This window comes from Neisseria mucosa (assembly GCF_013267835.1).
In the GTDB taxonomy this organism is placed as follows: Bacteria; Pseudomonadota; Gammaproteobacteria; order Burkholderiales; family Neisseriaceae; genus Neisseria.
In genome coordinates, this window is record NZ_CP053939.1 from 287738 (window position 1) to 343485 (window position 55748).

Here is a 55748-nt window from a genome sequence, read left to right on the forward strand (position 1 = left end):
TCCCGATTTGATTTTGAAATTCGGCGGACACGCAATGGCGGCGGGTTTGAGCATACTCGAACACAATATTCCCGCGTTTCAGACGGCCTTTGAAGAAGCCGTGCGCGAGATGGTGTGCGAAGACGATTTGTCGCAAACCTATATTACCGACGGCAGCCTGCCTGCCCGCGATATTACGCTGGAACAGGCGCAGAACCTTGCCCGCCACGTTTGGGGGCAGGGCTTCGCGCCGCCGAGTTTTACCGACGAATTCCATGTTGTCCGCCAGCAGCCTTTGGGCGCGGAGGGCAAACACAAAAAAGTCTGGCTGCAAAAAGACGGCTACGAATTTGAAGCCATGTTCTGGCGTTGCAGCGAAGACATTCCCGAATACATCCGCACGGTGTACCGCCCCGTTGCCAACGAATGGCGGAATAATCTCGAATTGCAGCTTTATATCGACTACTGGGAAGCCGCGTAAACAAAGGCCGTCTGAAAAATGAAGAAACAAAAACCTTGGCTCGGCTTTTCTTTGGCGCTGCTTGCCACCATGACTTGGGGCTCGCTGCCGGTAGCGGCGCAACAGGCCTTAAAAGCCGTCGATGCGCCCACGCTGGTGTGGATACGCTTTTTAGTGGCTTCGCTGGTGTTGTTTGCGTTGTTGGGACTGACCGGCAAGCTGCCGCGGCCGTCTGAATTTTCCAAGCAAACCTTATTTTTATTGGTACTGGGTATTATCGGTATTTCCGCCAACTTTGTGCTCGTTGCTATGGGTTTGCACTATATTTCGCCGACAACCACGCAGGTGTTGTGGCAGCTCTCGCCCTTTACCATGATTTTGGTCGGCGTTGGCGTGTTTAAAGAAGCCTTTACGCGCTGGCAAAAAATCGGCTTGATGCTTTTGCTGACGGGTTTGGTCATGTTTTTCAACGACAAATTCGGCGAACTTTTCAGTTTGGGCAGCTACGCGGTCGGGGTAATCATGGCGGCTTCGGGCAGCATGATTTGGGTGTGCTACGGCGTGGCGCAAAAACTTTTGTCCAAACATTTCAATTCGCAACAAATCCTGCTCATGATTTATTTTTGCAGCAGCTTTGTTTTCCTGCCGTTTGCCGAACCATCACAAATCGCCCATATCGGCAATCCGTTTTTATGGGGCTGCTTTATCTATTGCTGCTTAAACACGCTGATCGGTTATGGTTCATTCGGCGAAGCGCTCAATCATTGGGACGCTTCAAAAGTCAGTATCGTCACCACGCTGATTCCCGTGTTCACCATGATATTTTCCACCATCGGCCATCATCTCGCCCCCGATTATTTTGCCGCTTCGGATATGAATATCGTCAGCTATGTGGGTGCCATGGTGGTTGTGGCCGGAGCATTGCTGGCTGTGGCCGGAGAGAAAGTAATGGGGCTTTTTTTGAGAAAGATATAAAGCATTTATTGCGAAACAGAATAAACAAGGCCGTCTGAAACAGGTTTCAGACGGCCTCATGTGGAACGATCAGCCGAAAGACCGCCCACCAAATTCCCTTTCCGCAGGATTCTGCTGCACAGAAATTTCCCTCGCTGCCGTTTGTTGCCGTTCCTGTTCCATTCTTTCCTGCACTTTGGCATTGAAAGCATCAACAACTTCGCGGTTTTCCGCCAAAACCTGTTCGGCGAAAGAGCCGTCCTTATCGTTGAGCAAGCCTTGAACCAAGGCATGGAATTTATCTGTTTGGGTTCGCGGTTTTTCGCGGGTCGGAGCGGTAACATCCTCGATGTGTTTGTCTCTGCGACGGGCATCGGCGGGATGTTTGACACCGTAAGCCGTATTCATACGGAAGTTTTTTAAATCTTCCATATCCAGTTTGCCTTCGACTTTGACCTGTCGTCCTCCCGGCAGCCTTACTCCGTTATCTTCTTTACTCTGGCTGAGGAACTCCACCAAAGCTTCGTTTACTTTTTTGCCATATTGGTTGCCTATATCGGCAATAAAGACTTGTGCCTGCATATTGGATTGCAGGAATTGCTTGTTTTCAAGATTTGTGATTTTAGAAATAACTTTATGGACTTCACCAACTTTTTTATTAAGAACTTTAACATAATCCCGATTGATTAATGAGATACCGGTTTCGGAAGCCAAAGCCTGATTCAATTTCGGTTTCAGATTTTGATACACCTGTTTGTCTTCGGCAGACATTTTATTGAATGGCTTGTATAGATGGATTTGCATCTGCTTTATTTCATTATCGGAAATAAAACGGTTGCCTTTTGAGTCTGTTGCCTCTCGCGCAATCCGTTCCAACAAATTCCTCCCTTCATTATTGCCGCCTATGTCGTACTGGATAGGACCGAAACTCGGACCGCTGGCAGCCTTCTCCGCATTCGATATTTTGTACGCGCCGCGCCCGCCCGACAATTCGTTTACCATCATGGCTTGATGGATATAGTATTTCAAACCGTCTTCCGGTTTCAGATGGTCTCCGCCTGTAAAACGACTCATATCAGTCTCCTAAAAAAATTAAAAACGTTCCAATGCTTTTAAGTGATATTGTGTTTGTTGAACGTCACACAGATAGAGGATTTTATCTGAAGGAGTTTTCAAATCGGTTGTGATTGTCGGGTCGGAACAAAGTTCCTCCTTATAAGCCTTCCATTTTGAGCGGATGCTTGCAAAATACTGTTTTGTCAAGCCATGAAGTTTTTGGTCTTTGGCAGTGGCACGTCGAAATAAATCTTCGTACTTCTTATCTAATGCAATTTCAAAATCTAATAGGGTAAGCCTCAAACAATCTTCATCCATTTGGTCAACAGGTTCGGGACAAAGATTCTTTTCCTTCTGCGGCTTAAGCGCATTTGCAGCTTTTTCAGACGGCTCTGCCGCACCGACACAGGCAGCGGATGCCATCACGGCCAGCAGTGGCAGAATGTAACGGATTTTGTGTTTCGACATATCAGTCTCCTAACTATCTATCAGTTTTATAAAGAATTTTCAAAGCGTTCCAACGCTTTCAAATGGTTTAAATTCTGTTCGAACCTGCAAATACGTATGTAGCGTCCTGCAAGAGGACGAACTTTCGTCGCAACGGATGGGTCTGAACACAGCATTTCCGTATAACTTTCCCAATTCTTACGGATAGTCAAAAAATATTCTTTGGATACTCCATTCAATTTGGGGTCTTTTGAATCGATACGGTGCAGCAGATTTTCGTATTTCTTATTCAATTGCTTTTCCAACCTCATACTGAAAATATCCACACATTCATAGCCTTGTCCGTCTATGTCTTTCATCATGCTCTGAGGGCATATGTCCTTATTGTCCTGTTTTTGCCTTGTTACCTTTGGAACAGCCTTTTCAGACGGCCCTGCCGCACCGACACAGGCGGCGGATGTCATCACGGCTAGCAGTGGCAGAATGTAACGGATTTTGTGTTTCGACATATCAGTTTCCTAAAAAATTAAAAACGTTCCAATGCTTTTAAATGGTGTTGTGTTTGTTGAACGTCACACAGATAGAGGATTTTGTCTGAAGGAGTTTTCAAGTCGGTTGTGATTGTCGGGTCGGAACAAAGTTCCTCCTTATAAGCCTTCCATTTTGAACGGACGTTTATAAAATATTGTTTGGACAGCCCATGTAGCTTTGAATCTTTGGTAGCGGCACGTCGAAATAAATCTTTGTACTTCATGTCCAGTTTGTTTTCAAGTTTCAGCAGAGTAATTTCTAAACAATCTTCATCCATTTGGTCAACAGGTTCGGGACAAAGATTCTTTTCCTGTTTCGGTTTAACGGCATTTGCAGCTTTTTCAGACGGCCCTGCCGCACCGACACAGGCGGCGGATGCTATCACGGCCAGCAACGGCAGAATGTAACGGATTTTGTGTTTCGACATAATTTATCTCCTAAAAAGTTATTGTGTAATTGATAAGGCCGTCTGAAACAGGTTTCAGACGGCCTTTATATTTTCTAAATCAGATTAATGTGAAACGCCGAATCAATAGAAGCCTTCGCGTTCTTCACGGGTGCTGATGTAGATGTTTTTCACTTGGGTGTAGGCGGCGAGCATCATTTTGTGGGTTTCACGGCCGATACCTGAAGTTTTGTAGCCGCCAAACGGCGCGCCGGCAGGCAGGCGGTTGTAGCAGTTTACCCAAACGCGGCCGGTTTCCAATGCATTGGAAACGCGCAGGCAGCGGTTGATGTCGGTACTCCACACTGCGCCGCCCAAGCCGTATTCGCTGTCGTTGGCCATTTTGATGACTTCTTCTTCGGTTTTGAATTTAATCACGGTGGCAACCGGGCCGAAGATTTCTTCTTGGGAAACACGGGCTTCGTTGCTGGCCTCAATCAAAGTCGGTTCGACAAATTCGCCTTTGCCCAATTCGCCTTCGATTTTTTTACCGCCGGTAATGATGCGACAGCCTTCTTGTTCTCCGATTTTGACGTATTTCAAAATGGTCTCGAGTTGACCGGCATTGACTTGCGAACCCATTTGGGTGTCGTCTTCCCAAGGCAGGCCGACTTTGATTTTTTTGAATTCTTCAGCCAAAGCATTGACGAATTTGTCGTAAATACCTTCTTGTACAAAAATGCGCGAACCGGCGCAGCACACTTGGCCTTGGTTGAACAAGATACCTTTTTGCGCGCCTTCGAGGGCTTTGTCGAAAGGCATATCGTCGAAGAAGATGTTGGCGGATTTGCCGCCCAATTCCAAAGTGGAAGGAATCAGCAATTCGGCGGCGGCGATGCCGACGCGGCGGCCGACTTCGGTTGAGCCGGTAAAGGCCAGTTTGTTGAAGCCTTTGTGGTGGAGCATGTATTCGCCGGATTTGGAACCGCGGCCGGTAATCACGTTCAACACGCCTTTAGGCAGCAAGTGGTTGATTTTTTGAGCGAAGGACAACAGGCTCAATGAAGTGCTGGAAGAAGGGTGGATGACGATGGTGCAACCTGCGGCCAATGCCGGAGCGATTTTCCATGCGGCCATCAAGAATGGGAAGTTCCAAGGAATGATTTGGCCGACAACGCCGATCGGTTCGCGCAAAACGATGGACAGGTCTTCGGCATCAAGCTGGGTTGCCGTGCCTTCTTCGCCGCGGATGACGCTGGCGAAATAGCGGAAATGGTCGGAAGCCAAAGGCACGTCGGCAGCGCGGGTTTCGCGGATGGGTTTACCGTTGTCCAAGGTTTCTTGCAGGGCGAACAATTCGGCGTTTTCGTCAATCACATCGGCGATTTTATTCAAAATGGCCGCGCGTTCGGCAGTCGTGGTTTTACGCCATGTTTTGAACGCTTCTTGCGCAGCGGCCACGGCAGCATCGACATCGGCGTCGGTTGCGTCTGTGAACTTGGCCAATTCATCGCCATTGGCAGGGTTGTAAGAGGATAAAAGTTTGCCTTCGCTACCTTTCGTCCATTCGCCGTTGATTAAAAGACCATATTCTTTATCAAACACATTTAAATCTTTTGCCATAATGCTGTCTCCTTAATGAATGGGAATAGGTGTTTCACACCATGAAAAACAGCTTATGCTTTTTTCTTTTTAAGTTCAAGTACTAAAAATGAGAATGTTCTCAAAATTTACATTTGCAATGTTGTTTCATGTAGCAGGCCGTCTGAAAAATAAAGGATTTGATTGAAATGAAAGTATATTTGTTAATATATTTAAAGATTTATACGGCTTAAATAGATTTTGTTATGGTATAACATCATAACTAGTTGTTTTAAAAAAGATTATGGGTTGACGGCTTCGGATATGGGGAGTATTCTCATTCATAGCTAAACAGTTTTTCAACACCCTAGGAGACTCTCTCATGAAAATGCATGCTGTGGTAGTAAATAAAGATGTAGCAGGTGATGTAGAAGTTGTTGAACGCGAACTGCGTCCGCTGGAATACGGCGAGGCGTTGGTGGAAGTCGAGTATTGCGGCGTGTGCCACACCGACTTGCACGTTGCGGCAGGCGATTACGGCGACAAACCGGGTCGCGTGTTGGGACACGAAGGCATCGGTTTGGTTAAAGAAGTTGCCGAAGGTGTGAAAAATCTGAAAGTCGGCGACCGTGTCAGCATCGCATGGCTGTTCCAAAGCTGCGGTTCTTGCGAATACTGTAATACCGGCCGCGAAACCTTGTGCCGCTCTGTATTGAACGCAGGCTATACTGCCGACGGCGGCATGGCGACACACTGTATCGTGAGTGCCGATTACGCAGTCAAAGTCCCTGAAGGCTTGGATCCTGCACAAGCTTCCAGCATTACTTGTGCCGGTGTAACCACTTATAAAGCCATTAAAGTTTCCGGCGTCCGTCCGGGCCAATGGATTGCGATTTACGGCGCAGGTGGTTTGGGTAACTTGGCAGTTCAATACGCGAAAAAAGTATTTGGCGCGCACGTTGTTGCCGTTGACGTCAACGATGAAAAACTGGCTTTTGCCAAAGAAACCGGTGCGGATTTGGTAATCAATGCCGCCAAAGAAGATGCGGCTCAAGTCATCCAAGAGAAAACCGGCGGCGCACACGCAGCCGTTGTGACAGCCGTATCCGCTGCTGCCTTCAATTCAGGCGTTAACTGTGTTCGCGCAGGCGGCCGTGTCGTTGCAGTTGGCTTGCCGCCTGAGTCTATGGACTTGTCTATCCCACGTTTGGTATTGGACGGCATCGAAGTGGTCGGCTCTTTGGTCGGTACCCGCAAAGATTTGGAAGAAGCATTCCAATTCGGCGCAGAAGGTTTGGTTGTGCCTAAAGTCGAATTGCGTGCTTTGGATGAAGCGCCTGCCATCTTCCAAGAAATGCGCGAAGGTAAAATTACCGGCCGTATGGTGATTGATATGAACAAAGAGTGCAGCTGCATTCATCACTAATCAAATGATTCCGTGACAAAAAGGCCGTCTGAACAATTTCAGACGGCCTTTTTTATTGGATTGGATAACTTAAAGCGTAAAGCGGCTTTCAAATACGCGGATTTCTCCGCTGACAGGATCGGTGAACTCTATTCTTTTAGCCAAAAGTTTTAAAGGTTTGTCGTAGTCTTCATCACCGGCCGCCAATGGGGTAGGGTAAAGCGCATCGTTCATCAGCGGCATGTTCAAACTCATCATATGCACGCGCAGCTGGTGTTTCTTCCCGGTATGCGGCGTGAGGCGGTAGAGGCTGAATGCGCCGCGGTTTTCGATAAGTTCGATGGTCGTGTGGGCGTTGGGTTTGCCTTCCGTTTCCCTCGTGAGAAAGAATTTTTCGCCGCGTTCCATTCGTGACGAAATATGCAGCGGATAGTCCAAATCCGTCCGCGTCGGCGCCACCGCTTCATAAGTTTTTTGGACGGTTTTTTCTTGGAACATGGTCTGATAATCGCGACGCGTGGCAGGATTGAGTGAAAGCAGCATAACGCCTGCCGTATCTTTGTCCAAGCGATGAATCGGCGTAATGTCTTCAACATTCAAATGCTGCAATTCCGGCCGCAAACGCAGGCGCGTGAGCAGGGTTTCCCGCAAAAATCTGCCGCTGGGGATGACAGGCAGAAAATGCGGTTTGTCCACCACAAGCAAATGCTCATCAATATGCAAAATTTTTTCATCAAACGGAATACGCGGCTCGCTCTCACGGCTGGTTTCACGGTAATAAAACATCGTCTTGCCGGGCTCGAACAAAGTATTCTCATCAAACGGCACGCCATCCGCGCCCACCACAAAACCGCTGTTCAGCCGCCGCCGCCAGTTTTCTTCGCCGACAAAGGGAAAATGAGCGCATAAAAAATGCAGCAACGGCAAGCCGTAAAACTGCTTTTCATGCGGCAAAACCAAGTAGCTGGGTTTGACACCGTCTAAAAGGGGTAGGGGATTGGTACGTTTTTTCATGCGGCGGATTGTACTCGGTTTTTAGGGTTTTTTCAGACGGCCTTGTTTTTATGGAAAATAAGTTTCTAATAATAGATATGTATTGATGCAGGTTTTGTGTTTAAATAGATTCTTCAAACGAGCTGAGAAACTGGTTTTGTTTGAACTTGTTTTTATGGCATGAATTAAAGAAATGATAAAGAAACAATATTTTGAGAAAAGGAGAATATTATGCAGAGAAAAATCGGCATAATCATCATGTTATCCGTATTTTCCGTGTTCGCTATGGCGGGAGGGGAAGTTCGGCTTGGTAAGAATAATGCATACGATAATGAGTATGAACTTGTGGTAGAGCATGAAGTCAATGAAGAAATTTCACAATTAAATCAAGACGAGTATGCCGCACATCCAATACGTAACGATAGCGGCGTCATGCAGTCAGGGAAAGCTGCTTCAGGCAGACAAGCCGTTTCCCAATACGGAAAACCTAATTTGCCGCCTGTACGCTTAAATCCGCATCCTTCACGACCTTGATTTCAAAATCAAAGGGCTGCTCCATTTGTTTGGACAGCCCTTTTGTTTTGTCGGCTCACTCACATTTTCGTTTGCGCAAAACAAGTTTGTAATCGGTTTTGATGCTGGTTTGATCGCCAATCATCTTAAAATCATCTATTAAACAACGGTTTTCCGTACATTTCAACGTGAAATCTGCACCGACCCTATGGCCGTCAAATTGTTTAAATGTTGCCCGGACGGTATGAGGAGAAGTGACCTTGACTTGCAAGGTTTTATGGAAGTTGTCAGGATGATCCTGACCAAAGCCCAAGTAGTAATGTATCGGCATGTCACATCCCATCTCCATATCGGGTTGCTTACGGATATTAGTGTCAAAATTATTAAATTGTCGGATGATTTTTTGTAATTCAGGCGTGGTAACATGATTGTGTTCAGAGCCTAAATCCACTTTAGACAGATAAACCTTTTTGACTAAATCTATTTTGGCTTGATTATTTGTGGCATTATTTGCAGCCATCGCTTGGTAGGATAAGCTGGTGGTTAACAAGCCGATAACAAAAAGAGAGCGTAGTGTTTTCATGATGTGCATAGGGATGAGATGAAAAGAATCCAAGTATAACGACATTGAATCTATATTGAATATATTTTTAAGAAATTAAAGTTGAAAGGCAGGGGAAGGATGGGAATCATTGAATATGATTCTGTAATCTGCTTTACAGGCCGTCTGAATACGAAAACTGATTTTCAGACGGCCTTTTGATTTGTTCCCAAACTCACAAACCCTTAAAAATCAGCTATAATGCCCAACTATTTGATTTTCGCTTATCCCATATTGAAATGGCACAAAAAATTCAATCTGTAAAAGGTATGAACGACCTTTTACCTGTCGAACAAAAAGATTTCAAACTGACGGCTGCGTTTTGGCAGGCGTTTGAAGATACGGTTAGCCGTTGGACACGCACTTACGGCTATCAGCAAATCCGTACGCCGATTGTCGAGCAAACCGGTTTGTTTGTCCGCTCCATCGGCGAGGAAACCGATGTGGTCGGCAAGGAAATGTACACCTTCTCCGATTCAAACGATTCTTTGAGTTTGAGCCTGCGTCCTGAAGGTACGGCTTCTTGTTTACGTGCGGTAGTCGAACACAACCTTCTGTACAACAGCCCGCAAAAGCTGTGGTATATGGGGCCGATGTTCCGCCGCGAGCGTCCGCAAAAAGGCCGTTATCGTCAGTTCCATCAGGTCGGTATCGAGGCTTTGGGTTTTGAAGGGCCGGATATCGATGCGGAAATCATCGCGATGTCTGCCGACTTGTGGGAAAAGTTGGGTATTCGCGAATACCTGACTTTGGAAATCAACAGCTTGGGCAACCGTGAAGAACGTGCGGCACACCGTGCGGCATTGGTTGAATATTTGACCCGCTATGAGGCGCAACTGGATGAAGACAGCAAACGCCGTCTGAAAACCAATCCTTTGCGCGTTTTGGATACGAAAAACCCTGATTTGCAGGAAATCTGCAACGCGGCGCCGCGTTTGGTGGATTACTTGGGCGAGGCTTCGCAAAACCACTATGCTCGCTTCAAGGCGATGTTGGACGGTTTGGGTATTCAATATATTGAAAATCCGCGCTTGGTCCGTGGTTTGGATTACTACAATCAGACGGTTTTTGAGTGGACGACCGACAAACTCGGCGCGCAGGCGACTGTGTGCGGTGGCGGCCGTTACGACGGTTTGATTGAAGAACTTGGCGGCAAACCTGCGCCGTCTATCGGCTTTGCAATGGGTATTGAGCGCCTGCTGCTTTTGGTGAGCGAATACGGCTCGTTGGAAGTGAACGCTGCGCCTGATGTCTATGCAATGCACCAAGGCGAAGGTGCGGACTTGCAGGTGATGAAATACGCGCAAGCCTTACGCGCACAAGGTTTCAATGTAATGCAGCATTCCGGCTATCAAAGCTTGAAAGCGCAAATGAAAAAAGCAGACAACAGTGGCGCACGCTTTGCCCTGATTGTGGCTCAGGATGAGCTGGCAAACGGTACGGTTACCCTGAAAGATATGCAGGGCAAACACGAACAACAAACCGTTGCCGCCGCTGATTTGACAGACACTTTACAACAATGGAAGAACGCATAAATGGCAGCCCATTTGGAAGAACAACAAGAGTTAGACAACTTTAAATATTTTTGGAAAAAAACCGGCCGTTGGATCTTTGCCTTGCTGATCGTGGCGGCTTTGGGGTATTTGGGTTACACCATTTACCAAGGCCAAAAAGCTTCAAAAGATCAGGAAGCCGCTGCCGTATTGGCGCAAATGGTGGAAAAGGCGCAGCAAAAAACCGACCAAAAAGCCATCAACGCCGATTTGGTCGAATTGCAAAAAAACTATCCTGATTCTATTTCGACAGCCCAAGCTACTTTGATGGTAGCGGCAACCGAGTTTGATGCCGGCCGTTATGATGTGGCGGAAGGTCATTTGAATTGGGTGCTGAAAAACCAAAAAGCACCGCTGGTTCAAGCTTTGGCGGCGCAGCGTTTGGGCGTTGTCCTGTTGCAGCAGAAAAAATACGATGCCGCCATCAATGCCCTGAATACTCAGGTTGAGGCTGATTTCGAGCCTTTGATGCTGGAAACCAAAGGCGATGTTTACGTTGCTCAAAATAAAACCAAAGAAGCCGTACAAAGTTACGAAGCTGCTTTGAGTAAATTGCCGCAAACCGCCGTGGGCCGCGAATTGCTGCAAATGAAAATCGACAGCTTGAAATAAGTTTTTTTAAAATCAAGGCCGTCTGAAGTTGTCATGACTTTTCAGACGGCCTACACTTATCCTTATCAACCGTGTTTTTAAAACACCTGCTTGTGTTCCGCTCCCGTTTTGGGGCGGCACTTGACACAGAAAGACTCCATCATGAAACCAACCATCGCGCTTGTCGGCCGCCCCAATGTCGGCAAATCTACCTTATTCAACCGTTTGACGCGCACCAAAGACGCGCTCGTGCATGACTTGCCCGGCCTGACGCGTGACCGACATTACGGTCATGGCAAAGTCGGCAGCAAACCTTATTTGGTTATCGATACCGGCGGTTTTGAGCCGGTTGTGGACAGTGGCATTTTGCACGAAATGGCAAAACAAACCTTACAGGCTGTCGATGAGGCCGATGCAGTTGTGTTTTTGGTGGACGGCCGTACCGGCTTGACCCCGCAAGACAAAATTATTGCCGACCGTTTGCGCCAAAGCCCGCGTCCTGTTTATTTGGCCGTGAATAAGGGCGAGGGCGGCAATAGGGCCGTGCTTGCCGCCGAGTTCTACGAACTTGCCCTGGGCGACCCTTATGTTATTTCAGGTGCGCACGGCGATGGCGTGTATTATCTGATTGAAGATATTTTGGAAACCTTCCCTGAGCCTGAAAAGGAAGAGGAAGAAGCGAAACATCCTGTTTTTGCTGTAATCGGCCGTCCAAATGTCGGTAAATCGACCTTGGTAAACGCCATCCTCGGTGAAGAACGCGTGATTGCCTTCGATATGGCAGGCACGACGCGTGACAGTATCCATATCGATTTTGAACGCGACGGTAAACCGTTTACCATCATCGATACCGCAGGCGTGCGCCGTCGCGGCAAAGTGGATAAGGTAGTGGAAAAGTTCTCCGTTATCAAAGCCATGCAGGCGGTTGAGGCGGCAAACGTTGCTGTTTTGGTGTTGGATGCGCAACAAGATATCGCCGACCAAGATGCGACGATTGCGGGTTTTGCTTTGGAAGCAGGCCGTGCCTTGGTGGTGGCGGTCAATAAATGGGACGGCATCAGCGAAGAGCGTCGCGAGCAAGTGAAACGCGATATCAACCGCAAACTGTATTTCCTTGATTTTGCTAAGTTCCACTTTATTTCTGCATTGAAAGAACGCGGTATTGACGGTTTGTTTGAAAGCATTCAGGCTGCCTACAACGCGGCAATGATTAAGATGCCGACGCCGAAAATCACGCGTGTCCTGCAAAGCGCAATCGAGCGTCAACAGCCGCCGCGCGCAGGTTTGGTGCGTCCGAAAATGCGTTATGCCCACCAAGGCGGCATGAATCCGCCGGTGATTGTGGTACACGGTAATTCGCTGCACGCCATTTCTGACAGCTACACACGCTATCTGACCCAAACATTCCGCAAAGCCTTTAATCTTCAAGGCACGCCGCTCAGAATTCAATACAATGTTTCGGAAAACCCGTATGAAAATGCGGAAGACAAACCGAAGAAAAAACCGCTGCGCCGCGTCAGCCTGAGCAACCGTATCGAGAAGCGCGAAGGCCGCAAGGAAGAGAAAAACCGCTTCAAGAAGAAAACCAAAGTCAGCGTAAAAAAACAATTCAGCAAATAAGCATAAAGGCCAAAGGCCGTCTGAACGATTTCAGACGGCCTTTTATGATGGAATGTAAGTTATTCATGTTTCATGATATTTATCGATTGGATTTGCCGGAATCAAAATACATAAAATCAGGATTGGGAAGGGACGTGAAGATGAAAATGAAACAGTCGGTTTGTCGGGAATTTCCCTTATTGCTGGAATTCAAAACGGTGTGATAGAAAAAAATAGTTGGTAATTTATTCTATTCGGGGCTACAATCCAATCAAACGCCGATTTTGGCGTCTTTACAATCATAATAATGGAGCTCAAGAATATGACAGCTAAAGGACAAATGTTACAAGATCCTTTTTTGAATGCGTTGCGTAAAGAGCACGTTCCGGTTTCAATCTACTTGGTAAACGGCATCAAGCTGCAAGGCCAAGTGGAATCATTCGACCAGTACGTTGTTCTGCTGCGTAATACTTCCGTCACTCAAATGGTTTACAAACACGCTATCTCAACAATCGTTCCTGCACGCGCAGTCAGCCTGCAACACGAAAACAAACAACCTCAAGCCGCTGCCGCAGCTGCTCCGGTTCAAGTTGAGACTGTGCAGCAACCTGCCGAATAAATGATGTAACGCATTCCTGTTTTTCAATACCTTACCGCTTTTGCGGTAGGGTATTTTTATTTTCAGACGACCTTTATCATGCTGCTTGAAAACATTCTTCCCTTTGCCCACTCCCTGTTACGACAAGCCTTAAAAGCAGGCGGCCGCGCTTTAGATGCGACGGCCGGAAACGGGCATGATACTTTGCTGTTGGCGCAATTGGTTGGCGAGACGGGTAAGGTGTGGGCTTTTGATGTGCAATCTAAAGCACTGGCGCAGACTCAAGGCCGTCTGAAAGAAAACGGCGTAGATGGTCGGGTAGCCCTAATACATGACGGCCATGAAAACCTTTCGTCTTATATCGACGAGCCTTTAGATGCCGCGGTATTTAATTTCGGTTGGCTGCCGGGCGGCGATAAAAGCTGTACGACTGAAGCGGCAAGCAGCATCCGTGCGTTGACGGATACTTTGGGTTTGCTGAAAGAGAGCGGCCTTGCCGTGGCGGTATTGTATCCGGGGCATGAAGCCGGCCGAATAGAGGCTGAAGCGATTGTGCAATGGGCGGAAACTTTGCCGCAGGAAGCCTTTGCCGTGTTACGCTATGGCTTTGTCAACCGCCGCAATGCGCCTCCCTATCTGCTGGCGGTTGAAAAGTTGCGTCAGAAATAGATGTTTGCGGTAAAATAGCCGCTTTAATTCCTTCTAACGACAAGAAACTGTTATGCAATACCTGTTCGTCAAATACAGCCACCAGATTTTTGTAACCATTACCATTTTGCTGTTTAACATCCGCTTTTTCATGCTTTGGCGTCATCCTGAAAAACCGTTGGCAGGCATTTGGAAAGCCATGCCGCATTTGAACGACACCATGTTGCTGTTTACCGGCTTGTGGCTGATGAAGATTACCCATTTTTCGCCGTTCAATGCGCCGTGGCTCGGCATGAAAATCCTGCTGTTGCTGGTTTATATTGTGTTGGGCATGATTATGATGCGTTCGCGTCCGCGTTCGCCGAAATTCTATATCGTCTATGTTTTGGCCATGTCGTGTGTTGCCACGATTGTTTTCCTTGCCAAAACCAAAACGCTGCCGTTTTAAAAGAGGCCGTCTGAAATGTATCCGCATTTTTCCGTTATCGCTTTAGGCAGCAATCTCGCCAATCCTGCCGAACAGGTTCGCGCCGCTTTGGCCGAATTGGACGCGCATCCGGAGATCAGGCTCGAAAAGGCTTCTTCCCTGTATCTGACTGAGCCGGTCGGCTATGACGATCAGCCCGATTTTGTAAACGCCGTTTGTGCGGTGAGAACTTCATTGGACGGCGTAGCGTTGTTGGCAGAGTTAAACCGTATCGAGGCCGAATTTGGGCGTGAGCGTAGCTTCCGTAATGCGCCGCGCACCTTGGATTTGGACATCATCGATTTTGACGGTATCCGCAGCGATGACCCGCATCTGACCTTGCCGCATCCGCGTGCGCATGAGCGCAGTTTCGTGATGTTGCCGCTGGCCGAAATCCTTCCGGATTTCGAGTTGGGCGAGCATGGCCGTGCGGCTGATTTGGCTCAGGCTTTGGGCGGGCAGGGTATTCGCCTGTTGAAAGAATAAGGGCCGTCTGAAAAACAGGCTGAAACAAGAAAGGGCGTGTTGGACACGCCTTTTTTGCTATAAAATATTGTTGGAAAACACATTACAAAGAGTTACTATGAATCCTCGTTATATTGTTGTCGAAGGCGCAATCGGTAGCGGCAAGACCGCTTTGAGCCGCCGCTTGGCAGAGCATTTCAGCGCGTTGCTGTTGTCGGAGAATCCGGATCACAATCCGTTTCTCATGAAGTTTTACAGCAATGTTTCCAATAATGGCTTGGCCGCCGAGCTTTTCTTCCTAACGCGCCGCGCTGAAAGCGTGAATATTATTGAAGACCATTGTGCGCAAGGTGGAATGGTTGTGGCTGATTTTCTGCCGGAGAAAGACCGCATTTTTACGCCCATCGTTTTGAATGATGACGAGCGACAGCTTTTTGCCGATATAAAGCAACGCATTCTGCCGCAATACGCGGAACCCGATGTGGTGATTTATCTGCAAACCGCTGTCGAAAACAACCGCAAACGCCTGCAAAAACGTCACGAAGGCATCATCAGCTTGTTTCCCGAAGGCTATTTGGGACGGGTGCATGACGAATACAGCCATTTCTTCCATTTGTATCAAAGCGCGCCTTTGCTGACCGTCAATGCCGATGAGTTGGATTTGGCCGGCAATGACGACCACTTCCAGCTTTTGTTGCGCGCATTGGAAGATTTTCAAGGTACGCGAAGTTATTTGAATTTAAGCGAAAAATAAATGCAGGCTAGGTTTAGGCCGTCTGAAAGGAATAATATGTCAAAATATCAATTCACACTCCCATCTTCTTCCGGCAGCGATTTTAACTCCGCCGAACATTTGCCGTTGGTTGTCTATTTTTATCCTAAAGACAGCACGCCCGGCTGTACTACTGAAGGCTTGGATTTCAATGCCCGATTGGAACAATTCAAAGCATTGGGCTATACCGTTGTCGGCATTTCGCGCGATGGTGTCAAATCGCATCAGAATTTCTGCGCCAAACAAGGCTTCCAGTTTGAATTGTTGAGCGACAAAGAAGAAACCGTCTGCAAACTGTTTGACGTGATCAAGCTGAAAAAGCTTTACGGCAAAGAATCCCTCGGCATCGAGCGCAGCACCTTTGTGCTGGACAAAAACGGCGAAATCGCCCATGAGTGGCGCAAAGTCAAAGTGGCCGGGCACGCGCAGGAAGTTTTGGATACAATCTCTCAAGCCTCTTAATAGGGCTTTGAAAACCTAAGGCCGTCTGAACGGATGTAAAGCCATGCCGTTCAGACGGCCTTTCAATCAGTTTGATGAATATGGACGATTTAATAGACAAGCTGCTTGAATCCCTTTGGCTGCAAGACCGACTCAGCCACAATACGCTGCAAAGTTACCGCCGTGATTTGGTCAAAATCGCTGCGCGTTTGGCCGAGGGCGGGCAGGATTGGTTGAGTGCCGATGAGTTTGCCCTGTCTGATGCCGTGTATGCGGAGGGGGAAAAAAACACGTCCCAAGCGCGGGCATTGTCGGCTTGCAAGCGCATGTACGGCTGGTTGGAAGAAACGGGCCAAAGGGCAGACAATCCCACCCGTTTTCTCAAAGCACCGAAATCGGAACGCAAATTGCCCACGCTGATTACCGAAGCCCAAATCGACGCGCTGCTGGCTGCGCCGGATGTGGAAACGCCGCACGGACTGCGCGATAAGGCCTTGCTTGAAGTCATGTATGCAACAGGTTTGCGTGTAACCGAGGCCGTCAAATTGACGCTCAGCGATATCGATTTGCATCGCGGCAGTATCCGCACCATAGGCAAGGGCGACAAATTGCGTCTGGTTCCACTGGGGCAGGAAGCGGCGTACTGGGTGGAACGCTATTGCAACGAATCGCGTCCGTTGTTGTTGAAAAACAAAATTTGCGACGAAGTGTTTGTCAGCCAGAAACGCAGCGGCATCAGCCGTCAGCTTGCATGGATGATAGTCAAAGAATATGCCGAAGCGGCCGGTATTGCTTCGCTCAGTCCGCACGGTTTGCGCCATGCTTTTGCCACGCATTTGGTCAATCACGGCGTCGATTTGCGCTCAGTCCAGATGATGTTGGGACATTCCGATATCAACACCACGCAGATTTATACCCATGTTGCCAATATCCGTTTGAAAAACATGGTCGATGAACACCATTCACGTTCATAAATAAAGGCGACATCTCGAAGATGCCGCCTTTTGTTATCGTGGCCGTCTGAACGGTTATAAAGTTTACTATTTATAAAATAACAATCAAAATACAAATTTACATAGAAAAATTTCAAAACAAAAGGACAGTGCCAATATTGCAATGCAAACCGTTTTTATTTATATTTACGTTCAAGAATAAATCCTACTCTCAATTACAGAGGGTAACAAAATTATTGGAGCACATCATGTTTGTCTGCATCTGCAACGCCATTACTGACCACGACATCAAAGAGACCATCGCCGCCGGTGCAACCACCATGAGCGATTTGCAGGCTCAATTAGGCGTGGCGACTTGTTGCGGTTGCTGCGGCGAATTGGCAGCGTCATTTTTGACTGCAAGCAGTGCCCAAAATACCGTGACTGCCGGTATCAACGTTCAGTCTTAATTCAGAATACACATAAAGGCCGTCTGAAGGCGTAGTTTCGCGCCTGTTCAGACGGCCTTTGTCATGCCTGTATGGTTTGGCGGCATTTTGCTATACAATGGCCGCTTTTGTCCCTCCGAGAGTAACCGCCATGAAACTGACCTTGATGTTTCGGGAATATTGCAGCTTGTGCCACAAAATGCGCGAACAATTAAAGCCTTATCAGGAGCAGTTTGGATTTGGGCTGGATGTTGTCGATGTTGATGAAGATCCGGTTTTAGAAGAAAAGTACAATGAGCTGGTGCCTGTTTTGCTGGATGGCGATACCGAAATCTGCCATTGGTTTTTGGACGAAGAAAAACTGAAAGCGCATTTGAGCGCGTAACAAACCGTTGACCATATTATCTTTCAGACGGCCTTCGGCTGTTTATGCCGTCTGAACATTGATTTTATTATGACTGAAAAACTTTCTCCCGATGCGTTGATTGAAGCGGCGCTGTTGACGCAAGTCGAACCCTTAAACGAAAAAGCCATGCGCGAATTGTGCGTGCCGCCGTTGTCGCAAGACAAGCTGATTGACGTGTTGGCGCAACTGAAGGCCCGCTGGCAGGGCAGGGCTTTGCAACTGGTGCATACCCATGAGGGCTGGCGTTTCCAAATCGCCCAAGCCGCCTTTGAACGACTGGGCAGCCTGCAAGAGCAGCGCGCGCCGCGTTATTCCCGTGCCGTGATGGAAACGCTGGCGATTATTGCCTATCAGCAACCGGTAACGCGTGGCGATATTGAAGGCATACGCGGTGTGGCGGTGTCGCAAAATGTCATGCAAACCTTGCAGGATAGGGGCTGGATTGAAGTCATCGGCCACCGTGATTCTGTCGGCCGTCCGGCTTTGTGGGCGACAACAGCAACATTCCTAAGCGATTTGCGTTTGGAAAGTTTGGAAGAATTGCCGCCGCTGACTGAATTGGGCGAGCTGGTGTTGCCTGATTTAATGGAAACGCTGCCGACAGGCGATGAGGAAGCTGAAGAAGCAGTTGAATCAGGAAGCAGACTGATTAACTGATTTGAATGTAAAGGCCGTCTGAAACAATCGTGTTTCAGACGGCCTTTATGTTAGTTATTCTAGCGTTTTATAGCATTAAATGAACGCTTTATATCATTGAATAAGCCAGCCAGGGTAACAATATGGCGTGGTGCGTTTAGCAGTTTCTTAAAAAATAATTTGTTTAAAATAAATATCTTAGATAAATCATAAGAAAAATCTGATTTAAACTATAAAAAATCTTAGTTATAATCAGTTTATCTAAAGCTATTCCGCATAGTTGCGGGTGATTTACTAAGGAATACTACAATGCTGTTGGCACTTTCTTTGCGTGATTTTGTCATTGTTGAAAACCTGAATCTTGATTTTCAAAACGGCTTTACCGTTTTAACGGGCGAAACCGGCGCAGGCAAATCGATTACCCTGGATGCAATCGGCCTGTTGCTGGGCGATAAAGCCGATTACAGCCAAGTGCGCAACGGCGCCAAAGAGGCACAGTTGTCGGCTTTGTTTGACATCAGCGGTTTGCCCGAACTGAAAGCGCAGCTACAGGAGCAAGGCCTTTTGGAAGAAGATGCCGAAGAGCTCAGCATCCGCCGTATTATCGATGCCAAGGGCAAAAGCCGCAGTTATATCAATAATCAGGCAGCAACGCTGGCGCAGCTGAAAGCCATCGGCGAGCAGTTAATCGATATTCACGGACAAAATGCCCATCATTCGTTGAATCAAGAATCCGCGCAACGCGAGTTGTTGGACGCATTTGCCGGCAGCAAAGAGCAGGCGGAAACGGTCAAACAGCTTTATCAAAATTGGGTTAATGCGAAAAAAGCCCTGCAAGAAGCACAAGAGCAGGCAGAAACCATGGCCATCGAGCGTGAGCGTTTGGAATGGCAGTTTAATGAATTAAACCAATTAGAGCTCAAACCCAACGAATGGGAAACCTTAAGCCAAAGCCACGACAGCCTGGCGCATTCGGCCGAGTTGCTGCAAACCGCCGAGCAGGTGGGCGAAAGCATAGACGGCGACAACGGCATCCAACGTCAAATCTACCAATGCCAAAAACTGCTGGGCAATCTGCAAAACATTGAACCGCGCTTTGCCGAAAGCCTGAATATGTTGGCAAGTATTGAAGCCGAGTTGGGGGAAATCAGTGCCAATATGCGCGATGTGGCCGGCCGCAGCGATATCGATCCGAATGAATTGGCCGCACAAGAAAGCCGGATGGGCGAATTGATGAGCATGGCGCGCAAATACCGCATTGAGCCGGAAGAGTTACCGCAAAAGTTGGCGGAAATTGACGAGCGCCTGCAAAACCTGCAAGCAGCTGCCGATTTGGAAGCCTTGGAAAATGCAGTCGCACGCAATCTTGCCGAATACCATGAAGCCGCTCACGTTCTCTCCGCCATGCGCCATCAGGCGGCCGGCCGTTTGGGCGAAGAGACCACCGAGCATATGCAGCATTTGGCCATGAAGGGCGCACGTTTTGACATCGTCTTGTTGCCGTCTTCGCCGACTGCGCATGGTCTGGAGCAGGTGCAATTCCAAGTGGCGGCAAATAAAGGCAATCCGTCCCGTCCTTTGAACAAAGTGGCTTCCGGCGGCGAGTTGGCGCGTATCAGCTTGGCTTTGCAAGTGGTTGCCAGCCAATACACGCAAGTGCCGACATTGATTTTTGACGAAGTGGATACCGGTATCGGTGGCGGCGTCGCCGAAATGGTCGGTAAAGCTTTGCGTGCCTTGGGTAAAAAACATCAAGTTTTGGCGGTAACCCATCTTCCCCAAGTCGCCTCTTGCGGTGAAAACCATTGGCAGGTACGCAAACATAGCGAAGGCGAACAAACCGTCAGCGAAATCAGCGTATTGGATCATCATCAGCGCATTGAGGAAATCGCGCGTATGCTGGGCGGCGAAATCATTACCGATACCACACGCAGCCATGCCGCCGAACTCTTGCATCTGGCCGCCGCCTAAAAGCCTTAAGGCCGTCTGAAAATGAAATTCAGACGGCCTTTCCCGTATTTTGCGCCCTTTCAGACAAGCAGAATACAAGGTATGATTATAGCGTCTGTTTACAAGGAAATTTTGATGAAAGTCCTGTTTATCGCCGATCCGATGGCAAGTTTTAAAACCTATAAAGACACTACTTACGCCATGATGCGTGAAATGGCAAAGCGCGGTTGGCAGCTTTTTCATACCTTGAGCGGAGAATTGTCCGTCCGTGAAGGCTGGGTGGTGGCTCAGGCAGCGGCATTTGAGTTTGTCGGTGCGAAGAACGATGACGATCATGAATGGTTTAAAGCAGAGGCAAAAGTTCAGACGGCCTTAAAAGATTTCGATGCGGTCATTATGCGCACTGATCCGCCGTTTGATATGCAATATTTGTACGCAACCCAGTTTTTAACGTTGGCACAGCAGCAGGGCGCAAAAGTATTTAACAGCGGACAAGCAATGCGCGATTTCAATGAGAAATTGGCTATTTTGAACTTCAGCCAGTTCACCGCCCCCACTTTGGTGACCACACGTTCTGCCGATGTTCGTGCCTTTTTGAAAGAACACGGCGACATCATCATCAAACCTTTGGACGGCATGGGCGGTATGGGCATTTTCCGCCTGACCGAATCCGACCCCAATATCGGCAGTATCCTTGAAACCCTGATGCAGCTTGATTCACGCACCATCATGGCGCAACGCTATATTCCTGAAATCGTACATGGCGACAAGCGCATTTTGATTATCGGCGGGGAAGTTGTTCCGTATGCTTTGGCGCGTATTCCGCAAAACGGCGAAACGCGCGGCAACTTGGCTGCCGGCGGCCGTGGTGTGGCGCAGGAATTGAGCGAGCGCGACCGTGAAATTGCAGAAACCCTGGCGCCTGAATTGAAGCGCCGCGGTATTTTGCTGGCAGGTTTGGATGTCATCGGCAGCAACCTGACCGAAGTCAACGTAACCAGCCCGACCGGTTTCCAAGAAATCATGAAGCAAAAAGATTTCGACGTTGCCGCCATGTTCGCAGATGCCGTGGCATCTTGGGCAAAACAATAAACTCAAAGGCCGTCTGAAAATTGACCCGACCGTTTCTTTTCAGACGGCCTTTTTATGTTGAGAATATGATGGAACCATCTTCCTACGCATCTGAAAAAAAAGGTAAAAACGGCATCAAACGCATCATCAATGCGTTTGGTTATTCCAAAGACGGACTGGCTGCCGCGTACCGTTATGAAAGCGCATTTCGCCAAGTTTTTTGGCTGAACCTGATTTTAATTGTCTTGGCCTTATTCCTTGATTTCGGGCCGGCCATCAAAATGGTGCTTGTTGCCGCATCGTTTATTTCATTGATTACCGAATTGTTTAATACCGCCGTCGAAGCAGCCGTTGACCATACCTCTACTGAAAAACACGAGCTGGCCAAGCGTGCCAAAGATGCCGGCTCGGCCGCGCAACTGATGGCTTTGTTCATGTTATTTATTGTTTGGATTATTGCATTAACTGCTTAAAAATGTGGTAATATGGTAATTCGTTAGGATTAGATAGTATTAATTAATCTATATCAAAGTTTTCAGACGGCCTTTGGTTGTAAGATGAAGGCCGTATATCCCAGCCATTTGGCAAACACAAGGAGCAAAACATGAAAAAATTAATGGCAACCCTGATTCTGGCAGGCTTGGCAACTTCCGTATCTGCAGCCGGTATCCATATTGAAGACGGTTGGGCGCGTGCCACTGTCGAAGGTATGAAAATGGGTGGCGCATTCATGAAAATCCAAAACGATGAAGCCAAACAAGACTTCTTGGTAGGCGGCAGCAGCCCTGTTGCAGAACGCGTTGAAGTACATACCCATATTAACGACAACGGCGTTATGCGTATGCGCGAAGTTAAAGGCGGCGTGCCTTTGGCTGCAAAAGGCGTAACCGAGCTGAAACCGGGCAGCTACCACGTTATGTTCATGGGTCTAAAAAAACAATTGAAAGAAGGCGAAAAAGTGCCTGTAACCCTGAAATTCAAAAACGCCAAACCTCAAACTGTCGAGCTGGAAGTGAAAACCGCGCCTAAAACCGAAATGCAGCACGACCACGGCGCACACGGTGGCGCACATCAGCACTAATTGCTTGAATTTGCATATAAAGGCCGTCTGAAAGTCATTGGGCTTGCAGACGGCCTTTTCTGTCGTCAAATCAAAATGTGCTAAAATCACGCTTTAAAAAATGTATTTGAAACCCACATTCCGCTCATGAATACTCACAACACACCAGCAAACATCATCGTCGGCCTCTCCGGCGGCGTCGATTCATCCGTTACCGCGGCCCTGCTCAAACAGCAAGGCCATCAAATCAGCGGCGTGTTCATGCAGAACTGGGAAGATGACGACAACGACGAATATTGCAGCATCAAACAAGATTCCTTCGATGCCATTGCCGTCGCCGATATCATCGGCATCGACATCGACATCGTCAATTTCGCCGCACAATATAAAGACAACGTATTTGCCTATTTCCTTAAAGAATACAGCGCAGGCCGCACGCCGAATCCGGATGTGTTGTGCAATGCCGAAATCAAATTTAAATGCTTTTTAGACTACGCCATCGAGCAGGGCGCCGATACCATTGCCACCGGACACTATGCCCGCAAAGAAGTTCGCAACGGCGTGCATTACCTGCTCAAAGGCTTGGATCAAAATAAAGACCAAAGCTATTTCCTGTATCGTCTCAAGCCTTTCCAACTTGAGCGCGCGATTTTCCCATTGGGCGAATTAGAGAAGCCTGAAGTCCGCCGTCTTGCCGAAGAATTCAAATTACCGACCGCAACCAAAAAAGACAGTACCGGCATTTGCTTTATCGGCGAGCGCCCGTTCCGCGAGTTTTTGCAAAAATACCTGCCGACCAATAATGGCAAAATGGTGACCCCTGAAGGCAAAGTGGTTGGCGAACACGTCGGCTTGATGTTTTACACGCTGGGCCAACGCAAAGGCTTGGGCATCGGTGGCGCAGGCGAGCCGTGGTTTGTTGCGGCCAAGGATTTGACCCAAAACGAACTGATTGTTGTCCAAGGCCATGACCATCCTTTGCTTTATACGCAAAGCTTGGTTATGAACGATTTGAGTTTCACATTGCCCGAACGCCCGAAAGAAGGCCGCTATACCTGCAAAACGCGCTACCGTATGGCTGACGCGCCTTGTACGTTGCGTTACTTGGATGATGAAACCATCGAGCTTGTTTTTGATGAGCCGCAGTGGGCAGTAACCCCCGGCCAATCTGCGGTACTGTACGACGGCGATGTGTGCTTGGGCGGCGGTATCATCATGTCCACCGACAAGCCTGTCATCATTACTGCTTAACACAAGGGCCGTTTGAAAACGAAGCGGCGGATTAAATCAAGCCTTTCAGACGGCCTCCATTCTAAAAACGACTAAAACAAAGACTGAATCAACATGGAAAAACTCTGGCTCAAAAGCTACGAACAAGGCGTCAATGCCGAAATCGACATCACGCAATACAGCTCCATCAGCGACGTATTCCGTCAAAGTGTTGAGAAATTCTCAGATAAACCTGCTTTTCAAAACATGGGCAAAACGCTGACTTACGCCGAAGTGGGCAAGTTGGCGACGGATTTTGCGTCTTACCTGCAAAACGTATTGAAACTGCCGCGCGGTGAGCGCGTGGCGATTATGATGCCGAACGTTTTGCAATATCCGATTGCGCTTTTCGGTATTTTGCAGGCCGGTTTGGTGGCAGTGAATACCAATCCGCTTTATACGCCGCGCGAGTTGGAGCATCAGTTGAAAGACAGCGGCGCGACCACGATTGTCGTGTTGGAAAACTTTGCCAATACGCTGGAGCTGGTGTTGCCGCGTACGCAAATCAAACATGTGATTGTCGCATCGGTCGGTGAGATGTTCGGCATGATTAAAGGTGCGTTGATGAACTTCGTCATCCGCAAAGTGAAAAAAATGGTGCCGGAATACCGCATTCCCAATACCGTGACTTTTCAGACGGCCTTGAAGCAAGGTGCGGCAAATACGTTCAAGCCCGTCGAATTGACGCGCGATGACACAGCCTTGCTGCAATATACAGGCGGTACGACCGGTTTGGCGAAAGGCGCCGTCCTCAGCCACGGCAATATCTGCGCCAATATGTTGCAGGCAAAAGAATGGATTAGAAACAGCCTGCGCGAAGGCGAAGAAACGGTTATTGCCGCGTTGCCGCTTTATCATATCTTTGCCTTGACGGTAAACCTGATGATTTTTGCGAATACCGGTTCCAAAATCATCCTGATTACCAACCCGCGCGACATGAAGGGGTTTATCGGCGAATTGAAAAAAGAGCCGATCAGCGTGTTCATCGGTGTGAATACCCTGTTTAATGCGATGGTCAACCGTCCGGATTTTGCCGAAGTCGATTTTTCCCGTTTGAAGCTGACTTTGGGCGGCGGTATGGCAACGCAAAAAGCCGTGGCGGAAAAATGGAAAAAAATCACCGGTACGCCGATTGTGGAAGCTTACGGTTTGACCGAAGCCAGCCCGGGCGTATGTTGCAATCCTTTGAATATCGAGGCTTACAGCGGCGGTATCGGTTTGCCGGTTCCTTCGACCGAAGTCGAATTGCGCGATGCGGACGGCAAAGAAGTGCCTATCGGACAGCCGGGCGAATTGTGGGTGCGCGGCCCGCAAGTGATGAAAGGCTATTGGAACCGTCCGGAAGAAACCGCCAAAGCAATCGATGCACGCGGCTTTTTGGAGACCGGCGATATTGCCGTGATGGATGAAAAAGGCTGGCTGAAGCTGGTGGACCGCAAAAAAGATTTGATTGTGGTATCCGGTTTCAATGTATATCCGAACGAAATCGAAGAAGTGGTGGCCAGCAACGACAAAGTCTTGGAAGTCGCCTGTATCGGCGTGGCAAGCGAAAAAACCGGCGAAGCGATTAAAGTTTTCGTCGTGCGCAAAGACCCGTCTTTGACCAAGGAAGAACTGATCGATTTCTGCCGCAAAGAACTGACGGCGTATAAAGTGCCGAAAGACATCGAATTCCGCGACGAGTTGCCAAAATCCAACGTCGGCAAAATCCTGCGCCGCGAGCTGCGCTGATATACAGAATCAGCATGATAAGGCCGTCTGAAAACGCTGTATTCAGACGGCCTGAAGCTTTTGCCGTTTGCCAGAATATGCTGCTTCAAGTTAAAATCACACATTCCAACATGGGTATCACATCATGACTAAATTTATTTTCGTAACCGGCGGCGTTGTATCTTCTTTGGGTAAAGGTATCGCCGCCGCTTCTATTGCTACTATTCTCGAGTCGCGTGGTTTGAACGTGACCATGCTTAAGCTCGACCCGTATATCAATGTTGACCCGGGTACCATGAGCCCGTTTCAACACGGCGAAGTATTCGTGACCGATGACGGCGCGGAAACCGACCTTGACCTCGGTCACTACGAGCGTTTCATCAACGCTACCATGACCCGCCGCAACAGCTTCAGTACCGGCCAAGTCTATGAAAACGTGATTGCCAAAGAGCGTCGCGGCGACTATTTGGGCGGTACCGTACAAGTGATTCCGCATATTACCGATGAAATCAAACGCCGCATCCACGAAGGCGCGGCCGGTTATGATGTGGCGATTGTCGAAATCGGCGGTACAGTCGGCGATATCGAATCTTTGCCTTTCTTGGAAGCCATCCGCCAAATGCGCAGCCAGCTCGGCCGCAACAATACATTGTTTGCCCACCTGAGCTATGTTCCTTACATTGCCGCCGCCGGCGAAATCAAAACCAAGCCGACCCAGCATACCGTTAAAGAAATGTTGAGCATCGGTTTGCAACCCGACATCCTGATCTGCCGTATGGACAGAGAAATGCCTGCGGACGAGCGCCGTAAGATTGCCCTGTTCTGTAACGTTGAAGAACGCGCCATCGTGGGCAGCTACGATGTGGACAGCATTTACGAATGCCCTGAAATGCTGCACAACCAAGGCATCGACAGCATCATTACCGAGCAGCTCCAACTGAATGTCAAACAAGCTGATTTGACCGAATGGAAGAAAATCGTTCACGCGATTCAAAATCCGAAACACACCGTCAAAATCGCGATGGTCGGCAAATACGTTGATTTGACCGAGTCCTACAAATCGCTGATCGAAGCCCTGAAACATGCCGGTATTCATACTGAAACCGACGTACAAATTACCTTTGTCGACAGCGAAAGCATCGAGAAGAGCAATGGCGACGTTTCCATGCTCAAAGACATGGATGCGATTTTGGTGCCGGGCGGCTTCGGTTCACGCGGCGTAGAAGGCAAAATTGCCGCCGTACGCTATGCGCGTGAAAACAACGTACCATACTTGGGCATCTGCCTGGGCATGCAAATCGCCCTGATCGAATACGCCCGCGACGTGGCAGGCTTGAAGGGTGCGAACTCTACCGAGTTTGACTTGAAATGCGCCGCGCCTGTCGTCGCCCTGATTGACGAATGGCAAACTGCCGACGGCAGCGTAGAAACCCGTGACGAATCTGCCGATTTGGGCGGCACCATGCGTTTGGGTGCGCAAGAAGTTGACCTCAAACCGGGCAGCCTTGCCGCAAAAATCTACGGCAGCGAACACATCCGCGAACGCCATCGCCACCGCTACGAGGTCAACAACAATTATGTTCCTCAGTTGGAAAAAGCCGGTTTGGTCATCGGCGGCGTATCCGCAGGCCGAGAGCGTTTGGTTGAAACCATCGAATTGCCGAATCATCCTTGGTTCTTCGCGTGTCAGTTCCATCCGGAATTTACTTCCAATCCGCGCAAAGGCCACCCTTTGTTTACTGCGTTTGTGAAAGCCGCGTTGGGTAACAAAAAAGCCTGATTGATGTGATTGAAAAAGCACCCGTTTCCGGGTGCTTTTTTGTTTTCAGACGGCCTTAGAAGTTATTTGTCTTCATTGACTTCGCGGTCGTTCAAAGGTTGTACGGGACGGTTGTTTTCGCCGCCGATAATGTCGCGCATGGCTTTAAACTGCGCCGCATCTGCCTGAACCGGAGTTTTTAAGACAACCCAAGTCACGTTTTCGCTGCAAGGCGGCGTTGTCAGCGAGCCTTTTAGTTGGAATGACTTGCTATCTTTAGGCAGCAGGGCTTGGATATTCAAGTTTTTCAACGTTACGGATTCGCCTGCTTTCAGTTTTTTGGCAGTAAGCGCGGACAAGGCAGGGTTGTTTTTGCCCGGTTTGAATACAGAGCCGATGACCGCCAAAGTACCGTCTTCGGCTTGATGGACGAAATGCGCTTCCATCGGGAAATGTTTGCCTTTGAAAGTATGTTCGCTCGGCGTATGGAAGTGGAATTGTTTGAAGGTATAGGTTTTACCATTGATCACGATGGTTTGCGCCTTCCCTTGCGGCGTGGCTTGAAGAGTATGGCCGTTATTTTCTACTTTGTAGTCGGCGACGTTGTAACGGTATGCCAGTTGTTTGCCTTTTACTGTTTTTGTCGTGGAGAAGTCCACTGGAGATTGCTGTTTGCCTGTTTTGCAGACAGCAAAGTCTTCACTCAAATCGCCCCAGTGTGCAGCATCGTTTTCACCTGTGTAAGACCAATGTGCATGATGGGTTTCGGCGGATACCGTTGCAGTAGAGACAGCCATTAGCAAAGATAAAAAGAGATGTTTTTTCAACATAAGGGTTCCTGTTTATTTACATTAGGTAAAAGGAAAAATTTATACCAAATAAATTATTGATATAAAAAAACTTATTCGTAAGAAGAAAGTTAATGATAGTGGCAATCGGAGAATGTTGGGTTGATATATGGCAAACATTTATCGAACAATCATTTTTGATTAAATGATTTCAATAAGAGGGTTGATTGTCTTTGTTGTCACTTTGAATAAGGGAGGCCGTCTGAAATTTCTTTCAGACGGCCTGTTTTATTTGATTATGTTGTAAAAAGTCTAAACTCTAATGAATAAAAGTGTTTCTCAAGATGAAAGTAGTTGTTTGTAGCATTAGAAAACATTAATATTGCTGAACGTGTTTTCACGAGATTTTAACTTTGTTTTGGAGAGAATAATGAAAAAATCGATTATCGCTTTGGTTATTGCCGGTTTGCCGCTGGCTGCATCTGCAGAAGTGATTCTGTATGGTCAAATCAAAAGCAGCGTGACCGTCGGTCAGGTCAAAATCAAAGGTGACGCAGGTTCTGAAACCAGCTCTACCGCAACCAGCATCAATGACAATACCTCCCGCATCGGTTTCAAAGGCAGCGAGAACTTGGGCGGCGATTTAAAAGCCATTTGGCAAGTTGAACAAAAAACGGCCATTACCGGCGGTTCCCAAGGTTTTGCCACTCGTGACTCCTTCATCGGCCTGCAAGGTAACTTCGGTAAGATTCGCGCCGGTAAACTCAGCAATATGTTGAACGAAATGGACACCATCGATCCATGGATGTACAAAACCAATGCCGCAGGCTTGGGCATCTTTACCCGTACCGGCAATCGTAACGCCGCCGTACGCTACGACAGCCCGGATTTCGGCGGATTCAAATTCAACGTGTCTTACGCACCGCGCGACAACCGCAATCCTTCAGACAAATACACGCACTCCAAACCGGCCAAAGACCAATACACCGGCGGCGTGAGTTTCTCTAAAAACGGCTTTACCGCCAATGCGGCTTACGGCCACTACAACGGTGCGTACACCGACAAATCAGGCAAAGTCAAAGCGGCGCAAATCGCCAAAGTCGAAACTTATTACGATAAAGACAATCTCTTTGTCGGTGGCGGCGTACACTATGCCAAAGGTCATGAGACAGGCAACGAATATTTAGGTTATTTCACCGATGGTTTTAATCAGTACAAGGGTAGTGACATTACTGCCGACTCAGGTAAAGAGGAAGCCGTGAAAGTGGTTGATGCAGCGGTAACTGTCGGCTACAAATTCGGCAACGTGACCCCACGCATTACTTACGCGCACGGCTGGCCTGCCAAGGGCGTGAACAGTGGCGAAAAATTGGTGGATAAATTCGACCAAGTCGTTGTCGGCGGCCAATACACCTTCAGCAAACGCACCGGCGTAGTCGCCCAACTGGCGTATCTGAAAGTCGGCAACAAAACCCGTCTGACTGCAGCCAACAAAGGCGGTATTGAACAAAAAGCCGCTTCTGTGGGCCTGTATCACAAATTCTAGGCCGTCTAGAAAGACAAGGCCGTCTGAAAAATTTCAGACGGCCTTTTTGTTGATTAAACAGGTTTATTTGTCGTGGTTGCTCAGCGTGGTACCGTGACGGCCGCCGCGTTCTTTCAAACGTTGCACCAAGCCTTCGACCGTTGTCGGCATGCCGTCGATACAGAATGCCTGATACAGCGCAGTGTGCAGGGCATCGTTGCGGCTGAACGCATTGCCGATCAGCTTCCAATCGCCTTTGCGCGGCTCAATCCAGCGGCGGTTTACTGTATCGCCGTAAGCGAATACTTTGTAAGACGAACGCTTGTCGTTGCTGTAAGTAAAGGATGTGCGGGCGCAATAGAGGCCTTCGACGGAGAGGTTGTCGTAGCCTTTGTCGGAGCGAACGTTCAAGACGTAGCGGATACTGTTGTCCGGCGCAGGCATGATTTGCAGGCTGCTGAGCAGGATTTTGGGCTGCTTGCCGTAGGTTTCGTTGACATAGAGGTCGAACCAATCGCCCGATTGGGTATCGGGCAGGGGCGGCAACTCGGCTTTGTGTTCTTTAAATTCTCGTGCGGCAACTTCTTCAGGGCTTTCCTGATAACGCGTGTTGGTCAGCGTATCTTTTTGGCTGAAACCCAAAGCAAATGCTTGAGTCGCGGCAAGGCTGAGAGCGAGAAGGGCAAAACGGCGCATAGACAGCTCCAAAGTGAAAAACGGCTTTATTTTATGGGCTTGCAGGGTGGGGTGCAAGTAAGTGCGGTATAATTGACGTTAATTCTGATTAATATGACGAGTTTTCATACTAAGGACATAGCGGTAAAAATACAGGAAGGTTAATCGATCGCAAAGCAGCTTTGAAACAGCGATTAAATCGATAATAAGATAAATGCTAAGGGGAAAATATGAAATTAGACAATGTACTAAGTGAGTTAGTAGAACTATATTCAAGAACAACCCCATTTCCTTCAAATAAATTAGAATTTTCATTTGAAGAGCTGGATATTTCATCCTCATCTTTTCAAGGGGAGCTTTTATATTATTATCAGCATGTCCAAATGAAGGGAGATTGTTATTTTGGAAATAGTAATTTCAATTTAATATTGCTGCCTTTATATTCCGAATTTACAACAGTCGAACATTGGGCTTTGCAAGATTATGAAGAATTTATAGATGGGAAATATCAAATTTTTGCTTGTACAGATAGTGATGCCATTATTTTTTGCGATATAACTCATTCAATGTCTCCTGTATATGCAGGAAGACCAGGAGATCCGGATTTTTATCAGTTGAGTAATAGCCTGACAGAATTTTTTATGTTTTACATTGCTTTCACAAAGATGCAACAAGAAAGAGAATTTGAAAAATCTACTGAGTATTTTGCGGAAACAGCCATATTGATTGAAAAATATATTTCTGAAAATTCACAAAATACAGCAAAAAAATTTCTTTTACATTAAAAATGCTGAATTCCATAAAATAGTTAAAAGTTAAATTTATCATTGCGTTAGTTATAGCTGAATAGTTGTGCCGCTGTTGGTAACGCGGCAATAAAACCTAACCCCAATACACCTATGGAGCCTTATGAATACACAAACTCTGGATGTCATCGGTTTGAAATGCCCGCTGCCGATTTTGCGTGCCAAAAAAGCTTTGGCGCAAATGCAGGAGGGTGAAGTGCTGACCGTATTGGCCACCGATGGCGGTGCGCCCAGCGATTTTGAAGCGTTTTGCCGTCAGACCGGACATGTTTTGTTGGAATCGAGCGAGGCCGACGGCGTGTTCAAGCTGGTGTTGAAACACAAATAAAGGCCGTCTGAAATGTCTAAAGCCGTCGCGTTGTCTGCCGTCGTATTGGCTGTTTGCCTGAGTGCATGCGGCAATGAAGGCGTTTCGCCGCAGAACGCTGCCGATTATGCTCAAAATGTAACCGACTTATTCCGCCAAAGCTGTGTGGCCGCAGACGGCGATACCGCCCTTGTCGGCGAGTTCGCCAATGCCAACAAATTGATTTTATTGTCGAAAAAAGATATTGCCGATTTGCCTGCCGGAATGATGGATTTGGAGGCATTAAGTATTTGGAAGAAAACGGTAAACGGCGCAGATTATTATTTAAGCCTGACTGAAGACAGTTGTAGCGTGCGTACGGCTAAAGCCGACGATCATCTGATTTTCAAACAATTTTTGGCTTTAGCAGAAAATCCGCCGCAAGGTTTGAACGCTGAATTGCGTGCCGATAATTTGTCGGAAGCCCCGTTGCCTATGCGTCAGATTTCCTACGCATGGCGCGCGTCCGGCAGTCCGAAAGAAACCTTGCTGACCGTCAAAACAACGTCGTCCGAGCATTTTCCGGTACAGGCTGTTTTTTATTTGACCCATCATTCTTACGACAATAAGGCCGCCGTTTTACCTTAGACCGGTTGACGATTGGAATATCAAATCAATACAAACCATTCCGCCGAATAAAGGCCGTCTGAAACATTATCAAACCAAACCACTCGAAAGTAAGCTATGCAAACCCTGACCATCATCCGCCCCGACGATATGCACCTGCACCTGCGCGACGGCGACGCGCTCAAAGCCGTAGCCCCCTATACCGCCCGACAAATGGGCCGCGCGGTTATCATGCCCAACCTCAAACTGCCCGTCGTCAGCGTTGCCGATGCCCAAGCCTACAAAGCGCGCATTATGGCCGCCCTGCCTGAAGGCAGCGCGTTTGAGCCGTTGATGACGCTTTATTTGACCGACAACGCCACGCCCGAACTCGTGCGCGAGGCCAAGGCTGCCGGTATCGTGGCTTTTAAACTCTATCCTGCAGGCGCGACCACCAATTCTGATTCCGGCGTGACCGACTTGTTCAAACTGATTCCCCTGTTGGAAGAAATGGCGAAACAGGGCATTTTGTTCTTGGTTCACGGCGAAGTCACCGATCCTGAAATCGATATTTTCGACCGCGAAGCCGCCTTTATCGAGCGCGTGATGAAGCCCATTTTGGCGCAAGTACCGAATCTTAAAGTCGTGTTCGAACACATCACCACTGCCGAAGCCGCCCGCCTGGTTTTGGAAGCAGGCGACAACGTTGCCGCCTCCGTGACGCCGCAACACTTGCTGCTCAACCGCAACGACCTCTTGGTCGGCGGCGTGCGCCCTCATCATTTCTGCCTGCCCGTACTCAAACGCGAAACCCACCGTCAGGCTTTGGTTGCCGCCGTTACCGGCGATAAGGCGCACAAATTCTTCCTCGGTACGGACTCTGCGCCACATGCCAAAACTGCCAAAGAAAATGCTTGCGGTTGTGCCGGTATGTTCAGCGCGATGACCGCCATCGAGCTTTATGCCGAAGTGTTTGAGAAAGCAGGTGCGTTGGACAAACTGGAAGCCTTTGCTTCTCAAAACGGCCCGCGTTTCTACGGCCTGCCTGAAAATTCTGATACCATCACCTTGGTCAAACAAACGCAAACCGTTCCTGCCAGCGTGCCTTACGGCGATGGCGAACTTGTACCGATGAGGGCCGGCGGTGAGATTGAATGGACGGTGCAATATTAAATTTGCTGTCAATGAGACATAAAAAGAAACAACCTGCCTGAAAGGGCAGGTTGTTTTTTATGGTCGTTCAGACGGCCTGTTATGGGGAGGAAAGACAGACGAGGCCGTCTGAAAACCGGATTAGAGTGTGCGTTTATTCGGTCAACATGGGTTTCAGCGCTTCCCAAGCCTGCGGCAGTTGGGTAAAGCCGTCCGAAGCCATCAAATGGCCGCCTTCGGGAATATGGGTAACAGGGCTTTTGAGCTTGGCCGCCATATCCAAAGTCAGTTCGGGCGGAACATGGGTGTCGTTGTCGGAAACCAGGCAGTGTTTGGGCATGTCGATTTTGCGCAGGATGTCGAAATCGGGGGACGCTGCTTTAATGTAGGCATCGAGCGCAGGTAAGGGCGGCAGCGTATTGGCAAAACCGGCGGCAAGCAGCAGGCCGCCGATTTTTTGCGGCTGTTGGCGGCTGAGGAAGTGAAGGAGGGTAATGCAGCCGAGGCTGTGGCCGACTAGGAAGGTATGGGCATCGGGCTTGCCGATGTGCTGGTCAAGGGTAAACTGCCACGCGGTCGTGCTTGGTTTGTCGGGATTGGGCATGGCGAGGGAGATTGCTTGTGCGCCGGTGCTTTTGATTTGGGCGCAAAGCCAGTCAAACCAGTTGCCGTGCGGATTGCCTTCAAAGCCATGTACGATATAAACGCGTCGGTTCATGTTTCTCCTCCTTCAGACGGCCTGAGATTTTTGTCTAAATCTCTGCCTGCAAGTGTTTATTATACCATGTTTGTTTATGTTTTATTGTTTGTCGCTTTGTCAGGATTTTTGATTAAGCTTTTGTTGTTAAATGATATTTGCAAGAATAATAAAGCAAACAACACGGTAGGGGCGGAAGGCTTTGCCGTGTTGTTCGGGTTTGAAATATATAGGGGCCGTCTGAAAAAACGGTTTAGAAATAGCCTTGTTTTTTGCGCTCTTCCATTGCCGCTTCCGATACGCGGTCGTCCATGCGTGTGGCACTGCGTTCGGAAATGGTCGCGGCGGCGGTTTCCGCAATGATGTCTTCGGGTGTGGCGGCGGTGCTGGCAACCGGGCAGGTACAGGAAATATCGCCGACGGTACGGAAGCGGACATCGCGGATTTGGGCAACTTCGCCTTCGCGTTTTGGGGTCAACGGGGTAACGGGAACGAGCAGGCCGTTGCGTTCGACAACTTCGCGCTTATGGGTGTAATAAATCGGCGGCAGGGCGAGTTTTTCGCGTGCGATGTATTGCCAGATGTCCAATTCCGTCCAGTTGGAAATCGGGAATACGCGCATGTTTTCGCCTTGGAACAGGCGTGTGTTGTAGAGCGACCATAATTCAGGACGTTGGTTTTTGGGATCCCATTGGCCGAACTCGTCGCGGAAAGAGAAGATGCGTTCTTTGGCGCGCGCTTTTTCTTCATCGCGGCGTGCGCCGCCCATCAGCGCATCAAAGCCTTGTTCTTCGATGGTTTCAACCAGTGTAACGGCTTGGGCGGCGTTGCGCGAATCGGTTTCGCGGCGCAAGACGACGCTGCCTTTGCGGATGGATTCTTCTACGCTGCCGACCACAAGTTGTACGCCGGTGCGGGCGACCGTGTCGTCGCGGAACTGGATGACTTCAGGGTAATTGTGGCCGGTATCGACGTGCAGGAGTTTGAACGGCAGTTTCAGCGGGCGGCCTTCGATTTGGAAGGCTTTGACGGCAAGCGCCAGCAGGACGACGGAGTCTTTGCCGCCGGAAAACAGCAGGGCCGGGTTTTGGGCGTTGGCAATCACTTCGCGGATGATGTAGATGGACTCGGCTTCGAGCCAGTCGAGGTGGTGGTTTTGGATGGACATTTTTTCTCTCTTTGCAATCTTGGCGATAGCCGATACTTTAGTGAGGCCGTCTGAAAAAGGGAAAGAATGGTTTGTTTGTTGCAAAGATGTTTTTGTTATATTGCCCGAGTGTGTTTTCAGACGGCCTTTGCGCTTTAACTTATTTTTAACCCGATTTCTCTGACGAAGCGTCTGTCTTCGCGTACACTTTGGTTTTTTAGAAATGAGAATGGTTTATGTATCACGGCGAGAGATTTAATGCGTACAGCCATTTGGCCGGTTTCTTATTGGCAGTGGCGGCGTTGGTGCTGATGCTGGTGAAAGCGGTGGAATCGGCGGACGGCTATCGGATTGCCGGTGCACTGACTTACGGAATCTGCCTGCTGCTCCTGTATTTGGGTTCAACCTTATACCACAGTATTCCGCAGCCGAAGGCCAAGGCGATTTTGCAAAAGGTCGATCATTGCATGATTTATCTTTTGATTGCAGGCAGCTATACGCCGTTTACGCTGATTACCCTTCACGGCGGCTGGGGTTGGTCGCTTTTCGGCGTGTCGTGGGGGCTGGCTTTGCTGGGCATTGTTCAGGAGCTGACGATCGGGCGCAAAAGCGAGAAGCGGCTGCTGTCGATGGTGATTTATGTGTTGATGGGCTGGCTGATTGTGGTGGCGGTATGGCCGCTGATACAGTCGCTTTCGGCGGGTGGATTATTTTGGCTGGTGTTGGGCGGCGTATTGTACAGCGTGGGGATTTATTGGTTTATCAACGATACGAAAATTCGCCACGGCCACGGTATTTGGCACTTGTTTGTCTTGGCAGGCAGTTTGACGCAATTTATCAGCATTTATTTTTATGTGTTGTAGTTTCAGACGGCCTGAAATAAAAAACCTCTCAGTTTGACTGAGAGGTTTTTGTTTGTCGTTAATCAGGGTTTTTGTCGTGGAATTCGTGGAATTCATAGTTGTAGGTCAGCTCTTTGCCGGCTTTGGTTTGCGCCAGATAGTCGTCGTAAACCGCACGGATTTCCTTACGCAGCAGGAAGAGGGCGATTAAGTTCGGCAAGACCATAAAGCCGTTGAACATATCGGACATGCTCCAAACCAAATCCACTTTGCCCAATGTGCCCAATACGATGGCCACCAAAACCAGTGCGCGGTAGATGCCCAAATGTTTGCCGCGGAACAGGAAGCGGATATTGGATTCGCCGAAGTAATACCAGCCGATGATGGTGGTAAAGGCGAAGAAGGTCAGACAGACGGCGAGCAGTTGCGAACCGAAACCCGGGAAGGCTTTGTTAAAAGCCAGTTGGGTAACCGCCGCGCCGGTCTCGCCGGAGAGGTTGGCGTCGGTCAGCAGGATAATTAGCGCGGTTGCCGTGCAGACCATCAGCGTATCGATAAAGATACCGATAAACGCGGCCATACCTTGTTGCACAGGGTGTTTGACGTTGGCGGTTGCATGAGCGTGCGGGGTCGAACCCATACCGGCTTCGTTAGAAAACAGGCCGCGTGCCACGCCGAAACGGACGGCCTCGCGCATACCGATACCGGCCGCACCGCCCAATACCGCTTCAGGATTGAAGGCGGCAACAAAAATATGGCTGAACATCGGAATAATGTGGTCGGAGAATTTGAACAAAATAATCACGGCACATAAGATGTAAATCACCGCCATAAACGGCACGACAAATTGCGCGATACCGGCAATGCGGTTGATGCCGCCGATGATAATCAGGCCGGCGAGTACGGCCACAGCAATACCGACTGCCATCGGCGGAATATTAAAAGCCAAATTCATGGCCGAGGCGATGGAGTTGGATTGGGTTGCGTTGCCGATGAAACCCAGCGCGATAATCAAGGCGATGGAGAAAAAACCGGACAGAAAACGTGCCGCGCCCCGGCCGATTTTCGGGGTCAGGCCGTGCGTGATGTAAAACGCAGGGCCGCCGATGTATTTGCCGTGGCTGACCACGCGGTATTTTTGCGCCAAAACGGCTTCTGCAAAAATGGTAGACATGCCCAAAATGGCAGACAACCACATCCAAAAAATGGCACCCGGGCCGCCGGCGGTAATCGCAGTGGCGACACCGGCAACGTTACCGGTACCGATTTGCGCGGAAATCGCCACGGCAAGCGCTTGGAATTGAGACAGGGATTTGCCTTCGTGGTCTTTGTCTTTTTTACTGAACAAGCCGCCGAAAACGGATTTGAAACCCGTTCCTAATTTGGTAATTTGCGGTGCGCCCAAGTACAGGGTAAAAAACAGGCCGATGCCGATTAAGGCATAAATCAGCAGGTAGTCCCAAAGAACCAGATTGACTGCACCCACCAGAGCAGACAATATTTCTTCCATAATAAAACCTTTAATAAAAACAATAAAAAGAAAATGATACGGGCAACTACTCCCGTTCATTTTCGCGGTTGGCAACAAGGGCGAGCAGGCCGTTTTGCCGTTTAATACCGGTTAAGTTGTCAACAATCCTGACCGATTTTGTCATCATACCGTAAACCTTCGTGAATTAAAACGAAAAACTGACAAAGGTTTGCCGCAAATATGCATCTTTAAAAAAGATTCTTTGTTTTTCAGACGGCCTGTTTTTGCAAATATTCGGGCCGTCTGAATATTTTGGCTAAAGACAACTTATGATAAAATGCACGCCTTACAAATAAAGCACATCCCGCCTCAGCGCGTGAAAAAACGAAAGGAATCAATATGGCAGGTCATAGTAAGTGGGCAAATATCCAACACAAAAAAGCCCGACAAGATGCCAAACGCGGCAAAATCTTCACCCGTCTGATTAAAGAAATTACCGTTGCTGCCCGCATGGGCGGCGGCGATCCCGGCGCGAACCCGCGCCTGCGCCTGGCTTTGGAAAAAGCCGCCGAAAACAATATGCCTAAAGACAACGTGCAACGTGCCATCGATAAAGGTACGGGCAATCTGGAAGGTGTGGAATACATTGAGTTGCGTTACGAAGGCTACGGCATCGGCGGCGCGGCTTTGATGGTGGACTGTCTGACCGACAACAAAACCCGTACCGTTGCCGACGTGCGTCATGCGTTCACTAAAAACGGCGGTAACTTGGGTACTGACGGTTGCGTAGCGTTCAACTTCGTGCATCAAGGCTATTTGGTGTTTGAACCGGGCGTTGACGAAGATGCGCTGATGGAAGCGGCTTTGGAAGCCGGTGCGGAAGACGTCATCACCAACGACGACGGTTCCATCGAAGTGATTACCGCGCCAAACGACTGGGCAGGCGTGAAAGCGGCATTGGAAGCCGCAGGTTACAAATCCGTTGACGGCGACGTTACCATGCGCGCCCAAAACGAAACCGAGTTGAGCGGCGAAGATGCGGTTAAGATGCAAAAACTGATTGACGCATTGGAAGATTTGGACGACGTACAAGACGTTTACACTTCTGCCGTGTTGAATCTGGACTAAACAGTTTAAAGAACAAAAGGCCGTCTGAAATTTCAGACGGCCTTTTTATATCGAAACCAATCAGATTTTTCTGGTTTTCAACCAAGCCCAAAGCAGCAGCAATACCACGAAGCTGAAATACAAAATACTCCACACCGGCAGGGCGACGCCGAATAGATAGTCCGGCTCGGCACAGTTGCCAAAGCCGCGGACGATGGGTTCAAACCAATCGAACAAAGGCCAGTCGCGCAGGCGGAAGGTCCAAGGTGCGCCGCAAGAAGGAGCGGTGCCGGGCGGCAGGCTTTGCAACCAAATTTGATAGGCGGCGACACCGGCGCCGTAAACGGCCGGAGCGGCAATCAACAATGCCGAGAGCGAACGGGCAAATTTGGAAGACTGCGAACTGAACGCCGTAACAATGGCCAACAGCCCGACACCCAATACGCACAAGCGTTGCAGGATGCACAATACGCACGGGTTCATGCCCAAAACGTATTGGGAAATAAAGGAGCCGCAGGCGGCAAATATGGAGAGGACGACTAAAAATAAAACAGTCTTGCGGAAAAAGTTCATCACATAAAACCTTTCAGACGGCCTGGACGCAAAACAGCCGATAAATAATGTTTACTTTAACACAAAACGCATATGCTTTTTTGGGTTTGACGGTTTTTTGCGTATGTTTGTTGATGTTGCGTAACCATATACATAGAAACAAAATGTGTCGTACAGAAAAGGCCGTCTGAAATGTTCAGACGGCCTTTAAGGGAGAGACGTTTTATTTTTTCCCGTGAGATTTTTTGACATCTGCTTCAGTAATCGTACCGCCGCCATTATTAAAGGCGTTCATGATGTAAGTGGCAACGGCGGCAACATCGGCATCATTGATGGCGGTAGAAGGCATGAAGCCGTTGTAGGGTTTGCCGTTCACTTTAATCGGGCCGTTGATGCCCTTGGTCATGCTTTGCAACAGGACTTGAGGTTTTTTGTTGATATAGTCGGACTGGAACAGTGGCGGGAACATGGCGCCACGGCCTTCGCCCTTTTTGCCGTGGCAGGCGGCGCAGTTGGTTTCGTAAATCTTTTGTCCTTTGCTCATCAGCGTGGCATCAGCGGCAAAAGCGGTTGGGAGGCTGAGTGCGGTCAGGAGGAGCAGGATGGGGCGGAGTGCAGTCATGATGTGTTCCTTTTTGAGTCGTGTTTTTGATGGCTACACGCTTGGTTTGCGTTTGAATAACTTGATGATAACGCTAAAGGCCGTCTGAAAGTGGATTTTTCAGACGGCCTTTGGTTTAGGTCAAATCCAGCCTTGCAGATTGGCCCGGCTTAATTGGGCAAGTGCGGCAATCCAGTCGGCGGAATCGTTGAGGCAGGGGATGTAACGGTATTCTTTGCCGCCGGCGGCGTGGAATTGTTCGCGTCCCATAATGGCGATTTCTTCCATGGTTTCGAGGCAGTCGGCCATGAAACCGGGGCAGAAGACGTCGAGTTTGGTCGTGCCTTGTTTCGGAAGTTCATCAAACAGGGCTTGCGTGCTGGGCTTGACCCATTGGGATTTGCCAAACTGGCTTTGGAAAGAAACGATGTATTCTTGTTCGGACAAGCCCAATGCCTGCGCGAGCAGTTTGGCGGTATGGTGGCACTCGTCAGGATAGGGGTCGCCGTCGTCATGATGCTTTTGCGGAATGCCGTGGAAGCTCAACATCAGTTTTTCGCCGCGTCCGTTTTGGGCCCAATAGGCTTCGATGTGCTGCTTCATGGCTTGAATATAAGCGGCATCGTCGTAGTAACGGGAAATAGTGCGGACGCTCATTTGGTTGCGTTGCAGCAATAATTCTTGGAATACTTTGTCCAAAGCCGCGCCGGTGGAAGAGCCGGCATATTGCGGATAAAGCGGGATGACCAGCAATTTGCCCACGCCTTGGGCTTTGAGTTCCGCCAAAACGTCGGCAACGCTCGGGTTGCCGTAAGTCATGGCATGACGGACGATGACATCAGGCAAATGTTTGGCCAGGGCTTCTGCCTGGCGGTGTGTGTAAACCTCAAGCGGCGAACCTTCTTTAAACCAAACTTTTTCATAGGCATGCGCGCTTTTTTTCGGGCGAAAGGTCAATACCAAGCCGCGCAATATCGGTTGCCATAAGAGCTTGGGCAATTCGACAACGCGTTGATCGGACAGAAATTCTTTCAAGTAGGGCTTGACTGCGGCAGCAGTGGGCGCGTCAGGCGTGCCGAGGTTGAGCAGCAGGACGGCGGTACGGTTTTGTGCGGTGTAGGCTAGGGCCGGTTCGGTATGGAAACGGGACATGGTTGTGCTTTATTAATGAAGAATATTGAGGCCGTCTGAAAAGTAGTTTGAATCAAAACCTGGTTTCAGACGGCCTTTAAAAGGATTAATCCACACCACGGGCGCGGTTTTCATGGAATTGCGCCTGCCAATCGGCAAATTTGCCTTGTTCGATGGCTTCGCGCATTTCTGCCATGATGACTTGGTAGAAGTGCAGATTGTGGATGGTGTTGAGCTGTGCGCCCAAGATTTCGCCGACTCGGTGCAGGTGGTGCAGGTAGGAGCGGCTGAAATTCTGACAGGCGTAGCAGGTGCAGCTTTCATCAATCGGACGCTTGTCGAGTTTGTGTTTGGCGTTTTTGATTTTTAAATCGCCAAAACGGGTAAACAGCCAGCCGTTACGCGCATTGCGGGTGGGCATGACGCAGTCGAACATATCCACACCGTGTGCCACGCCGTACACCAAGTCTTCAGGCGTGCCGACGCCCATCAAATAATGTGGCTTGTGTTCCGGCAGGATAGGGCCGACAGCGCGCAACATACGGTACATTTCAGGCTTGGGTTCGCCAACGGACAAGCCGCCGATGGCCAAGCCGGGGAAGTCGAGTTCTTCCAAACCTTTCAGCGATTCTTCGCGCAAATCTTCATACATCGCGCCTTGTACAATGCCAAATAACGCATTCGGGTTTTTCAGGTCTTCAAAAGCCTTTTTGCTGCGTTCCGCCCAGCGCAGGCTCATTTGCAGCGATTTTTGCGCTTGGCTGTGCGTTGCTTCGCCAGGGGTGCATTCGTCCAACTGCATCACGATGTCGGAATTCAATACGGTTTGGATTTTCATCGACACTTCGGGCGAGAGAAACAGTTTGTCGCCGTTGATCGGGCTTTGGAATGTACAGCCTTCTTCGGTCAGCTTGCGCATATCGGACAACGAGAATACTTGAAAACCGCCCGAGTCGGTCAAAATCGGCTTGTCCCAGCCGATAAATTCGTGCAGGCCGCCGAATTGTTCGATGACTTCCAAACCTGGACGCAGCCACAGATGGTAAGTGTTGCCTAAGATGATTTGCGCTTTGATGTCATGCAGGTTTTGCGGGTTCATCGCTTTGACCGAACCGTAAGTGCCGACCGGCATAAATACCGGCGTTTCGATTTTGCCGTGGTTTAGTTCCAAAGTGCCGCGTCGGGCATGACCGTCTTTTTTGTGTAAGGTAAATTTGAGCATAATAATAAGAGATTGGACGTTCGCGTGTGTGCGAAATGAAAGGGCAGATTATAAAGGATTTTTCGTTGGTTGACGGCTGGATTTTATCTTTGTCAAAACAATGCTTCAGACGGCCTGAATGATAGAAGAAATAAAAAATGAGGTATAAATCAAACAAAAATATCCAGGCCGTCTGAAAAGTATTTACAGATGCTTGCAAAAGGGAACACGCTTCGTTACAATAAGCGACTTAGATGAAGGCACATAGCTCAGTTGGTTAGAGCACCACCTTGACATGGTGGGGGTCGTTGGTTCGAGTCCAATTGTGCCTACCAAATTTCCATAACGGCTTTATGCCGTTATTTTTTAATGTTTTGGAGCTTTCTGATGTTGAACATTACCTTGCCGGACGGTTCGGTCCGCCAATATGAATCACCCGTTACCGTGGCGCAAATTGCAGCGTCTATCGGTGCAGGTTTGGCAAAGGCAACGGTAGCAGGCAAGGTTAACGGTAAATTGGTGGATGCTTGCGATCCGATTACCGAAGATGCCCACGTTCAAATCATTACGCCTAAAGATAAAGAAGGCGTGGAAATTATCCGCCACTCCTGCGCGCACTTGGTCGGTCATGCGGTCAAGCAGCTCTACCCTGATGCCAAAATGGTTATCGGCCCGGTCATTGAAGACGGGTTCTATTACGATATTGCAACTGAAAAACCATTTACGCCTGATGATGTAGCCGCCATCGAAGCGCGCATGAAAGAGTTGATTGCACAAGACTACGACGTCGTTAAAGTGATGACGCCCCGTGCAGAAACCATCAAAATTTTCCAAGATCGCGGCGAAGAGTACAAATTGCGTCTGATTGAAGACATGCCTGAAGTGGAAGCAATGGGTATGTATCATCATCAAGAATACGTCGATATGTGCCGCGGTCCTCACGTTCCCAATACCCGTTTCTTGAAAAACTTCAAGCTGACCAAACTGGCAGGCGCATACTGGCGCGGTGACAGCAACAATGAAATGCTGCAACGTATTTACGGTACGGCTTGGGCAAGTAAAGACGAATTAAAAGCCTATATACAGCGCATCGAGGAAGCGGAAAAACGCGACCACCGTAAGCTGGGTAAACAATTGGATTTGTTCCACCTGCAAGATGAAGCGCCGGGTATGGTGTTCTGGCATCCTAAAGGCTGGGCTTTGTGGCAAGTGATTGAGCAGCATATGCGCAAAGAGCTGAATGCTGCCGGCTATAAAGAGGTGAAAACGCCTCAGATTATGGATAAAACCTTCTGGGAAAAATCTGGCCACTGGGAAAACTATAAAGACAATATGTTCGTGACCAGTTCCGAAAAACGCGAATACGCGGTTAAACCGATGAACTGTCCGGGTCATGTGCAAATTTTCAATAACGGCTTGCGCTCATATCGCGATTTACCGATGCGTTTGGCTGAGTTTGGTTCTTGCCACCGCAATGAACCAAGCGGTGCGTTGCATGGTCTGATGCGTGTTCGCGGTTTTGTGCAGGATGATGCGCATATCTTCTGTACCGAAGACCAAATCGTTGATGAAGCACGCGCATTCAATGAGTTGCTGGTTCGCATTTACAAACAATTCGGCTTCCATGATGTTGCCGTGAAGTTGTCCCTCCGCCCTGAGCAACGTGCAGGTTCTGACGAAGTCTGGGATAAGGCCGAACAAGGCCTGCGTGATGCATTGACCGCTTGCGGCGTAGAGTGGGAAGAATTACCTGGCGAAGGTGCATTCTATGGTCCTAAGATTGAGTACCATGTCAAAGATGCTTTGGGTCGTTCTTGGCAGTGCGGTACCCTGCAATTGGACTTCGTATTGCCTGAGCGTTTGAATGCAGAATATGTAACCGAAAATAACGACCGTGCGCGTCCTGTAATGTTGCATCGTGCTATTTTGGGTTCTCTGGAGCGCTTCATCGGTATTCTGATCGAAAACCATGCAGGCTCATTCCCATTGTGGCTTGCGCCGGTTCAAATGGTGATTATGAATATCACTGAAAACCAAGCAGATTATTGCCGTGAAGTGGCTGCCAAGTTGCAGGCAGCAGGCTTCCGTGTCGAATTGGATCTGCGTAACGAAAAAATCGGTTACAAAATCCGTGACAACAGCCAATACCGTTTCCCTTATCAAATCGTTGTCGGCGATAAAGAGAAACAAGAAAACAAAGTTGCGGTACGCCGCAAAGCAGAAGACTTGGGTTCTTTGAATGTAGATGATTTCATTGCACAATTACAGCAAGAAATCACTGATGCCCTCGTCAATCATTAATCTTTATAGGAGTATTCATCATCGCTCAAGAACGCGAAGCACGAATCAATGGTGAAATTACCGCCAAAGAAGTGCGATTAATCAGTGAGTCAGGCGATCAGCTTGGTGTCGTTTCAGTTCGTGAAGCTCTGGCTATGGCCGAAGAGCAAGATGTCGATTTGGTAGAGATTTCCCCGACTGCCAAACCGCCTGTATGCAAACTGATGGATTACGGTAAATACAAATACCAACAAGCCAAGAAGCGCGACGAAGCCAAGAAAAACCAAAAGCAGGTACAAATTAAGGAAATTAAATTCCGTCCGGGTACAGATGAAGGCGACTATCAAATCAAGATGCGCAACATCAACCGCTTCCTTGCCGATGGTGACAAAGTCAAAGTAACATTGCGTTTCCGCGGTCGTGAAATGGCCCACCAACAACTGGGTGCCCAACTGCTTGAGCGCGTAAAAGAAGATTTGGCGGAAGTAGCGCAAATCGAGTCCTTCCCTAAAATGGAAGGCCGCCAAATGGTGATGATGATTGCGCCTAAGAAAAAATAAAGCTATAATCCAAGGCTTATTTCGATTGCCGCTCGAAATAAGGTTTAATTAGCGGCAAAAACCGTGGTATTTTGGGTTTCAAGTGTTTGAAATTTATTTCAAAACCCCCTTATACCTTATCTAATAACGAATGGAGTTTTCCAATGCCTAAAATGAAAACCAAGTCTAGCGCGAAAAAACGCTTTAAAGTACTGGGTAACGGTGGTGTAAAACGCGGTCATGCGTTCAAAAGTCACATCCTGACCAAAAAAACCACTAAAACTAAACGTCAATTGCGCGGCACCGCTATGGTGGATTCACGCGATTTGGCTTCTGTTGCTAAAATGTTGCCCTACGCTTAAGGAGTTTAGAATATGCCACGCGTAAAACGCGGTGTTACCGCTCGTGCTCGTCACCAAAAAGTCTTCGCGTTAGCCAAAGGCTATCGCGGTCGTCGTAAAAACGTTTACCGTGTTGCCAAACAAGCGGTAATGAAAGCCGGTCAATACGCATACCGTGACCGTCGCCAACGCAAACGTCAATTCCGTCAACTGTGGATCGTTCGTATCAACGCAGGTGCCCGTGAAAATGGTCTGTCGTACAGCAAATTCATGAACGGCCTGAAACGCGCTGCTATCGAAATCGACCGCAAAGTATTGGCTGATTTGGCTGTATTCGACAAAGCTGCATTTGCAAAATTGGTTGAAAAAGCTAAAGCTGCTTTGGCTGCTTAATTCGATAAGATTATTTAAAAAGGAAGCTTATGCTTCCTTTTTTCTTTTTTGGAAGAAACTCTATGTAGTTGATTTTCTTTCTTTAAACTCTATTTTTTTATACTGATTTGCGATAAAATAGGCCCCTCTTATCAAACGGATTGGCCGCACTAATACAAAAGGCCGTCTGAACAGGTTTGCAATCAAACCCAACAGACGGCTTTGTTGTTTCAGACGGCCTGCCATCAACAAACAGACGATAAACTACTATGGAAAATGTAAACCGTATCGTTGCAGAAGGTATTGCCGCTATTGAAGCCGCGCAAGACTTCAATGCCTTAGAACAAATTAAAGCACGCTATCTTGGTAAAACCGGCGAATTGACCGGACTTTTGAAAACTTTGGGTCAAATGTCTCCTGAAGAGCGTAAAACCATAGGCGCGCACATCAACGAATGCAAAAATCAGTTTCAGACGGCCTTTAATGCCAAACGCGATGCCCTGAATGAAGCCAAGCTGCAAGCCCAATTGGCTGCAGAAGCCTTGGATATTACTTTGCCGGGCCGTGCACAAGAGCATGGCGGTTTGCATCCAGTGACTTTAACTTTGCAACGAGTGGTTGAGCTGTTTCACGGTATGGGTTTCGAAGTGGCGGACGGCCCTGAAATCGAAGACGATTTCCACAATTTCCAAGCCTTGAATATTCCTGCAAATCACCCCGCACGTGCGATGCAAGATACCTTCTATGTTGAAAACGGCGACGTTTTACGCACACACACTTCGCCTATTCAAATCCGCTATATGCTCGACAAAAAAGAGCCGCCTATCCGCATTATTGCTCCCGGTCGCGTTTACCGCGTGGACAGTGATGCCACTCACTCGCCTATGTTCCATCAGGCCGAAGGTTTGTGGGTAGAAGAGGGCGTAACTTTTGCCGACTTGAAAGCAGTGTTCACTGATTTTATCCGTCGTTTCTTTGAACGCGATGACCTACAAGTACGTTTCCGTCCGTCTTTCTTCCCGTTCACCGAGCCTTCTGCCGAAATTGACATCATGGGCGAAAACGGCAAATGGTTGGAAGTCGGCGGTTGCGGTATGGTACATCCTAACGTGTTGAAAAACGTTAATATCGACCCTGAAAAATATACCGGTTTAGCTTTCGGTATCGGTCTCGACCGTTTTGCCATGTTGCGCTACAACGTCAATGACCTGCGCTTGTTCTTCGATAACGATTTGAACTTCTTGAAGCAGTTTAAATAAATTTCAGATGGTCTTTTGATAGGCCGTCTGAAAAAGTGAATAGATATTACTGATTTCGTCTGATAAAAATTTGTTTCAGACGGCTTGATAGTAGAGAAAATAATATGCAATTTCCTTATTCATGGCTGAAAACCCAAGCCAATCCTGATCTTTTTGCCGATAAACTGGAACATCTTTTGACCATGGCTGGTTTGGAAGTGGAAGAAATCGATACTGCCGCCCCTGCTTTCAGTGGCGTGGTTGTTGCCGAAGTAAAATCTGTTGAAAAGCATCCTGATGCAGACCGTTTGAACGTTACCCAAGTTGATGCCGGTACGGGCGAGTTGGTTCAGATTGTTTGTGGTGCGCCGAATGTCAAGCCGGGCATTAAAGTGCCGTGTTCGCTGCCGGGTGCCGTTTTGCCGGGCAATTTCAAAATTAAGCCGACTAAAATGCGCGGTGTGCCATCAAACGGTATGCTGTGTTCGACCAATGAATTGGGTTTGCCTGATGATGGTGTGGACGGTCTGCACATTCTGCCTGAAGATGCGCCTATCGGTACCAATATCCGTGAATACTTGGATTTGGACGATACGCTGTTTACGTTGAAAATTACGCCTAACCGCGCTGACTGCTTGAGCGTTAAGGGTATTGCGCGTGAGGTTTCTGCGTTGACTCAATGTGCGTTTACGCCTGTTGAAATTCAGACGGCCTCTATCGGCAGCGAGAAAAAACAGGCTGTCCGTATTGATGCACCGGCTGATTGCGGCCGTTTTATCAGCCGCGTTATTGAAAATGTCAACGCGAAAGCGACTACTCCTGATTGGATGAAACAACGTTTGGAACGCAGCGGTATCCGCAGTATTTCCGCATTGGTGGACATCGGCAACTATGTCATGCTGGAAATCGGTCAGCCGATGCATGTTTTCGATGCCGACAAGCTATCGGGCAGTTTGATTGTCCGCCGTGCTCAAAATGGCGAGACGTTGGCATGCCTGAACGAGAAGACCGTTACTTTGGTTGACAATACACTGGTAGTCGCTGATGAAAAAGGTGTGTTGAGCTTGGCCGGTTTGATGGGCGGTGAGGCAAGTGCGGTTTCTGATGAGACGCAAAATATTGTATTGGAAGCAGCTTGGTTTACCCCTGAGATTATTGCCGGTAAATCCCGTCAATACGGTTTTGGTTCGGATTCTTCTTTCCGCTTTGAACGCGGTGTGGATTACCGCTTGCAAGCTGATGCCATTGAGCGTGCTACCGAATTGGTGTTGCAGATTTGCGGTGGCGCGGCCGGTGAAATGGTTGAAGCACAAGGCAAATTGCCTGAGGCAAAACAGGTCGAATTGCGTTTGGGCCGTCTGAAAACGGTATTGGGCGTTGAAATTCCTGCCGAGCAAGTCGAAATTATCTTGCAACATTTGGGTTTGCAGCCTGAGAAAACCGCAGAAGGATTCCGTGTCACTTCTCCTAGCTTCCGTTTCGATATCGAGATCGAAGCCGATTTGATTGAAGAAATCGGCCGCGTTTACGGTTATGAAAATATTCCTGACGACTATACTTCAGGCCGTCTGAAAATGTTGGCATTGCCTGAAACCAAACGCCCGCGTTTTGCGGTTTATAACGAAATGGCGGCTCGCGGTTACCGCGAAGTGGTCAGCTATGCGTTTGTGGATGAGCAATGGGAGCAAGACTTTGCTGCCAATACCCATCCTATCCGCCTGCAAAATCCGTTGGCGGCGCAGTATGCCGTCATGCGTTCTACGCTTATCGGCGGTTTGGTGGAAGTTTTGCAAAACAATTTGAACCGTAAGCAAAACCGTGTACGCGTATTTGAAATTGCCCGCGTGTTCCGCAAAGATTCGGCTGATCAATTTGTTCAAAATGAACGGATCGGCGGTTTGTGGTATGGCTCCGTGTTGCCCGAGCAATGGGGTGAGAAAACACGCAACGTAGATTTCTACGATATGAAAGCCGATGTTGAGAGCCTTTTGAAAAACAAAGAGGTATCCTTTGTGAAGACCAAACATCCGGCATTGCATCCTGGACGTGCCGCCAATATTGTTTCAGACGGCAAAGTAGTTGGTTTTGTTGGCGAGTTGCATCCGAAATGGCTGCAAAAATATGATTTGCCACAAGCGCCGCTGGTGTTTGAAATCGATATGGATGCGGTATTGGGTCGTGAGAAAACCCGTTATCAAACCGTATCCAAATTCCAGCCTGCACGCCGAGATTTGGCATTTGTAATGCCTGAAGCTGTAACGCATGATGATTTGTTAAATGCCCTGAAAGCGGCGGCGAACAAGCTGGTTCAAGAAATCAGCGTATTTGACGTTTACCGCGGTACAGGCGTGCCTGAAGGCATGAAGAGCGTTGCCGTCAAAATCATTTTGCAGGATATGGAAAACACGCTGACAGATGAAGTCATCGAGCCTTTGGTTGCGAAAATGATTAAAGCCGCAGCCGAAAAAGACGCGCAACTTCGCGCTTAAAATGAAGATAAAAGTTGTCGCCAAAAATTGCCAATCATATTTGATTTTTTGGTGAGGACTTGATTTTTAAAAGAATTTTGGTAATAATTGCACCAGTTTGAATGAAGGTAAACACATGACACTAACTAAAGCAGAATTGGCCGATATTTTGGTCGACAAAGTCAGCAACGTCACCAAAAATGATGCCAAAGAAATCGTCGAGCTCTTTTTTGAAGAAATCCGCAGCACTTTGGCGCGTGGTGAAGAAATTAAAATTTCCGGTTTTGGCAATTTCCAATTGCGCGATAAACCTCAACGCCCGGGCCGTAACCCTAAAACCGGCGAAGAAGTGCCGATTACCGCACGCCGTGTGGTAACTTTCCATGCCAGCCAAAAACTCAAAGGCATGGTGGAGCATTACTATGACAAACAACAATAACCCGGTTATTCCTGCCAAGCGTTATTTTACGTTGGATGAGATGTGCCAACTGGTGCAGATCAGTCCGGCCCAGTTTGCCCAATGGCAACATGAAAATAATGTTGTGATTGGATACGGTGGCGATCGATATACGCGTTTAGATGTAGTTAAGTTGTTGAAACTGAAAGATACGTTTGAACCGTATATCGATACGTTCAGCCGTGGTGCTTTGGATGCAAACGGCAACCCTGCTGCCAATGCGGAAGAAGTCCGTCATGGTCTGACGCAGATTTTGTCTGATTTGGAGCGTCATCTGGGTTCTGAACAACAAAACCACCATGTCGAGCCGTAATCGATAAGGAAATTGTGATCAAAAGTGCGAAGGCATACAAAGATTTGCATGATTGATTCTTGTAAAGGCTGTTTGAATTGTTTTCAGACGGCCTTTATTGTTTTATATTGCTTTCAAAATATCAGAATCTTGATTGCAAATGATTCTATGAAATAGCCGTAAATGTTATACTTAGCCTCTTGTTTGCCGATTGGGAAAAGTGGCCATTTGTTTTTGCGGCAGACTAAATTTTTTTTACAATAAATGTAACGGCAGAATAGATTAGGCTGTCGGACAACATTCAAATCGATGAAATGGATAGCAGAAAATGAGCAGAATCCAACAAACTTTCTCAGCGCTCAATGGCGCAAAAGCACTGATTCCTTATATTACGGTGGGTGATCCCAACCTTGAGACGACCTTGGCATTGATGCACAGCCTGGTGGCTAACGGTGCCGATATTTTGGAACTGGGTGTGCCGTTTTCTGACCCGATGGCGGATGGTCCGACCATTCAGCGTGCGGCCGAAAGGGCGTTGGCAAATCATGTTTCTTTGCACGACGTATTGGAAACAGTACGTTTGTTCCGCCAAACCAATGATAAAACGCCGATTGTGTTAATGGGCTATTTGAACCCAGTACATAAAATGGGTTATCAAGCGTTTGCACAAGCGGCTGCCGACGCGGGTGTAGATGGCGTGTTGACTGTGGATTCTCCGGTAGAAACCATTACCCCGCTGCATGACTCGTTGAAAGCGCAAGGTATTGATTGTATTTTCCTTATTGCGCCGACAACAACTGAAGAGCGTATTCAAACGATTGCCAAAGTAGCTGGTGGCTTTGTGTATTATGTATCGCTCAAAGGTGTAACCGGTGCGGCAAGTTTGGATACTGAAGAAGTTTCGCGTAAAATAGAGCTTTTGCGCAAATATATTGATATTCCGATCGGTGTCGGCTTCGGCATTAATAATGCGGAGAGTGCGCGTAAGATTGGCGCGGTAGCGGATGCCGTTATTGTCGGCAGCCGTATCGTCAAAGAGATTGAAAGCCACGCAGGTAGCGAGGCCGAAGCGGTAGGCGTGTTGGTTAAAGAGTTGAAAGACGCGATTCGCTAATATTTTTTATTCCATTATTTCAGACGACCTTACATTCAACAGGCCGTCTGAATTCTGAATTCCAAGGAGTCATTCATGAGCTGGCTAGATAAAATTCTTCCTCCGAAAATTAAAAACCGAAGCAGTTCGTCCAGCGTCCCTGAAGGCCTGTGGCACAAATGTCCGTCTTGTTCAGCAACGGTTTATTCAACCGAGTTGAAGCAAAACAGCGAAGTCTGCCCGAAATGTAATCACCACAATCCGCTTTCTGCGCGTGAACGTTTGAATCTGCTTTTGGATGAAGAAGGCCGTGAAGAGATTGCAGCCAATATTAAACCGACCGACCCGCTGAAATTCAAAGACAGTAAAAAATATCCCGACCGCCTCGCGGCTGCGCGTAAAGCAACCGGCGAAGACGATGCATTGGTCGTTATGAAAGGCACCATGAACGGCCTGCCTGTCGTGGTGGCTGCGTTTGAATTCCGTTTTATCGGCGGCTCTATGGGCTCGGTCGTGGGCGAGCGTTTCGTTCAGGGTGTACGTCGTGCCGTTGCAGATAATTGTTCGTTTATTTGTGTGGCGGCTTCTGGTGGTGCGCGTATGCAGGAAGGGGTCAACTCTTTGATGCAGATGACGAAGACCAGCGCGGCTTTGCATTTGCTGACTGAAAAACGTCTGCCGTTTATTTCCGTATTGACCGACCCGACCATGGGCGGCGTGTCTGCCAGCTTTGCTTTCTTGGGTGATGTGGTTTTGGCAGAACCGAATGCGCTGATTGGTTTTGCCGGTCCGCGCGTTATCGAGCAGACTGTACGTGAAACCTTGCCGGAAGGTTTCCAACGTGCAGAATTCTTGTTAGAGAAGGGCGCAATTGACCAAATCGTCGATCGCCGTTCCATGAAAAAACGTATCAGCGATTTGATTACCTTGTTGCGTCATGAGGACAAAGTAACCGCTGCTTGATGGGTATAATAAAAAAGGCCGTCTGAAAATCATTTTTCAGACGGCCTTTTGTTTGATGATTAGGCAGTCAATGCGGCTTTCAAAACCTTGTTGACTTCACCCATATCGGCTTTGCCTGCCAGACGGGTTTTCAATACGCCCATGACTTTGCCCATATCGGCCATGCCTGACGCACCGGTTTCTGCAACGGCTGCTTCCACGGCAGTTTTGATTTCTTCTGCGGATATCATTTGCGGCAGGTAGCGGTTGAGGATTTCGATTTCCGCGTTTTCTTTGTCAGCCAAATCTTGACGACCGGCTTCGGTATAAATTTTGGCACTGTCTTTGCGCTGTTTCACCATTTTGGTCAGAATAGAGATGACTTTGGCGTCATCGGCCTCAGTACGCTCATCTACTTCAAATTGTTTGATGGCGGCATTAATCAGGCGGATGGTGCTTAAAGATACTTGGTCTTTGGCACGCATGGCGGTTTTCATGTCTTCGGTTAATTGTGTTTTTAGGCTCATAATGTTCTCACTTTATATAAAAGATGCCGTCTGAAAAACAAAACACACCGCAAAGCTGCCCTTGCGGTGTGTCGTTTATCACAGGGCAGGCCTGTAATTAGTACATTTTAGGAGGCAGTTGTTGGCTGCGCAGACGTTTTTGCAGACGTTTTGCTGCAGCAGCTTTTTTGCGTTTGCGTTCGGTAGTTGGTTTTTCGTACGCTTCACGGGCGCGCAGTTCGGTCAACAGACCGGTTTTTTCTACGGCACGTTTGAAACGACGCATGGCAACTTCAAATGGTTCATTCTCTTTAACACGAATAGCTGGCATTTTATTTCCTTTAAATTTTGTTCAATCAAACCGTTTTAAGAAATAGGGGACGGCTTGTCATAATGGGGTAGTTGTTGTATCGCTGGTTTGCCGAGGGCAGGGCGGGATACGCGCCGTGATGTAAACATCACCTCCTAACAAGTCGGCTTTTGCCGTGCAAGTGACCTTTTCGGTCAGAAACAATCGGGCGATTATCTTACAAACCCGATAGTCTGTCAAGATTGCAGGCCGTCTGAACGTTTGATTCTGTCTCACTTTTCAGACGGCCTATCGGGTATTAATAACGGCCGGGAACCGTACCCATACGTTGTTTCAACGAAGTTTGCGGTTCGTTGAACAATGACGCGTAATAAGTCGCATTGGTCATGACTTTTTTCACGTAATCGCGGGTTTCGGTAAATGGGATGGTTTCGGCGTAAATCGCGCCTTCCAACGGCGAAGAAGCCTGCCAGTTGCGGGCGCGGCCTGGGCCGGCGTTGTAGCCTGCGGTGGCCATCACTTCGTTATTTTGCAGGCGGCGTTTGGCATCTGCCATGTACCAAGTACCCATGCGGATGTTGCCGTCCATGGTGTAGAGTTCGCTGCTGCTCATGCCGATTTTGCCGGCGATTTCGCGGGCGGTTGCAGGCATGACCTGCATCAGGCCTTGTGCGCCGACGCTGGATTGCGCGCCCATGACAAAACGGCTCTCTTGACGAATCAAACCGTAAACCCATGCCGGGTCAATGCCTGCCTGTGCGGCATAGCGGACGGTCAGGTCTTTAAACGGAGAGATATAGCGCAGTTTGTAGTTGAGTTTGTGGTCGGTACGGTCGGCGCTGTTGATCGCCATGTCGTAGAACTGGTTGTCAAAAGCGACTTGTGCGGCAGTCAGCAGGTTGTCTTCGTTGAAGTCGCGGGTGGCAAAACGCCATTCTGCCTGTGCCTGACGGCGCATTTTAGAGTCGCCGTTGCTTTGGCTGTTTTTAAACAAAACCAATGCGCGTTTAATGGCGCCGTCTTCGCTCATGCGGCGGACGTCTTTGGCATCGGCATCGGAAACGTTGTTGCGCGTATTGATGCGGCGGCCCAGCTCTTCACCTGCCAATACAGCGTAGAAATTGCGGCCGGAAGCGGCGGCTTTTTCATACATTTCTTTGGCTTGGCTGCTTTTGCCTTGTGCGGCAAAGCTGCGGCCCAGCCAATATTTCCATGTCGGGTCTTTTTGCAGTTTTTCAGGCATATGCTGAATCACGCTTGCCAATTCGTCCCAACGTTGCAGGCGCAAGGCGGCGCGTGCGTACCATTCCAATTGCTCGTCGGTCAGTTGCTTGCGGTCGGAAACGCGGCCGTAGTAGCTCAAAGCAGTCGGCATGTTTTGGCTTTGTGCATGGTAGTGGCCCAATACGCCCCATGCGAAGCTACGCTGTTCGCGGCTGAGGCCGGGTTCCATGTCGGACAGGGTAGCGGCGGCAGAAGCGGATTTGCGTGCATCTTTGCCGATTACGCTCAACAGGCTGTATTCGGTCGCACCTTGCGCACCACCTTCAAACGGACTGCCCAATGCGGCGGCGAGGTTGCGTGCATCCGTGGTTTGGCTGTTGCTCAACAAGCCGCGCACGCGACGCCATGCATCGTTGGTGTTCAGACGGCCTGAAGCTGCCGCGCTTTCAACCAAGCGTGTACAGCCGGCAGGCAGTTTGCCGGTCACGCGAACCAGCTCGGCGGCTTTGCTGTAATTGCCGCTGCTCAAATCGGCATAACATTGCACTTCTTGTGCAACTCCGGCGGCATTCAATTTGCCGAATTCTTGACGGAACAAATCCCACTGGCCGCGCGCGCCCAAGGTTTTCAGCCATTCGTTGCGGACGTTTTCAGCCATTGCGCTGTCGCTGGCTTGGGATAAAAATTGTTGTACCCAAGCATCGTCACCGCGTTTGGCGGCATCGACGGCGCTTTGGTATTGGCTGTAATCGGACAGGACTTTGGATTCGCTGTCGGCGCGGCGTGAAGGAATAGAAGTGGATTTAGGCTGAACGACGCTTTCGTTTTTCGAAGCAGTCGGTGTGTTTTGGGTGGCGCACGCCGATAAAACAGCGGCGGTAATCAAACTGAGGGAGAGAGGGAAAAGACGTTGAACGTTCATTGGATACCGTGTCGTTTTTAGAATCAAAATAGTTGCTTATTTTAAATGATTTATGCGGAATAACCGAATTACAAACCGATATTTACATTTTCAAAGCCCGGAAATGACTAAGGCCGTCTGAAATATGAAACACTTTTGAGGTATTCCTAATTCAGACGGCCTGTTATGAAGGAAGTCGTCAATCGGGTTTGTGCTCGATATAGTCTTGCGGTTTATCGGCTTTGCCGGTGCGCGTAACCGTGTATTCGCCTTCGATAATGTCTTCATCATCTTTGGCTGAGCCGTAAGTCTGACGGCTTTGGAAAGACTGTGCAGAAGAAACGGGCGTATTGCCTTTAAACGGAATCAGCAAGAGCAGGGCGACGGCGGTTGAAATAAAACCGGGGCTGAGCAGGAAAACCGCGGCGGCGGTATAGCGAATCGGCCATAGCATTTGATAGAGGGAAATGTTTTGGCCGCTGCGGACGGCAGCGCCTGCGAGCAAAAGGCCGGAAATGCCGGTATGGCGCAGCATAAAGATACCGCTGATAAAGCTGACGGCCATCACAAACAGCGTCCAGCCGCCGCCTATCCAGTCGGCAACCCAGACGATGGACATGATTTCCAAAAAGATTAAAACCAAAAAACCGATTCCAAAATACTGCATAAGTGTTTGTTCCTTCATTCAACGGATAGTGTCGATTGTGTTTTATCTAGATAAAGATAAACCTTATTTTTTCAAGCAAATGCTGTGTGAAAAAGGGTAAACGGGCGATGAGGCCGTCTGAACGGAGATAAAAAGAAGACAGATGTTTCAGACGGCCTTTAGATATTCTATCGCATCACATTGTTCCAATCGCTTTCAAAATAGCTGACGAGGATTTGGTTGTTCAAATAATTTGCTTCAACCTTGCGCCT

The 55748-nt window shown here is 48.6% G+C and carries 62 protein-coding genes and 1 tRNA gene (2 of these 63 running past the window's edge); 42 read left to right on the plus strand and 21 right to left on the minus strand.

What is annotated here, in order from left to right; all coding sequences use genetic code 11:
- Positions 1-460 carry the 3' portion of a single-stranded-DNA-specific exonuclease RecJ gene (recJ, locus tag FOC66_RS01265; RefSeq protein WP_003745874.1) on the plus strand. The gene continues 1241 nt to the left of window position 1, outside the view, so only the last 460 of its 1701 coding nucleotides appear in the window; the start codon falls outside the window, past its left edge; it ends in the stop codon at positions 458-460.
- 18 nt (positions 461-478) lie between these two features.
- Positions 479-1414 (plus strand): DMT family transporter, encoded by a 936-nt coding sequence (locus FOC66_RS01270; RefSeq protein WP_003745876.1) that lies wholly within the window; start codon positions 479-481, stop codon positions 1412-1414.
- Between the two features lie 69 nt (positions 1415-1483).
- Here the strand turns inward: FOC66_RS01270 and FOC66_RS01275 are convergent, their stop codons facing one another.
- The 5 genes from FOC66_RS01275 to FOC66_RS01295 all read right to left on the minus strand — a co-directional run bounded on the left by FOC66_RS01275 (position 1484) and on the right by FOC66_RS01295 (position 5435).
- The gene (locus FOC66_RS01275; RefSeq protein WP_254351938.1) at positions 1484-2398 is read right to left on the minus strand and encodes a hypothetical protein; all 915 of its coding nucleotides are present in this window, start codon (positions 2396-2398) and stop codon (positions 1484-1486) included.
- 87 nt (positions 2399-2485) lie between these two features.
- Positions 2486-2917 (minus strand): hypothetical protein, encoded by a 432-nt coding sequence (locus FOC66_RS01280; RefSeq protein WP_003745881.1) that lies wholly within the window; start codon positions 2915-2917, stop codon positions 2486-2488.
- Between the two features lie 26 nt (positions 2918-2943).
- Entirely contained in the window at positions 2944-3405 is a 462-nt protein-coding gene (locus FOC66_RS01285; RefSeq protein WP_003745883.1) for a hypothetical protein, read from the minus strand.
- Between the two features lie 17 nt (positions 3406-3422).
- Positions 3423-3854, minus strand: coding sequence for a hypothetical protein (locus FOC66_RS01290; RefSeq protein WP_003745885.1), 432 nt, complete (start codon positions 3852-3854; stop codon positions 3423-3425).
- Between the two features lie 102 nt (positions 3855-3956).
- A complete protein-coding gene (locus tag FOC66_RS01295) occupies positions 3957-5435 on the minus strand; it encodes an aldehyde dehydrogenase family protein (protein WP_003745888.1) in 1479 nt (492 codons plus the stop codon).
- Positions 5436-5775: 340 nt separating this feature from the next.
- Between FOC66_RS01295 and adhP the strand changes: the two genes are divergently transcribed.
- On the plus strand, positions 5776-6819 hold the full coding sequence (gene adhP / locus FOC66_RS01300; RefSeq protein WP_003745890.1) for an alcohol dehydrogenase AdhP: 1044 nt from the start codon (positions 5776-5778) through the stop codon (positions 6817-6819).
- A 69-nt stretch (positions 6820-6888) separates the two neighbouring features.
- Here adhP and FOC66_RS01305 read toward each other — a convergent pair whose 3' ends face one another.
- Positions 6889-7812, minus strand: coding sequence for an RluA family pseudouridine synthase (locus FOC66_RS01305; RefSeq protein WP_003745893.1), 924 nt, complete (start codon positions 7810-7812; stop codon positions 6889-6891).
- A 210-nt stretch (positions 7813-8022) separates the two neighbouring features.
- On the opposite strand from FOC66_RS01305, the gene FOC66_RS01310 reads away from it, so the two are divergent.
- The gene (locus FOC66_RS01310) at positions 8023-8325 is read left to right on the plus strand and encodes a hypothetical protein (RefSeq protein WP_003745894.1); all 303 of its coding nucleotides are present in this window, start codon (positions 8023-8025) and stop codon (positions 8323-8325) included.
- Positions 8326-8380: 55 nt separating this feature from the next.
- On the opposite strand, the gene FOC66_RS01315 is transcribed toward FOC66_RS01310, so the two are convergent.
- Positions 8381-8887, minus strand: a complete 507-nt coding sequence (locus FOC66_RS01315; protein ID WP_231288062.1) for a hypothetical protein — start codon at positions 8885-8887, stop codon at positions 8381-8383.
- A 257-nt stretch (positions 8888-9144) separates the two neighbouring features.
- On the opposite strand from FOC66_RS01315, the gene hisS reads away from it, so the two are divergent.
- The 20 genes from hisS (at position 9145) to FOC66_RS01415 (ending at position 27301) form a co-directional block, all read left to right on the plus strand.
- A complete protein-coding gene (gene hisS, locus FOC66_RS01320; protein ID WP_003745897.1) occupies positions 9145-10440 on the plus strand; it encodes a histidine--tRNA ligase in 1296 nt (431 codons plus the stop codon).
- Positions 10441-11070, plus strand: coding sequence for a YfgM family protein (locus FOC66_RS01325; protein WP_003745898.1), 630 nt, complete (start codon positions 10441-10443; stop codon positions 11068-11070).
- 141 nt (positions 11071-11211) lie between these two features.
- Positions 11212-12669 carry a ribosome biogenesis GTPase Der gene (gene der, locus FOC66_RS01330; protein ID WP_003745900.1) on the plus strand — a complete coding sequence of 486 codons (1458 nt, stop codon included), beginning with the start codon at positions 11212-11214 and terminating at the stop codon, positions 12667-12669.
- Between the two features lie 301 nt (positions 12670-12970).
- Positions 12971-13267: an RNA chaperone Hfq gene (hfq, locus tag FOC66_RS01335; RefSeq protein WP_036493792.1), complete on the plus strand. Its 297-nt coding sequence runs from the start codon at positions 12971-12973 to the stop codon at positions 13265-13267.
- Between the two features lie 78 nt (positions 13268-13345).
- Positions 13346-13915 (plus strand): tRNA (mnm(5)s(2)U34)-methyltransferase, encoded by a 570-nt coding sequence (locus FOC66_RS01340; RefSeq protein ID WP_003745903.1) that lies wholly within the window; start codon positions 13346-13348, stop codon positions 13913-13915.
- A gap of 52 nt (positions 13916-13967) precedes the next feature.
- A complete protein-coding gene (locus FOC66_RS01345; protein ID WP_003745905.1) occupies positions 13968-14342 on the plus strand; it encodes a SirB2 family protein in 375 nt (124 codons plus the stop codon).
- A 15-nt stretch (positions 14343-14357) separates the two neighbouring features.
- The gene (folK, locus tag FOC66_RS01350) at positions 14358-14846 is read left to right on the plus strand and encodes a 2-amino-4-hydroxy-6-hydroxymethyldihydropteridine diphosphokinase (RefSeq protein ID WP_003745907.1); all 489 of its coding nucleotides are present in this window, start codon (positions 14358-14360) and stop codon (positions 14844-14846) included.
- Positions 14847-14943: 97 nt separating this feature from the next.
- Positions 14944-15579, plus strand: a complete 636-nt coding sequence (locus FOC66_RS01355) for a deoxynucleoside kinase (protein WP_003745909.1) — start codon at positions 14944-14946, stop codon at positions 15577-15579.
- A gap of 36 nt (positions 15580-15615) precedes the next feature.
- Positions 15616-16059, plus strand: coding sequence for a peroxiredoxin (locus FOC66_RS01360; protein ID WP_003745910.1), 444 nt, complete (start codon positions 15616-15618; stop codon positions 16057-16059).
- A 74-nt stretch (positions 16060-16133) separates the two neighbouring features.
- Positions 16134-17012: a site-specific tyrosine recombinase XerD gene (gene xerD, locus FOC66_RS01365; protein WP_053088381.1), complete on the plus strand. Its 879-nt coding sequence runs from the start codon at positions 16134-16136 to the stop codon at positions 17010-17012.
- Positions 17013-17239: 227 nt separating this feature from the next.
- Positions 17240-17440 (plus strand): (2Fe-2S)-binding protein, encoded by a 201-nt coding sequence (locus FOC66_RS01370; protein ID WP_003681978.1) that lies wholly within the window; start codon positions 17240-17242, stop codon positions 17438-17440.
- 130 nt (positions 17441-17570) lie between these two features.
- Positions 17571-17804 (plus strand): glutaredoxin family protein, encoded by a 234-nt coding sequence (locus FOC66_RS01375; protein ID WP_050787142.1) that lies wholly within the window; start codon positions 17571-17573, stop codon positions 17802-17804.
- Between the two features lie 69 nt (positions 17805-17873).
- Positions 17874-18482 carry an SMC-Scp complex subunit ScpB gene (scpB, locus tag FOC66_RS01380; RefSeq protein WP_003745916.1) on the plus strand — a complete coding sequence of 203 codons (609 nt, stop codon included), beginning with the start codon at positions 17874-17876 and terminating at the stop codon, positions 18480-18482.
- 288 nt (positions 18483-18770) lie between these two features.
- A complete protein-coding gene (gene recN / locus FOC66_RS01385) occupies positions 18771-20432 on the plus strand; it encodes a DNA repair protein RecN (protein ID WP_003745920.1) in 1662 nt (553 codons plus the stop codon).
- A 114-nt stretch (positions 20433-20546) separates the two neighbouring features.
- Positions 20547-21503: a glutathione synthase gene (gshB, locus tag FOC66_RS01390; RefSeq protein ID WP_003745922.1), complete on the plus strand. Its 957-nt coding sequence runs from the start codon at positions 20547-20549 to the stop codon at positions 21501-21503.
- Between the two features lie 68 nt (positions 21504-21571).
- Positions 21572-21955, plus strand: coding sequence for a diacylglycerol kinase (locus tag FOC66_RS01395; RefSeq protein ID WP_049322731.1), 384 nt, complete (start codon positions 21572-21574; stop codon positions 21953-21955).
- Positions 21956-22086: 131 nt separating this feature from the next.
- Positions 22087-22563 carry a copper chaperone PCu(A)C gene (locus FOC66_RS01400; protein WP_003745926.1) on the plus strand — a complete coding sequence of 159 codons (477 nt, stop codon included), beginning with the start codon at positions 22087-22089 and terminating at the stop codon, positions 22561-22563.
- Positions 22564-22689: 126 nt separating this feature from the next.
- Entirely contained in the window at positions 22690-23793 is a 1104-nt protein-coding gene (gene mnmA, locus FOC66_RS01405; protein WP_003745927.1) for a tRNA 2-thiouridine(34) synthase MnmA, read from the plus strand.
- 93 nt (positions 23794-23886) lie between these two features.
- The gene (locus FOC66_RS01410; RefSeq protein WP_003745929.1) at positions 23887-25542 is read left to right on the plus strand and encodes an AMP-binding protein; all 1656 of its coding nucleotides are present in this window, start codon (positions 23887-23889) and stop codon (positions 25540-25542) included.
- A gap of 124 nt (positions 25543-25666) precedes the next feature.
- Positions 25667-27301, plus strand: a complete 1635-nt coding sequence (locus FOC66_RS01415; protein ID WP_003745931.1) for a CTP synthase — start codon at positions 25667-25669, stop codon at positions 27299-27301.
- Positions 27302-27363: 62 nt separating this feature from the next.
- On the opposite strand, the gene FOC66_RS01420 is transcribed toward FOC66_RS01415, so the two are convergent.
- Positions 27364-28110 (minus strand): carbonic anhydrase, encoded by a 747-nt coding sequence (locus tag FOC66_RS01420; RefSeq protein WP_003745932.1) that lies wholly within the window; start codon positions 28108-28110, stop codon positions 27364-27366.
- A gap of 388 nt (positions 28111-28498) precedes the next feature.
- Here FOC66_RS01420 and FOC66_RS01425 point away from each other — a divergent pair, with 388 nt between their 5' ends.
- Positions 28499-29614 (plus strand): porin, encoded by a 1116-nt coding sequence (locus FOC66_RS01425; RefSeq protein ID WP_003745934.1) that lies wholly within the window; start codon positions 28499-28501, stop codon positions 29612-29614.
- Between the two features lie 63 nt (positions 29615-29677).
- Here FOC66_RS01425 and FOC66_RS01430 read toward each other — a convergent pair whose 3' ends face one another.
- A complete protein-coding gene (locus tag FOC66_RS01430; protein ID WP_003745936.1) occupies positions 29678-30289 on the minus strand; it encodes a CNP1-like family protein in 612 nt (203 codons plus the stop codon).
- A 209-nt stretch (positions 30290-30498) separates the two neighbouring features.
- On the opposite strand from FOC66_RS01430, the gene FOC66_RS01435 reads away from it, so the two are divergent.
- The 4 genes from FOC66_RS01435 (at position 30499) to pyrC (ending at position 33139) form a co-directional block, all read left to right on the plus strand.
- Positions 30499-31053 carry a hypothetical protein gene (locus tag FOC66_RS01435; RefSeq protein ID WP_036493555.1) on the plus strand — a complete coding sequence of 185 codons (555 nt, stop codon included), beginning with the start codon at positions 30499-30501 and terminating at the stop codon, positions 31051-31053.
- Between the two features lie 124 nt (positions 31054-31177).
- The gene (locus FOC66_RS01440; RefSeq protein WP_003745938.1) at positions 31178-31402 is read left to right on the plus strand and encodes a sulfurtransferase TusA family protein; all 225 of its coding nucleotides are present in this window, start codon (positions 31178-31180) and stop codon (positions 31400-31402) included.
- Between the two features lie 12 nt (positions 31403-31414).
- Entirely contained in the window at positions 31415-32008 is a 594-nt protein-coding gene (locus FOC66_RS01445; protein ID WP_003745940.1) for an NMCC_0638 family (lipo)protein, read from the plus strand.
- A 96-nt stretch (positions 32009-32104) separates the two neighbouring features.
- Positions 32105-33139 carry a dihydroorotase gene (gene pyrC, locus FOC66_RS01450; protein ID WP_003745942.1) on the plus strand — a complete coding sequence of 345 codons (1035 nt, stop codon included), beginning with the start codon at positions 32105-32107 and terminating at the stop codon, positions 33137-33139.
- A gap of 133 nt (positions 33140-33272) precedes the next feature.
- On the opposite strand, the gene FOC66_RS01455 is transcribed toward pyrC, so the two are convergent.
- A complete protein-coding gene (locus FOC66_RS01455) occupies positions 33273-33836 on the minus strand; it encodes an RBBP9/YdeN family alpha/beta hydrolase (protein ID WP_003745944.1) in 564 nt (187 codons plus the stop codon).
- 232 nt (positions 33837-34068) lie between these two features.
- Positions 34069-35001, minus strand: coding sequence for a sulfate adenylyltransferase subunit CysD (gene cysD / locus FOC66_RS01460; protein WP_269208297.1), 933 nt, complete (start codon positions 34999-35001; stop codon positions 34069-34071).
- Between the two features lie 197 nt (positions 35002-35198).
- Here cysD and trhA point away from each other — a divergent pair, with 197 nt between their 5' ends.
- Complete coding sequence (gene trhA, locus FOC66_RS01465) at positions 35199-35825, plus strand: PAQR family membrane homeostasis protein TrhA (protein WP_003745948.1); 627 nt, start codon at positions 35199-35201, stop codon at positions 35823-35825.
- Positions 35826-35883: 58 nt separating this feature from the next.
- Here trhA and FOC66_RS01470 read toward each other — a convergent pair whose 3' ends face one another.
- On the minus strand, positions 35884-37314 hold the full coding sequence (locus tag FOC66_RS01470) for an alanine/glycine:cation symporter family protein (RefSeq protein WP_003745950.1): 1431 nt from the start codon (positions 37312-37314) through the stop codon (positions 35884-35886).
- Between the two features lie 360 nt (positions 37315-37674).
- On the opposite strand from FOC66_RS01470, the gene FOC66_RS01475 reads away from it, so the two are divergent.
- Positions 37675-38403 (plus strand): YebC/PmpR family DNA-binding transcriptional regulator, encoded by a 729-nt coding sequence (locus FOC66_RS01475; RefSeq protein WP_003745951.1) that lies wholly within the window; start codon positions 37675-37677, stop codon positions 38401-38403.
- A gap of 60 nt (positions 38404-38463) precedes the next feature.
- Here FOC66_RS01475 and FOC66_RS01480 read toward each other — a convergent pair whose 3' ends face one another.
- The 4 genes from FOC66_RS01480 to tgt all read right to left on the minus strand — a co-directional run bounded on the left by FOC66_RS01480 (position 38464) and on the right by tgt (position 41888).
- Positions 38464-38955 carry a disulfide bond formation protein B gene (locus FOC66_RS01480; protein WP_003745954.1) on the minus strand — a complete coding sequence of 164 codons (492 nt, stop codon included), beginning with the start codon at positions 38953-38955 and terminating at the stop codon, positions 38464-38466.
- 202 nt (positions 38956-39157) lie between these two features.
- Complete coding sequence (locus FOC66_RS01485; RefSeq protein WP_003745956.1) at positions 39158-39556, minus strand: c-type cytochrome; 399 nt, start codon at positions 39554-39556, stop codon at positions 39158-39160.
- A gap of 120 nt (positions 39557-39676) precedes the next feature.
- Complete coding sequence (gene hemH / locus FOC66_RS01490; protein WP_003745958.1) at positions 39677-40687, minus strand: ferrochelatase; 1011 nt, start codon at positions 40685-40687, stop codon at positions 39677-39679.
- Between the two features lie 85 nt (positions 40688-40772).
- A complete protein-coding gene (gene tgt / locus FOC66_RS01495; protein WP_003745960.1) occupies positions 40773-41888 on the minus strand; it encodes a tRNA guanosine(34) transglycosylase Tgt in 1116 nt (371 codons plus the stop codon).
- Positions 41889-42125: 237 nt separating this feature from the next.
- On the opposite strand from tgt, the gene FOC66_RS01500 reads away from it, so the two are divergent.
- The 11 genes from FOC66_RS01500 (at position 42126) to accD (ending at position 51910) form a co-directional block, all read left to right on the plus strand.
- Positions 42126-42202 (plus strand) — tRNA-Val (locus FOC66_RS01500).
- 52 nt (positions 42203-42254) lie between these two features.
- On the plus strand, positions 42255-44168 hold the full coding sequence (gene thrS, locus FOC66_RS01505) for a threonine--tRNA ligase (RefSeq protein ID WP_003745962.1): 1914 nt from the start codon (positions 42255-42257) through the stop codon (positions 44166-44168).
- 17 nt (positions 44169-44185) lie between these two features.
- A complete protein-coding gene (gene infC, locus FOC66_RS01510; RefSeq protein ID WP_079453755.1) occupies positions 44186-44707 on the plus strand; it encodes a translation initiation factor IF-3 in 522 nt (173 codons plus the stop codon).
- A 143-nt stretch (positions 44708-44850) separates the two neighbouring features.
- Positions 44851-45048, plus strand: coding sequence for a 50S ribosomal protein L35 (gene rpmI / locus FOC66_RS01515; protein ID WP_003675505.1), 198 nt, complete (start codon positions 44851-44853; stop codon positions 45046-45048).
- Between the two features lie 12 nt (positions 45049-45060).
- Positions 45061-45420, plus strand: coding sequence for a 50S ribosomal protein L20 (gene rplT, locus FOC66_RS01520; RefSeq protein ID WP_003745965.1), 360 nt, complete (start codon positions 45061-45063; stop codon positions 45418-45420).
- A gap of 248 nt (positions 45421-45668) precedes the next feature.
- The gene (gene pheS, locus FOC66_RS01525) at positions 45669-46658 is read left to right on the plus strand and encodes a phenylalanine--tRNA ligase subunit alpha (RefSeq protein WP_003745968.1); all 990 of its coding nucleotides are present in this window, start codon (positions 45669-45671) and stop codon (positions 46656-46658) included.
- Positions 46659-46762: 104 nt separating this feature from the next.
- A complete protein-coding gene (pheT, locus tag FOC66_RS01530; RefSeq protein WP_003745970.1) occupies positions 46763-49126 on the plus strand; it encodes a phenylalanine--tRNA ligase subunit beta in 2364 nt (787 codons plus the stop codon).
- 115 nt (positions 49127-49241) lie between these two features.
- Positions 49242-49544 carry an integration host factor subunit alpha gene (locus FOC66_RS01535; RefSeq protein WP_003680933.1) on the plus strand — a complete coding sequence of 101 codons (303 nt, stop codon included), beginning with the start codon at positions 49242-49244 and terminating at the stop codon, positions 49542-49544.
- A complete protein-coding gene (locus tag FOC66_RS01540) occupies positions 49528-49875 on the plus strand; it encodes a hypothetical protein (protein WP_003745971.1) in 348 nt (115 codons plus the stop codon). The genes FOC66_RS01535 and FOC66_RS01540 overlap by 17 nt, the downstream gene beginning before the upstream one ends.
- 307 nt (positions 49876-50182) lie before the next feature.
- Positions 50183-50968 carry a tryptophan synthase subunit alpha gene (gene trpA / locus FOC66_RS01545; RefSeq protein ID WP_003745973.1) on the plus strand — a complete coding sequence of 262 codons (786 nt, stop codon included), beginning with the start codon at positions 50183-50185 and terminating at the stop codon, positions 50966-50968.
- 75 nt (positions 50969-51043) lie between these two features.
- Complete coding sequence (accD, locus tag FOC66_RS01550; protein ID WP_003745975.1) at positions 51044-51910, plus strand: acetyl-CoA carboxylase, carboxyltransferase subunit beta; 867 nt, start codon at positions 51044-51046, stop codon at positions 51908-51910.
- Between the two features lie 59 nt (positions 51911-51969).
- Here the strand turns inward: accD and FOC66_RS01555 are convergent, their stop codons facing one another.
- The 5 genes from FOC66_RS01555 to FOC66_RS01575 form a co-directional block, all read right to left on the minus strand.
- Positions 51970-52416, minus strand: a complete 447-nt coding sequence (locus FOC66_RS01555) for a GatB/YqeY domain-containing protein (protein WP_003745976.1) — start codon at positions 52414-52416, stop codon at positions 51970-51972.
- 97 nt (positions 52417-52513) lie between these two features.
- Positions 52514-52726 (minus strand): 30S ribosomal protein S21, encoded by a 213-nt coding sequence (gene rpsU / locus FOC66_RS01560; protein WP_003680926.1) that lies wholly within the window; start codon positions 52724-52726, stop codon positions 52514-52516.
- A gap of 277 nt (positions 52727-53003) precedes the next feature.
- Positions 53004-54851, minus strand: a complete 1848-nt coding sequence (locus FOC66_RS01565) for a lytic transglycosylase domain-containing protein (protein WP_003745978.1) — start codon at positions 54849-54851, stop codon at positions 53004-53006.
- Positions 54852-55029: 178 nt separating this feature from the next.
- Entirely contained in the window at positions 55030-55497 is a 468-nt protein-coding gene (locus FOC66_RS01570) for an FxsA family protein (protein WP_003745981.1), read from the minus strand.
- A gap of 167 nt (positions 55498-55664) precedes the next feature.
- On the minus strand, positions 55665-55748 hold the end of the coding sequence (locus FOC66_RS01575) for a polyamine aminopropyltransferase (RefSeq protein WP_346714618.1). 1434 nt of this gene lie beyond the right edge of the window; 84 of the gene's 1518 nt are visible here — the last part of the coding sequence; its start codon lies beyond the right edge, outside the window; its stop codon occupies positions 55665-55667.

What these genes read in the sequence shown, in the direction of transcription:
- FOC66_RS01470 (WP_003745950.1), bottom strand. Translation starts at nt 37,314, where the DNA reads ATGGAAGAAATATTGTCTGCTCTGGTGGGTGCAGTCAATCTGGTTCTT.
- rpsU (WP_003680926.1), bottom strand. Translation starts at nt 52,726, where the DNA reads ATGCCAGCTATTCGTGTTAAAGAGAATGAACCATTTGAAGTTGCCATG.
- gshB (WP_003745922.1), top strand. Translation starts at nt 20,547, where the DNA reads ATGAAAGTCCTGTTTATCGCCGATCCGATGGCAAGTTTTAAAACCTAT.
- FOC66_RS01570 (WP_003745981.1), bottom strand. Translation starts at nt 55,497, where the DNA reads ATGCAGTATTTTGGAATCGGTTTTTTGGTTTTAATCTTTTTGGAAATC.
- mnmA (WP_003745927.1), top strand. Translation starts at nt 22,690, where the DNA reads ATGAATACTCACAACACACCAGCAAACATCATCGTCGGCCTCTCCGGC.
- FOC66_RS01395 (WP_049322731.1), top strand. Translation starts at nt 21,572, where the DNA reads ATGGAACCATCTTCCTACGCATCTGAAAAAAAAGGTAAAAACGGCATC.
- FOC66_RS01475 (WP_003745951.1), top strand. Translation starts at nt 37,675, where the DNA reads ATGGCAGGTCATAGTAAGTGGGCAAATATCCAACACAAAAAAGCCCGA.
- hfq (WP_036493792.1), top strand. Translation starts at nt 12,971, where the DNA reads ATGACAGCTAAAGGACAAATGTTACAAGATCCTTTTTTGAATGCGTTG.
- FOC66_RS01355 (WP_003745909.1), top strand. Translation starts at nt 14,944, where the DNA reads ATGAATCCTCGTTATATTGTTGTCGAAGGCGCAATCGGTAGCGGCAAG.
- FOC66_RS01315 (WP_231288062.1), bottom strand. Translation starts at nt 8,887, where the DNA reads ATGAAAACACTACGCTCTCTTTTTGTTATCGGCTTGTTAACCACCAGC.
- FOC66_RS01425 (WP_003745934.1), top strand. Translation starts at nt 28,499, where the DNA reads ATGAAAAAATCGATTATCGCTTTGGTTATTGCCGGTTTGCCGCTGGCT.
- FOC66_RS01295 (WP_003745888.1), bottom strand. Translation starts at nt 5,435, where the DNA reads ATGGCAAAAGATTTAAATGTGTTTGATAAAGAATATGGTCTTTTAATC.
- hisS (WP_003745897.1), top strand. Translation starts at nt 9,145, where the DNA reads ATGGCACAAAAAATTCAATCTGTAAAAGGTATGAACGACCTTTTACCT.
- FOC66_RS01565 (WP_003745978.1), bottom strand. Translation starts at nt 54,851, where the DNA reads ATGAACGTTCAACGTCTTTTCCCTCTCTCCCTCAGTTTGATTACCGCC.
- thrS (WP_003745962.1), top strand. Translation starts at nt 42,255, where the DNA reads ATGTTGAACATTACCTTGCCGGACGGTTCGGTCCGCCAATATGAATCA.
- pheT (WP_003745970.1), top strand. Translation starts at nt 46,763, where the DNA reads ATGCAATTTCCTTATTCATGGCTGAAAACCCAAGCCAATCCTGATCTT.
- FOC66_RS01280 (WP_003745881.1), bottom strand. Translation starts at nt 2,917, where the DNA reads ATGTCGAAACACAAAATCCGTTACATTCTGCCACTGCTGGCCGTGATG.
- recN (WP_003745920.1), top strand. Translation starts at nt 18,771, where the DNA reads ATGCTGTTGGCACTTTCTTTGCGTGATTTTGTCATTGTTGAAAACCTG.
- rpmI (WP_003675505.1), top strand. Translation starts at nt 44,851, where the DNA reads ATGCCTAAAATGAAAACCAAGTCTAGCGCGAAAAAACGCTTTAAAGTA.
- FOC66_RS01290 (WP_003745885.1), bottom strand. Translation starts at nt 3,854, where the DNA reads ATGTCGAAACACAAAATCCGTTACATTCTGCCGTTGCTGGCCGTGATA.
- folK (WP_003745907.1), top strand. Translation starts at nt 14,358, where the DNA reads ATGTATCCGCATTTTTCCGTTATCGCTTTAGGCAGCAATCTCGCCAAT.
- rplT (WP_003745965.1), top strand. Translation starts at nt 45,061, where the DNA reads ATGCCACGCGTAAAACGCGGTGTTACCGCTCGTGCTCGTCACCAAAAA.
- FOC66_RS01480 (WP_003745954.1), bottom strand. Translation starts at nt 38,955, where the DNA reads ATGAACTTTTTCCGCAAGACTGTTTTATTTTTAGTCGTCCTCTCCATA.
- FOC66_RS01270 (WP_003745876.1), top strand. Translation starts at nt 479, where the DNA reads ATGAAGAAACAAAAACCTTGGCTCGGCTTTTCTTTGGCGCTGCTTGCC.
- trhA (WP_003745948.1), top strand. Translation starts at nt 35,199, where the DNA reads ATGTATCACGGCGAGAGATTTAATGCGTACAGCCATTTGGCCGGTTTC.
- FOC66_RS01435 (WP_036493555.1), top strand. Translation starts at nt 30,499, where the DNA reads ATGAAATTAGACAATGTACTAAGTGAGTTAGTAGAACTATATTCAAGA.
- FOC66_RS01400 (WP_003745926.1), top strand. Translation starts at nt 22,087, where the DNA reads ATGAAAAAATTAATGGCAACCCTGATTCTGGCAGGCTTGGCAACTTCC.
- FOC66_RS01305 (WP_003745893.1), bottom strand. Translation starts at nt 7,812, where the DNA reads ATGAAAAAACGTACCAATCCCCTACCCCTTTTAGACGGTGTCAAACCC.
- FOC66_RS01455 (WP_003745944.1), bottom strand. Translation starts at nt 33,836, where the DNA reads ATGAACCGACGCGTTTATATCGTACATGGCTTTGAAGGCAATCCGCAC.
- xerD (WP_053088381.1), top strand. Translation starts at nt 16,134, where the DNA reads ATGAATATGGACGATTTAATAGACAAGCTGCTTGAATCCCTTTGGCTG.
- FOC66_RS01310 (WP_003745894.1), top strand. Translation starts at nt 8,023, where the DNA reads ATGCAGAGAAAAATCGGCATAATCATCATGTTATCCGTATTTTCCGTG.
- FOC66_RS01420 (WP_003745932.1), bottom strand. Translation starts at nt 28,110, where the DNA reads ATGTTGAAAAAACATCTCTTTTTATCTTTGCTAATGGCTGTCTCTACT.
- FOC66_RS01485 (WP_003745956.1), bottom strand. Translation starts at nt 39,556, where the DNA reads ATGACTGCACTCCGCCCCATCCTGCTCCTCCTGACCGCACTCAGCCTC.
- FOC66_RS01375 (WP_050787142.1), top strand. Translation starts at nt 17,571, where the DNA reads ATGAAACTGACCTTGATGTTTCGGGAATATTGCAGCTTGTGCCACAAA.
- FOC66_RS01345 (WP_003745905.1), top strand. Translation starts at nt 13,968, where the DNA reads ATGCAATACCTGTTCGTCAAATACAGCCACCAGATTTTTGTAACCATT.
- pyrC (WP_003745942.1), top strand. Translation starts at nt 32,105, where the DNA reads ATGCAAACCCTGACCATCATCCGCCCCGACGATATGCACCTGCACCTG.
- FOC66_RS01275 (WP_254351938.1), bottom strand. Translation starts at nt 2,398, where the DNA reads ATGATGGTAAACGAATTGTCGGGCGGGCGCGGCGCGTACAAAATATCG.
- FOC66_RS01415 (WP_003745931.1), top strand. Translation starts at nt 25,667, where the DNA reads ATGACTAAATTTATTTTCGTAACCGGCGGCGTTGTATCTTCTTTGGGT.
- der (WP_003745900.1), top strand. Translation starts at nt 11,212, where the DNA reads ATGAAACCAACCATCGCGCTTGTCGGCCGCCCCAATGTCGGCAAATCT.
- FOC66_RS01445 (WP_003745940.1), top strand. Translation starts at nt 31,415, where the DNA reads ATGTCTAAAGCCGTCGCGTTGTCTGCCGTCGTATTGGCTGTTTGCCTG.
- FOC66_RS01535 (WP_003680933.1), top strand. Translation starts at nt 49,242, where the DNA reads ATGACACTAACTAAAGCAGAATTGGCCGATATTTTGGTCGACAAAGTC.
- FOC66_RS01370 (WP_003681978.1), top strand. Translation starts at nt 17,240, where the DNA reads ATGTTTGTCTGCATCTGCAACGCCATTACTGACCACGACATCAAAGAG.
- accD (WP_003745975.1), top strand. Translation starts at nt 51,044, where the DNA reads ATGAGCTGGCTAGATAAAATTCTTCCTCCGAAAATTAAAAACCGAAGC.
- hemH (WP_003745958.1), bottom strand. Translation starts at nt 40,687, where the DNA reads ATGTCCCGTTTCCATACCGAACCGGCCCTAGCCTACACCGCACAAAAC.
- pheS (WP_003745968.1), top strand. Translation starts at nt 45,669, where the DNA reads ATGGAAAATGTAAACCGTATCGTTGCAGAAGGTATTGCCGCTATTGAA.
- FOC66_RS01555 (WP_003745976.1), bottom strand. Translation starts at nt 52,416, where the DNA reads ATGAGCCTAAAAACACAATTAACCGAAGACATGAAAACCGCCATGCGT.
- FOC66_RS01430 (WP_003745936.1), bottom strand. Translation starts at nt 30,289, where the DNA reads ATGCGCCGTTTTGCCCTTCTCGCTCTCAGCCTTGCCGCGACTCAAGCA.
- FOC66_RS01440 (WP_003745938.1), top strand. Translation starts at nt 31,178, where the DNA reads ATGAATACACAAACTCTGGATGTCATCGGTTTGAAATGCCCGCTGCCG.
- scpB (WP_003745916.1), top strand. Translation starts at nt 17,874, where the DNA reads ATGACTGAAAAACTTTCTCCCGATGCGTTGATTGAAGCGGCGCTGTTG.
- FOC66_RS01325 (WP_003745898.1), top strand. Translation starts at nt 10,441, where the DNA reads ATGGCAGCCCATTTGGAAGAACAACAAGAGTTAGACAACTTTAAATAT.
- FOC66_RS01410 (WP_003745929.1), top strand. Translation starts at nt 23,887, where the DNA reads ATGGAAAAACTCTGGCTCAAAAGCTACGAACAAGGCGTCAATGCCGAA.
- FOC66_RS01340 (WP_003745903.1), top strand. Translation starts at nt 13,346, where the DNA reads ATGCTGCTTGAAAACATTCTTCCCTTTGCCCACTCCCTGTTACGACAA.
- trpA (WP_003745973.1), top strand. Translation starts at nt 50,183, where the DNA reads ATGAGCAGAATCCAACAAACTTTCTCAGCGCTCAATGGCGCAAAAGCA.
- FOC66_RS01285 (WP_003745883.1), bottom strand. Translation starts at nt 3,405, where the DNA reads ATGTCGAAACACAAAATCCGTTACATTCTGCCACTGCTAGCCGTGATG.
- FOC66_RS01360 (WP_003745910.1), top strand. Translation starts at nt 15,616, where the DNA reads ATGTCAAAATATCAATTCACACTCCCATCTTCTTCCGGCAGCGATTTT.
- tgt (WP_003745960.1), bottom strand. Translation starts at nt 41,888, where the DNA reads ATGCTCAAATTTACCTTACACAAAAAAGACGGTCATGCCCGACGCGGC.
- adhP (WP_003745890.1), top strand. Translation starts at nt 5,776, where the DNA reads ATGAAAATGCATGCTGTGGTAGTAAATAAAGATGTAGCAGGTGATGTA.
- FOC66_RS01540 (WP_003745971.1), top strand. Translation starts at nt 49,528, where the DNA reads ATGACAAACAACAATAACCCGGTTATTCCTGCCAAGCGTTATTTTACG.